Here is a 55,597-nt window from a genome sequence, read left to right on the forward strand (position 1 = left end):
GCCGACTGCTCCTCGCTCCACAAGAACTACCCGTCGGCATCGTAACAACCTCAATCGGATCAATCTTCGTCTTCCTACTGCTCTTCAGAACAGCGGACGCCAAACAGTAATCGCTCTTGCGGAATCAAGGGAACGCTTTTGGATGAAACATCCGAGGGATGGTTCGGGCCGCGACGCGAGAAACGCGTTTATGAATAGATATCGATATGCTGTTGCGCCGTGTTCGACCAGCTGAAGCGCGCGGCCAACTCTGGGCCGTTTGTTGTCAGGCGCTCGACGGTTTCGGGCTCGTCCAGCAAACGTGCCATACCCGAAGCCAGAGAGTTGGCGTCAGCGGTGCGGGTCAGAATGGCATCCTGATCATGCTTGAGGAATTCGTGGAAGACGTCGATATCGGAGGCCACCACGGGCAGCGACGCACTGGCTGCTTCGAGAATGACCAACCCCCAACCTTCGTTGACCGATGGAAACACAAACCCGTCTGCGGCTGAAAACCATTGTGGGAATTCCTCGTCGTCGATGGTGCCAAGCAGGACGACGTCCTTGCCCAACTCCAGCCCGAGTTCAGGCAATGAGCCCAGAACATCTTCGCGATAGGCACGATAATCCTGAAAAGAATGCCCGCCAATCACCGCCAACACTGGCGCGTCGTCACGCTCGGATTTCAACTTGGCCAGTGCATCGATCAGGTGACGGCTTCCTTTACGGGGCTCGATCCCGCCAACCGTCAGATACATGAACCGATCCGAAGATCCATTAACCAGACCCGCGCGGGATCTCAGATCCGAGCGACGGTCGTCGGTGATCTGCTGAGCAAACCGATCCGCGCGAACACCATTTGTTACGATCTTTGCGTCGACGCCGTAGTCTTTGCGCAGAATGTCCTGCCACAGCTTGCTGACCACCAGAACTTCATCCGGTTCCAGAATGGCCTGTTTCTGGCAATTGATCAGTGCTTCGGTTGTGAAGTCATCCACATGATGCACGGTACGGATAAGTTTGAACCCGGCGCCAGCATCCCGGACCCGGGCCGCCGCGCGGGCCGAGATACAATCCTGACTGTGCACGATGTCAAAGCGATCGCCCATGGCTTTCAGCCCGGCTTCCATGGCATCGATCCAGCTGAACACCCGATCTTCAAGTGAATCACGCCATTCGGGCGTCTTGACGATCTCATAGGGAACGGACAGATCGCGAAAAAACCCTGCGTCGGGTTCCCCCATTGCGATGACGGTGACGTCGATCCCCGCGTCCTGAAGGGCCTCTGCCAGTTCCAGAGTATGGACAACGCCGCCTCGAGGCTTGATCGAATAGGTCGTTAGGGCAACGCGGGGAAGGGAATCCGTCATATCTTTCCGTTTCTGTCTAGATCATCCCGATGCGCCGAGATCGGCGAAAGCCGGGTGATCGGTTTTGGTGGTTTGTAAAGGTACGGCCAGGTCCTCGGACACAATGGAAGAGTCCCGCTTGACCAAAGCGCAGGCAGCCAGGGCTGCGCGAGCAGCAGTTTCCGTCACGACACAGCCAGCCTCTTCAAAGGTTTTCCGTTGTCTGTCAAATGTTTGCGGATCGCTGTCGGTGCCAAGAACATAGACGATCACCGGCACGCCCGAGGCGACGATCTCGCCAGCGACGGGGGCCAGAACGCTGGCGGGGTCTTCATGGGCGCCATCTCCGATCACCACATCCAACAGAACGGCAGCAAGCGAGGGGTCGCCGATCTGTTTGCGCATGAACTCGATCCGGGCTTCGGTGTCGATCATGGGGTGAGGGCGGCCATCGGTATATTCTTCTTCACCGAGGTCGAGGAAGACATGTGCGTCGGGCGCCGCGGAGTCGAGCGTCCAGCTTTTGTCCAGGGGGATGTTGGAATGGATCGGGCCAATCCGCTGAGTTGCGATCGTCATCGCCTCGTAACACAACGTACCGCCGCTATAGAGGCCGGACAATCGGGTGCGACCCGCGTCCATATTATTGATGATCTTGTCCAGTCGAGTGGGCAAATCGCCGACGATTTCAGGCGGGGTCAGGCCGTGGAAGGGCAGGGTATCACGTACGCCTTGTTCTAGCGTATTGCAGACTTTGATATGAAGCGCTGCCGGAATTTTTTCCTGCAAACCGATATAGGCGGCGACCATCGGTTTCTTGGGCAGATCGACCAGCATTTCGGCCACTTCCTTGGACGGCGGTTTTGAGACCAGCAAAATCGTCTTGGTGTCCGGATCTGCGTCCAATGCCTTGATGGCGGATTGCGCCATGAGCCCCCCAACTTCCGGGGAAAGGTCGCGACCACCGAGCCCGATGACATGAGACACGCCGATACCCCAGCGATCAAGCAGGCTCATAACCTCTTGCGCACCGGTGCCTGCCGCAGACAGAACGCCGACCGAGCCATTGTTGACACGGTTGGCGAAGGCCAGTCCGGTGCCGCCGAGCATGGCTGTGCCCGCGCCCGGACCCATGACCAGCAAGCCAAGCTCTTGCGCGCGTTTCTTCAGCGCAACTTCGTCTTCCAGCGGGACATTGTCACTGAACAGCAGAACGTTCAGCCCGGCGCTAAGTGCTTTATGCGCCTCAAGTGCGGCATAGGCTCCGGGTACCGACACAATGGCCAGATTGGAGTCGGGTTGCTCTTTCACGGCCGAGGCAAGGTCGGGCGCAATCTTCTCTTCGTCACCATCTGCCGCACTGGCGGCTTCGAACAGGATGCCCGAAGCAGTTTCAAGTGCGGCTTTGGCAGCGTCATCATCATCAGCGCGCACGGCCAGAACCAGATCGTTGGCCCCCGCACTGTCCAGACCGTCAGAGGCACCTTCCTGTACAGCTGCTTCGACATTTGCCGGCGTTGCCATGAAGGCCCAGCCCCATTGAACGCCGTCAGCACTCAACAAAGCCCGCGTTGCTTCAAGAAGCTTTACGCTGTCTTTGTAGGAATTTTGGTGAACGGATACGAGACTGGGCATTAGGCAACTTCCTTGTTCGAACGATCGGCAATGGCGGTATCCGCCGTGATGCAGGTTCCGACCCCACCTTCGACCACACCGCCAGAGGTTTCGGCCAGCGTTCCGTAGACGAGTTCCGGCGTAGTAATTGCCGCCAGTCGGTTCGGGTTCGATCCGTCGCCCTTCACGAATTTCATTGCGGCCTCCATTTTGGGGCCCATGCTGCCAGGCGGGAATTGTCCATCTTCCAAGTGCTGTCGCGCCTCGGAAACCGACAAATGCTCGACTGCGCGCTGAGTGGGTTTGCCAAAGTCCAGCATAACCGTTGGAACGCCTGTTACCATGACCAATGCGTCCGCATTGGCCGCGTCGGCAATTCGCTCGGCTGCAAAGTCTTTATCAACCACGGCGTCGACACCTTTATAGATACCGCCATCCTGCATGACCGGAATACCTCCGCCACCAGCCGCGACGACGATATTGCCAGCCTCAGTCAACTGGGCGATCGCTTCTGCTTCTAACGTCGCTTTGGGTTCGGGGGAGGGGACGACCCGCCGATAGCCGCGGCCTGAATCCTGAATCATGGACCAGCCGCGACTGTCGGAAAATTCTTTTGCTTCCGCTTCGGAGAAGAAGGGGCCAATGGGTTTGGTTGGGTTATCGAATGCAGCATCCTTTGGGTCAACAACCACATGGGTAACGACCGAGACGATGCCAGAGCATTCTTCGCCGCAGATTTCGTGCATCGCAAGCGAGATCAGGCTGCCCAAAGCTCCTTGCGTCATCGCGCCGAGCGCAAACAAGGGTTGCGCCGGGACCAGTTTGGCACCTTCTTCGTGCTGAATGGCCAGATTGCCAACCTGCGGGCCGTTGCCGTGGACGATGATGATCTTCCAGCCTTGCCGCAATAGCGAACGCACGGATTTGGCCATCGCGATTGCGTTGGCATATTGTTCTTCTTGGGTTCCGTCCTGACCTTCTTGTGTCAGGGCGTTTCCTCCCAGCGCTACGACCGCTGTTTTGCTCACGACGACCTCCCATCGTTTTATTCATTCGAAACATTTCGTCGGCGCACAGAAAACTGGCTATCGCCTCCGGAATGTATTAAAGTGAATTAGACTTTCGGATAATTAACAGCATATCGTATCCGACACAAGATAAATGTGATGTGGCCGGGGTGCGTGCGTGTGCGTTTGGCCAAGAATGGGAGAAAACCGTAATGCTGACTCCAAACGCAGGACATCCGCGTCAGTTCTGGTCGGAATGTGAACAACAGCTGTTTTCAATCTCGGCGATGGATCCCGAGCAATACAAAAAGATCGTCACCACAATCCGCTCGATGTCGGACATCCTGGTCGAGTTCAAAACGCCCGAAGCTCTCGAGGCTGCCTGGCCCAATGCTGAGAAATTTTATGTCCGAGCCACGCAGGCTTTGGAGATCGGGGCAGACACCCTGCCTCATAGCAAAGTTTCAGGTGCCGCGTTTGCAATGCGTGAAAGAGTGATTTTAGAGGAAAAACAAGCATCTAAGCTTTCTACCGCGATCAAGGTCGCTCAGGATTCCAAACAGGAATGGGTCATTCTGAACGAAACCGGAGATCTGTCACACGGCCTTCTCGATCCATATGGTTGCACCGAAATGCATCTTGCCTCGGGGCTTGCTATTGTCACGATCACGCAACCAGAGCCCTCGGGCGCCGGCGTTCTTTATTCGCTGTCTGTCATTCGGGTGGACCGTAAGACCGGGCAATTGGTTGATGCCGAACCCGGTCTTGCCGACTGGACAGAATACACGGCGGCCGCCGATTTGACTGCGGCACGAGATGTTCTGCGCAAAAGAATCCGCACGGATTGGTCCTGAAATCGATTGGCGATTCCGATCTGAGGATCATCTACTATTGTAGACGAAACGTCGCAGCTATGCTAAGATCGGGCAGCGGCGCAGGGGTGTTTTCGCGACGGGGATTCGCGTTCTGAACCTTTGCGCGCGTTCAGAGGGGGTGCCCGCAATGCAGAAGAAACGTATTCCAGTTTGGGCTGCCGACCGCGGCGATGATCTGGCCGCACATTACGCGATCCGCCATCGGGTATTTGTTCTCGAGCAAGGCGTTCTCACCCTGACCGATGTGGACGAACATGATCACAACCCCGAAGTTGTTCACGCCCTTGCTGCCAGAAAGGGTGAATGCGCAGGGGCAGTGCGCCTTTATCCGGTTAACGCATCTGGCAGGTGGAAAGGTGATCGGCTTGCCGTATTGCAACGCCACCGCACAATTGTTGGCGCCCATCTTGTCCGGTTTGCCACGGCAACCGCCGCTGTCAAAGGCGGGTCCGAGATGGAAGCCAGCGTTCAGCTGGCCAATGTGAACTTCTTTCAGCGGTTGGGGTGGACCTGCGATGGCGAGCAAACGATGTCCTTCGGCATCCCGCATCAACCGATGCTGTTCGATCTGACAACAGCGCCACCGCTGGACTGGCCGGGCCGACCGGACGGAATGTCGGTAGAATGGTTGGCGCGCGAGCAGCAGACGCCGCTTTGTCCCACAGGCTAGCGGTCAATCCCACAATCCGGTAATGCTCTCGCGGCTGAGGTCCATCAGAGACAGGCTCGATCCCGAGTGATTCAGGATAATCTCAGGGCTGGCCGTCGTGTCGCCAACATGGGCGCAGGCCAGATCATGGGCCTCGAACAGTTCGACGCATTCACTGATGCGGTCATGCTCGGTCGCCAGCCAGAAGGCGTATGTTGGGAAAGAAATCAACCAGCGGGCAGGATCGACCCCTGCAGGCATCGGGTGTTTTTCCATATCGAGCCGTGCACCGCAGCGCGAGTATTCAAGCAACATCGCCAGAGACCCAAGCGAGCCTGCCATTGAAACATCCTTGGCCGCGAGTGCAGCACCCGAAGAAGCGACTTTGGCAAGCAATCTGACATCACGCGCGAGGGTCGGTCCTTGTGTGTCGAGCGATGTGAAGAACGGGAAATCCTCTCGCATGCGTCCGTTCAAGCAGGCGACGAATAGCAAGGCCATCCCCGGCTGGACATTTGCCATCGACAGGATCTTGTCGGCATGGCCAAGTGCAAAGGCTGATAGGGCATAGGTGTCTGCGTTCTGGGTCAGATGCCCTCCGATGATCGGGACATCGTACATTTCCGCCGCATCCTGAAGGCCGCGTAAGGCGGTATCCGTGGTTTCCCTGGGGCCGACGACCGTATTGACGATCCCTTTGGGTGCGCCCCCCATTGCGGCCACGTCGTTTACATTTGCTAGAACGGCCGCGACTCCGGCCCCGTAAGGGTCGTGTTGGTAAAATGCGGGCAGGATCGCTTCGCCGCATCCGATGATATGAGTGCCGTCGACATCGACGACAGCACCATCATCGCCGGGCCCGTGAATCGGGTCTTCATGTTTCACAAACCGGCTGGCGCCGTTGATGGCCTTTTTCCCGGTGACGCCCGCGTATGCACGTACGGTCTCGACAATATTTCCAAGCTGGTCGTTTAGACTTTTGGTTTCTTGTGTCATGATGTATCTCGGAAGCTACAGGATGTGTTACGTATAGTTATCAGGCGACTGCGCCGCCCGAGGCTTGCTGAGCACAATGGGAATGGACCGGTCGACGTGTTGCTCTGCGTGGCGCGTCGCACGCATGTTTCTGCCCTGTGATTTGATTTGATTGTCTGATCCGGAGATTTCGGTGCAAAAGCAAAGCAAGAAACAGACCACCAACCAATCGGTTCGTCCTGCCGCCAAGACGGACGAGGTTGAAAAAATTGTTAGTCGCGTGGGACAGAAACTGTTGGACCTGCGCAGTGAGCAAGGCATGTCCTTGCAACAATTGTCGGCGAAAAGCGACGTTTCCGGCCCTGCGATCCACAAGATCGAACGCAGTGATATGGTGCCCACGATCACGACGCTGCTGAAACTCAGTAATGCTCTGGGTGTGCCGGTAAATTACTTTATCGAAGATGGCGACGATCTTCCCGAGCCGGTTTTGCACACCAAGGGAGATGATCGCACGATCGTTTTTACGCCGCACAAGGGTCTGAATCTTGAAGGCATCACCGGTCCCTATCAACAGTTCCGGGCCGCAGCCGCGATCGCGGTCATGAAGCCGGACGCCAGCAGCGGACGCAAGCTTTTGCGCCATTCCGGCGAAGAGCTTGTGCACGTTCTTTCGGGAGAAGTCGAGTTTCAGGTGGGGAAAACCGAATACCACCTGGCTGCCGGAGACTCGTTGCATTTCAGCGGTGAAATTCCGCACAAGTGGAAGAATGTCGGCGAAGAAGAGGCCGAATTGGTCTGGGTAGCGTTGCGTGGCGAATAGGGCCTCGGGGCAATCTGTTCTCATAGAAAGGCCGAGGTCAGCGCCGGAGATTCGGTCAGGGCGTGCGCCGCAAAGCCGAGCGTGGATTCGATCTGCCCGCGTGTCGCGGGACCGCCAAGGCACATTCTGACAGCTTCCGGCGCAGCACGGTCGACCACGAATGCGTCACTGGCGACAACACCAATGTTCTTCGACCGCATGTGTTCAACAAACGCGGTTCGGGTCCAGGGTGCGGGCAGTTCCAGCCAGATGCTGAAGCTAAGCGGATCGCTGCGGAACGAACCTTCGGGCAGAATGCGCCGGGCCAGCTTGTTGCGTTCGATCGTCTCGTTGCGCACAGCGCGCAATATACTGGTTGCTGTTCCGTCCTCGATCCACTTGGTCACAACAGCAACTGTAAGCGGTGAAGCCATGACAAATGTCGCTCGCATCGCTGACAGCAACGGCCAGGCGCTGCGCGCATCAGGGGCGATGACATAGGCCACTCGCAAACCTGCGCCAATGCATTTTGAAAGGCCTGCAATATGCCAGGTCAGTTCCGGCGCGATCGAGGCAAACGGGGCTGGTTGCTGGCCCCGCGCCGGTATGAGGCCGTAAGCGTCATCTTCGAGAATTGGTACGTTGTATTTACGCGCGATTGCGGCCAGTTCGCGGCGCCGCTCAATCGGAATTGTCAGGGTGGTCGGGTTTTGAAGAGTGGGATTCAGGTAGAGCGCTTTCGGTGCGTGAGATTCGCATGCATCCTGCAGCGCTTGCGGATCGATCCCATCCTCGTCCATCGTCAGACCAACCAGATTCAGGCGGTGCTGGGCGGCGAGCGACCGAATGCCGGGATAGGTGATGTTCTCGCATAGAATCGTATCCCCGGGTTTCGTCGTTGCGTGCAGGATGCCATCCAGCGCTGCCTGTGCGCCGGGCGCTATAAGCAGGCGATCTTGTTTCGGGGTCATTGACCTCCGGCTGAGCCATGTCAGGGCGGCTTGCTTGTCCGCGTCACCTCCCGCAGCCCCCTGGTACCTGAGCAAGGATACAATATCCTCGACCACGTACTGCGCGCCGGTCCGCATTTTTCGCGCCAGTTCTGCGTCATGAGGTTCCGGGGGCAGGTTCATGGACGCATCGGCGGGGCGGTCGGGAAAAACATGAGCTTCGCTGCGGGTCTGCTTGCTGACAAACGTACCCCGTCCGACCTTCGATTCGATCAGGCCCCGGGCATTCGCCTCCACATAACCTCGTGCGACGGTCGTGAAGTGAATTGAAAGTCTCTCAGCCAGCTCCCGCTGTGGCGGCAACCGGTCACCGACGGACAATCGGCCTGTATGGATATCCTCAGCTATGGCGTTTGCCAGCGCCATATAGCGGGGGTTTCCATCGTCGGCGAGGGTGGGGAGCCAATTTTCCATATACGGTCAAAACCTGTTTGTTTCTATGATTGACTGTATATTGTATATCTAAATCCGGTCAAGAGTGCTGTGAACAAACTTGCGAAATTTTCCGACAATTGGCTTTGAATGGGCAAATATCAGCAGAATTTTCATATACATATGGGAAATATTATTTCCAATACTATTACATTGACAGGATCAATTGATTGTTCTACTTTTTGCGAAAGTAGCGTGGAATGGCAGCAATCAATGCCAATGACCGGCGGGGGAAGCCGAGGCGTTGCTTGGGATGGATGTTGCCAGATTCAAAGGCGCAATAGGTCCCTTGGGTGGCCTGACGGAGGTGTTTGGACCACCCCAATCAAGACCGGGAGGAAACCAAAAAATGAGCGTCGCTCGTGCCTACGACCAACCCGAAACCGCCAAGGCCGCGCGGCCGATGAGTGGTGAAGAACTTATCAATGAACTGCAGTCAAACGGCGTACGCCTTGTCGATCCGAAAAATAGTGGCGAAAGTCGCAGGGGGGGCGCCGGTCCCTCGGACCACACCGCTCTGACCATCAACGACAAGACCGTCATGATTCCGGTACACACGGCACCGGCTTTCAGCAGCCCCTATGTGGTCGACGCGCCCGATGCCGAGGGCAATAGCCGCGTACGCCGCGATGGCGTCGATGTCGGGCGTGTAAAGTTCCCGTTTCGCCCGAAGTTTTACGATTGCAGCACGGCAGACGGCATCCCCTATTCTCATATTGCTGCGCTGCACAGCAAGGATGTGCTGGCAACAACGATCCTGCAAACCTGCATCCGGTATCAAAGTCGCACCAAGACCTGCAAGTTCTGCTCGATCGGTCAGTCTTTGGCAGCCGGCCGCACCATCGAACGCAAAACGCCGGAACAGCTGGGCGAGGTCGCAAAGGCCGCAGTTGAGCTGGATGGCGTAACGCAGATGATCATGACGACCGGGACACCGCCCACCAAGGACCGGGGCGCCCACATTCTGTGTGAAAGCGCCGAAGGTGTTAAGGCGCGCGTCGATCTGCCCATTCAAGGCCAGTGCGAGCCGCCCGACACGGATGACTGGTTCCAGCGCATGAAAGATGCCGGTATTGACTCGTTGGGGATGCATCTAGAGGCTGTCAGCGAAGAGGTTCGCGCCGAGGTTATGCCCGGCAAAGCGCAAGTGTCGGTTGATCGTTATTTCGAAGCTTTCGAGGCGGCGGTCGAAGTCTTCGGCCGCGGTGAGGTATCCACCTATATCCTGGCTGGGCTGGGGGACACCAAGGAACAGATCATCGACATGAGCGAACGCCTGATCGACATTGGGGTTTACCCCTTCGTCGTGCCGTTCGTACCGATCTCGGGGACCCCGATGGAAAGCCACCCGACCCCGTCATCGGGCTTTATGCACGAAATTCTGATGCCCATTGGCAAGATGCTGCGGGAAAGCGGTATCAAGTCCGAAGAAATGACCGCAGGCTGCGCGAAATGCGGCGCGTGTTCGGCCCTTTCCCTGTACGAAAAGCTCAAAGCGCCAGCGGGATAACTCCGATCCAAGGAGGTGACACGATGTTAGCAACCCACGACAGCTTTTACGCTGGAATGCCGCATCTGGATATTTTTGGCCTGTCCGAGCATTTCTGTTTGACGCATGCAGGGAATCTGCATTGGAAATGGATCTCTACGCTGACCGCGAAACGTCCGTCCGAATGGATTTCCGAGAATGGGCATCGAATTTACGCGAGCTTCATCTACACGTCTCTGAATTACAACCGAGACATCGAGGTGTCGGAAGACGACGAAATATCGGTCGTCTGCCATCCCTGCGCGTTGAAGCCTCCGTTTTTCATAACCGAAACGACCTATTCAAAGATCGGGTCCGGGTTGATTGCCTCGGCACGGATGATGTCGACCCTGTCAACTGCGCAGGGCTCAAGCAATACGCGGTTCGGCAAAACCTCGATGGCGTTTCAGTCGAAGCCATTTGGCGAGGCTGAGCTGGAAGAAACCCGTCTGCGATTCCGGCAGTTGCGCGCACATGATGATCGGAAACTGGTGCAGTCCAGTCAGCATCTTGTGAATCCAGCGGTCGATTTCAACGCGGCCAAGTTCATGTATTTCGCCAATTTCTCGCAGCTGTTCAAGCGATACGAATACCCCGAACTTGGGGCTAAGACGCCGTTGGCGTCGCGTGAGATTGCCTATTTCGGAAACGTGGATCCGTTCGAATGGACTTGTATATCCTCTCGGCGAGAGGCGAGTGAGGTAACGTCGGCGATGACGAGATCAAGTGATCAAAAGTGCATCGCTCGAAGTTTCAGCAGAATGGCCGATCAGCTATGCCCCGTTTCAGGACGCCATGAATTTGTAGCTGACAGGCATTTCGAACCGCTTCTTGCGGGTGTCTGATCTGGCTCCATTTTAGCGCGCCATCTGCAGCAAGGCTGGGGTGGCATCGTCTTTGAGCACCTCGGACAGTACATTCGGCAGCGTATCCAGGGTCAGGCTGTTGCGAATCCATGTGGCTCCGGAAAAGTCATCTGCTCGGGTAAAGTCTGACGGGGTGACCAAGACGCGCAAACCTGCGGCCAATCCGGCGCGCAGTCCGTTCTGACTGTCTTCAATAGCCAAGGCCTCGTCAGGGTGGACTCCCAGCCGGTTTAGCGCCAAATGGTAAACGTCCGGTGATGGTTTCTTAGAACGAACTTCCTCGCCGGTTGCGATGACGTTGAAAATGCGGTCGGCCGACGTGCCCCAACAGGCGTGACAGAGCGATTCGACATTCATCCTGTGTGATGCGGTCGAAACGGCTATTTTTAGGCCCTTGTGGCGCGCCCGCGCGATCAGGTCCCGCACGCCGTCACGCAGTTTCAATCGGTCACCTTCCCTGAGCATTTCGCGATAGGCACGCATCTTGCGGTCGTGAAGATGAACGATTTCGGGTTCCGAAAGCGGGGTGCCAACCCGCTTGGCATAGGCGCGCATCTGCTCTTTGGCTCCGGCGTGGCGCAGGATCTTGATGAATGCCTCCTCGCTCCAATACCAATCCAGTCCGGCTTCGGCGAAAGCGGTGTTGTAGGCGACGCGATGGACCACTTCGGTTTCAGCCAGTGTTCCATCGACGTCAAAGATCAGGGCCCGTAAAGTCATGATGCGCACTGCGCGCCTTTCAACGCGGCGATGCCCGGCAGGTTTCTTCCGCTCAGGCTTTCTAGAAAGGCTCCGCGCGCGGTCGAAACATAGGAAAAATCGCCCGAAACGCCAGCCTGGTTCAGTGCGCGTACGGTTTCGCGCCCACCAGCGACGGTAATCGACTTGCCCAAGCGCGTGATCCGCGCGGCCTCTTGCGCAAGACCCACTGTCGAGGTTTCATCCGCCACGCGTCCGATCGGGCCATTCCACAGAATTGCGCAGGCCGACCCGAGCGCTTCTTTGAAGCGTTCGACACTTTTGGGTCCGACGTCCAGAATCGTCGCGTCCTGCGGGCACGATGTTCGGTCGACTGTCTCGGTGGCTTGACCCCCGTCCCGGGAGACGACGAGGTCGACCGGAAGCAGAATCTTGCATCCAGCAGCTTCGGCGCGTGCCCGGATTTCTGCGACAGTATCCAGGTGATCTGCCTCGAACTGAGACTGACCGATGGGTGTACCACTTGCATGAAGGAAGGTATTCGCAATCTTCCCTCCGATGATCAGCTTGTCCAGCTTTCCGGCAAGATTCATAAGGATCGATGCTTTGCTGGACAGCGTGTTCGCCCCAATCACCGCAACAGCAGGTTGGTCAGGGGTGTCCAATGTATGGGAAAGCGCGTCGATTTCGTCCAGCATCAGTGGACCGGCGAAAGAGGGCAAAAACCGGGTGACGCCTTCGATCGAGGAATGCGCACGATGCGCGCTTGAAAACGCATCGTTAACAAAGACCTCGCCCAGGCGGGAAAGGCCGGCGGCCACTTCAAGGTCATTTGCGGTTTCGCCTTTCAGAAAGCGCACATTCTCGCACAGCAATACCTGTCCTTCGCCAAGACGGCTGGCAAAGCTCTCGCTGGAGGGGCCGGTCGAATAGGCAGAAAACCAGACGGGCGCCTGCAGCGCATCCGACAGGGCCTTTCTGATCTTCTCGTTTGACAGCGACTGGTCAAAGGGCCGGTCGGGTCTGCCCCGATGGGTCAAAACAACCAGTTTGGCACCCTTTTTCAGCAACGGGCGCATACCGTCGGCGAACCGATTGATCCGTGTCATATCCGTGATTTTGCCATCCTGGATCGGTACGTTCAGATCAGCGCGTACCAATAGGCGACGGCCAGACACGTCCACGTCGTTAATGGAAGTCAGCTGTGACATAAGCGAATCTCCTCTGCCAGCTTCAATAGCTTAAGAAGAGTATTTATGTTTCCTTCCGTTAATGATATTTAAATATAGGAAACGAGGCTTAACCTATGTTAAAGATGATCCGGAGATACCAGAACTTGCGTTCGCTCTTGGCGCTGAGTGCGGTCAGCCGCCATGGCTCGTTCTCCGGAGCGTCTCAGGAACTGAACCTGACATCCCCGGCCGTGCATACCCAATTGAAGAACCTGGAAGAAATCGTCGATACGCCGCTGATCATCCGCAGTGGGTCCGGGCCAATGAAGGCCACGGAAGCAGGTCAAATCCTTGTCGCTGCTGCGGCGCGCATCAACTCTGAGCTTGAGAAGAGCATGCGCGATATCGAGGCGCTGCGAGAGGGTAAAAAAGGCCATATCCGGTTGGGTGTTGTCAGTACGGGAAAGTATTTCGCACCGTCACTTGTTGCAGATCTGAATGCCAGACTCCCCGATATCGAGATTGATCTGGCCATCGGCAACCGAGAACAGATCATCGCTATGCTGGATGCAAAAGCCCTGCATCTGGCAATCATGGGCCGCCCTCCGAAATCGCCTGAACTGGTCTCGGCCACGATCGGGTCGCATCCCTATATCCTGATCGCAAACCCCGCGCACAAACTGGCGGGACTCAGCGCCGTGCCGTCCGAGGCGCTTTTGAAAGAGACGTTCATCGCCCGCGAAGAAGGGTCGGGCACCCGCATTCTGATGGCGCGCTTTTTGGATGATATCGGGGCCGGACAAAGCTATCGGGTCGCCGTCATGGGCGGAAACGAGACAATCAAACAGGCGGTCATAGCCGGGCTGGGTATTGCGATGTTGTCCAAGCACACGGTGATGGAAGAGCTGAAAACGGGACGTCTGGTCAGCCTGAACCTGAATGGCCTGCCGTTGCATCGGCATTGGCATCTGATCAAGCCGCTTAACATTCCGGATTCACCCGCCGCGAAAACCATCTGGGAAGAAGTTGTGGAAATGGATGGCGCGTTCCTGCCCCGATAGGCCCCGGGCAGGAATGATCGTCACATGTCAGGCAGAGGCAAGCGCGTCGGCCTTCGCCATGGCCTGGTCAGCCCTGCCGATATTGCCCAAACCTCGCAGCGCGCGTGCAACGGCCCGCCAGTTCTGAACCGATGTGGGTTTCAGACCCGTGCGTTCATTGGCCAACCCCAATGCCAGATCAAAGCGTTTTGCACGCAAAGCGGCCTCGAGCAAGGTCCAGCCAATGATATCCCGTTGGGCAAAGCTGCCCCCCAAACGGTGCGTCATGTAGCGCACCGGCAGCAAACGATCCACGCACGTGGCGTAATCCTCGCGTTTGAAATCCTGAATGGCCAGACAGAACGGCATTCCGATTTCACGGCTCATGGCTGCGTTGGCATCCGAGGCACTTTCGAGATAACGCTTGTTTGCATTGACCAACAGGTCCTGCGCCTTTTCGCGCCCATCGGACGCAAATGTCATCATCGCATGCACATCGTTGAACGCATAAAGCGTGTCTTGCGCTGCGGGTTCCCATTTGTTGGCCAGATGAACCCAACGGTCACCGCTGTCCTGGCCAGCGAGGTTCATGCGCCATAGCAGGGCCGCGGCGTCGAGTTCTTCGTATTTGTTGCCATCCTTGCGTCGGGAATCCAGATGTTGGTCGAAGATGCCATAGACCTGATCATACTGTTCCAGATCGAGATGATAGAGTGACGTGTGCCACCACAGATGGTTCGCGAAATTCGACGTGCTCCAGAGGTCGGCACGGTCTTTCATGAACTTGATTCCGCAGGATTGCCGCCCGCGCATCTCCATCACGTGGCTGACCGCGTGGATCGCATAAGGGTTGTCTGGGCGGATATCCAAAGCCTGCCGCGCCAGGTCCTCTGCATGAGTGAAATCGCGGTTTTCTTCCAGCCCAAAGGCATAGAAACCCAAAACAAACTCATAACCGGGTATGTCTGCGTCCCATTGGTTGAAGACACGCGCAACCACATCGCGCTGGCCCGGGACATCGCCCAGCAAAACCATTGTGTAGTGGATCAATCCCAGGGCGAACAGATCTTTGGGATATTGAGTCAGCACCTCTTCCCATTTCTGAACCGCCCCAAAGAAATCACCTGCGGCCCAGGCTTTGGCGGCTGCCAGGTGGCCCTTTTCGCGAGTGTTGGCCAGACCCGAGAGCTGCTCGGCGCGATTAATCGCTTCGATGAACTCAGGATAAACCCGCGTTTCCATCGATTGCGTCAGCCACCCGGCCTTGAACAGCCAGCCCATAACAAAGCGCGGATGTTCGGCCAGAACCGCATCAATGGTGGCAATCGAGTCACCGCGAAAGGACAGGGCCATTTCAATAGCATGCTCTAGCGCATCAATCGCATTTGCATCTACATAAGAAATCGGAACGCCGCGAATGTCCTTTGCGGATTGCGGAGCGGCCTGCATGCTGCCCAAAGCCATTTTCATGTCCTTATCTGCTTCCTTCAGTCACTTACACATTCCCATCGCCTGCATTAACGCCAATCCTGCGGCAAAGCGCGCCCGAACAAAAGCCCGAGCAGGGCAGGGGCGATATGCATATACGAACATGACTCGACTTTGCCGATACAAGCTCGTTCTGCTGCAGTTATGCCATAGGCAGGATACGGCCGAGTATTGGCTTCGCTGATTTGTGAATGGATGTGTTGGATGGGCGCTCAATACCCGCTACGGGGCGCATAAAAGTGCCCCCATTCAGGATTTTTGGCCGCAAACGGCCAAATTCTGAAACATACACCTAAAACTCTGAAATAATCGCCGGATCAAACGAACAGGCGAAACGCCTTAGCATCCGCCCCAATTCCGACCGGCTCGCGCAAGCGGCTTTGCCTCAGGCCGTGCGGGCTTCTTCAGTCTCGGCCAACAGCGCGTCCACAAGATCCGGCAGGTTGTCAAAGTGGCAAAAGGACTGAGTGTGTGGGATCAGGCCGACCGGTTTCTTGCGATACCCTTTGGCGTACAGCAGGAACGGAACCTTCGCGCGCATTGCCGTTTCCGCATCGACCTCGCTGTCGCCGACATAGATCTCGTGTCCCGGAGGCATGTCTGCAAAAGCGGAATGCAAGGGGGCTGGATCGGGCTTGTGAACCGGCAGACTGTCGCCCGCGCGCACCACATGAAAATACCGATCGAGGTCCAGATGTTTCAGCACCGCCAGACAGGGGCTGAGGGGCTTGTTGGTGCAAACTCCGAGGCTATGACCGGCCCGTGTCAGTTCCTCAAGCGCCTGTTTGACGCCCGGATAGATCAGGGTCAGATGAACCGCGTCCTGATATCGGTCTTTGAACATGCCAAGAATGCGGTCGTGATCGGCATCCGGTATCTGGCGCACTTTTCGGAGCTTGGCGACAAACGTATCGACGCCATGGCCTATGAACGAACGCGTCTGGTCAACTGTAATCGGCGAAAGGCCCTCTTCGCGCATGATTTCACATGCGATGTTGTGCAGATCGAGCGCGCTGTCGATCAGTGTGCCGTCGAGATCAAAAACAATCCGAGCCATTGCTAGTTCACCTTCCATTTTATTGAGCAGCCGATCGAGGAAACCTGATCTTTCGGCCCCCGTCCGGTTTCTGCGACTTGCTTCATGGCCTGAAACAGATCACGCCGCAGATCACTGGGACCTTCCTGTCGGCCCGACGCGTCCAGCCGCCCCCGGTATTGCAATCCGAAACCGGCATCGTAGCCAAAGAAATCGGGTGTGCAGACCGCGCCATAGGCTCGGGCGACGCTTTGGTCTTGGTCGTAAAGGTAGGGAAAAGGAAACCCTCGACTTTCCGCCATCCGCCGCATGTTGTCGAAACTGTCCGCCGGATAGGCATCCACATCGTTGGCCGAAATCGCAACAACGCCAATGCCAAGACCCTGTAGCTCGTGCGCGTCTCGGATGATCCTGTCCAGCACCGCCAGAACATACGGGCAGTGGTTGCAGATGAACATGACCAGAGTTCCGTTTGCGCCGGCAACATCTGCCAGCCCAACAATCCTGCCATCCGTCGCCTGAAGCGAAAACTCGGGGGCAGGGCGTCCGAAATCGCAAACCGGAGTTGTTTCAGCCATCTGAGGTCTCCTGTCGCCTGACCTGATCAGTCGCCTGCCGCAGCCCGGATGGCGGAAATGTTCCGGCCATAGGCGTCCGGCGCCTCGACCGAGCCGCCCCGAAACACTGCGGAACCTGCGACCAGCACATCCGCCCCGGCATTGCGGACCAGCGGCGCTGTATCCGGGTCTACCCCGCCGTCAATTTCGATGTGGACCTCGCGGTCACCGATCATCTGCCGCAATGCCCTGATTTTTGCCGTCATGTCGATGAATTTCTGGCCTCCGAAACCGGGGTTCACTGTCATGACACACACAAGATCGCACAAATCCAGGACATGAGAGACCGCCTCGGCCGGTGTCGCCGGGTTCAACGCAACGCCCGCTTTCATTCCGGCCCCGCGAATGGCTTGCAAGGTACGGTGAATATGCGGCCCCGCTTCGACATGCGCGGTCAGGATGTCTGCGCCGGCATCGGCATAAGCCTCGATAAACGGGTCCACGGGGGCAATCATCAGATGCACGTCCATCACCGTTTTCACATGTTTGCGGAAGGCTTTGACCGCTGGCGGGCCAAAGGTAAGGTTCGGGACAAAGTGGTTGTCCATGACATCCACATGCACCCAATCCGCCCCTTGCGCTTCGATCGCCTGAATTTCGCGTCCGAAATCGGCAAAATCGGCGGACAGGATCGAGGGCGCGATTTTCACAGAACGATCAAAGCTCATTTGGCACCTCGTTTGCTGGCATTCAGGGCTTGCATGATCGGAACAAAATCGGCGGCTTTCAATGAGGCCCCGCCAACCAGTCCGCCATCCACATCAGGTGCCGCAAAGATCGCATCCGCGTTGGCAGGCTTGACCGATCCGCCATAGAGAATCGACATATCGCCTCCATGTGGGTGCCGGGCTGCCAAATTGGCGCGAATGGCGGCATGGGTTGTCTGGATGTCTTCGGGCTCCGGCGTGAGGCCGGTGCCGATAGCCCAGACGGGTTCATAGGCAATCACAGTGTTCTCGGGGTTTGCACCGTTCGGAACCGAGCCCGCGATCTGCGCCTCAATCACCTTCGCTGTCTGTCCCGCACGGTACTGGTCCTCGGTCTCGCCAATACAGATGATCGCGGTCAGGTCTGCGGCCCATGCGGCCTTGGCCTTGGCCGCAACATCGGCGTTTGCCTCTTCGTGGTCGCTGCGCCGTTCCGAATGCCCGACGATAACAAAATCCGCTCCTGCATCGCGCAACATCTGGGCCGAGAGGTCTCCGGTATGTGCGCCGGATGCCTGCGCATGGCAATCTTCGCCGCCCAATTCGACGCCTCGACCACGCGCGCGGTCAAGTAAAGTTGCTGGCAGACACAACAGAGTCACGATCCCCGAGAGCGGTTTCGCAGCGCTGGCAATTTCGGCCAGCTCAACCAGATCCGCGCCCAGCCCGTGCATTTTCCAGTTGCCCGCAGCGATATGACGTCGAACCGTCATGCAGCTGCGGCGCTTCTGGTGACCGGGTCCAGCGCGCCCGCGGCATAGCGCGCCGCCATGTCATCCTGCGCGATGGTCTTGATCTTGGAGGCATTGCCCGCCGTTCCGAACCGTTCAAAGCGATCCCGGCACAGGTCCTCCATCTCTTTGATTGCCGGGACAAGGAACTTTCGCGGGTCGAATTGCGAGGGGTTCTCGGCCGCGATTTTGCGGAACTGGCCTGTCATGGCCATCCGGCAATCGGTGTCGATATTGACCTTGCGAACACCCGACTTGATACCTTTTTCGATCTCTTCGACAGGCACCCCGTAAGTTTGCGGCATATCCCCGCCATGGGCGTTTATCAAATCCTGCAGCTCTTGCGGCACAGATGATGATCCGTGCATCACAAGGTGCACATCGGGAATGCGCGCATGGATTTCGGCAATGCGACCCATCGCCAGAATCTCGCCATCCGGTTTGCGCGAAAACTTGTACGCCCCGTGCGAGGTGCCGCAGGCAATCGCCAATGCATCGACCTTGGTCTTGGCGACGAAATCTGCCGCCTGATCAGGGTCGGTCAGCAGGTCGTCCATCGACAGTTTGCCTTCGGCGCCCGATCCGTCCTCTTTCGCGGCCTCGCCGGTTTCCAACGATCCCAGCACTCCAAGTTCACCTTCGACAGAGGCACCAACCCAATGGGCCATCTCAGACACGGCCCTGGTGATGTTAACGTTGTATTCATATGACGCTGGCGTTTTCATATCGGCCTCAAGCGAGCCGTCCATCATCACCGACGTAAACCCGTGCTGGATGGCTGACAGGCAGGTTTGTTCGTTGTTCCCATGATCCTGATGCAGGCAGATCGGATTGTCCGGGTACATCTCAGCCAATGCCAGAACCATGTGACGCAGCATGATGTCACCTGCGTATGACCGTGCGCCCCGGCTGGCCTGAAGGATCACCGGGCTGTCCACGGCCTTGGCGGCATTCATGATTGCCAGGCCCTGTTCCATATTGTTGATATTGAATGCTGGTACGCCATAGCCATGCTCGGCGGCGTGGTCCAAAAGCTGGCGCAAGGTGATCAGTGCCATGTGTCGGTTCCTCCTCAGGCGGCTTGACCGGCCCGCAACAGGGCCGCGATACCGGGGAGCGTCTTGCCCTCCAGCCATTCCAGAAACGCCCCTCCGGCGGAAGAGACATATGTGAATTGATCGGTGACCCCGGCTGCATTCAGCGCTGCAACTGTGTCGCCACCTCCGGCGACCGAGATTGCGGTGCCATCATTGGTTACTTTTGCCGCCACTTTTGCAAGCGCGACCGTCGCCGCATCGAAGGGCGGGATTTCAAATGCGCCCAACGGTCCGTTCCACAGGATCGTTCGGGCAGAGGTCAGGATGCGCGTGAATTCCTCGACCGAGGCAGGGCCCGCATCCAGAATCATCATGTCATCAGGGCATTCCTGCGCCGCAAACACATGACGGTCGGCGCCCTTGGCAAATTGGGTGGCGCAGGCGCTGTCGATCGGCAGCACCAACTGGCACCCGGATTGCGCAGCCAACGCGCGAATTTCCTTTACGGTGTCGATCTGGTCCGCCTCGTGAAGCGATTTCCCCATCGGCGCGCCGTCAGCATAAAGGAAGGTGTTGGCCATACCGCCCGCGATGATTATCGCGTCCAGTTTGCCGACCAGATTTTTCAGAACAGGAATTTTGGTCGAAACCTTGGCACCCCCGACGATAGCAACCGCTGGTGATCCAGGCGATTCCAGTGCCGCGCCAAGCGCGTCGGTCTCTTCGACCAGCAAAGGACCCGCCGCTGATGGCATGATCCGGGCCAGGGCGTCTGTCGAAGCGTGGGCGCGATGCGAACACGAAAACGCATCGTTGACGTAGATATCCCCCAATTCAGCCAGTTCGGCGGCAAACTTTGGGTCATTCCCCGTTTCCCCTGCATTGTAACGCAGATTTTCGCACAGCATCGCTTCGCCATCCGACAGTTGAGAGCTGTGGATGCGGGCGGATTCACCGGCACAGACATCAGAGAACCGAACCGAAGCACCCAAGGCGTCTGCTAGATACGGGCGCAGCTTGTCGACGGAATAGGCCGGATCAAGCTCATTCGGATTTGGTCGTCCGAAATGGGTCAGGACAACCAGCCGCGCGCCTTTCTCCAGCAGAGGTTTCATGCCCGCAGCAAAACGGTCAATGCGGGTGGTGTCCGTCACCCGACGATCCTCGACGGGGACGTTCAAGTCAGCACGCACCAGCAGGCGCTTGCCTGCCACATCCATGTCAGTGATCCGCGGCAGCTGCATCAGATCAGCCTGCCCATGGCAACCGCAGTATCTGCCATTCGGTTCGAGAATCCCCACTCGTTGTCGTACCAGCTGAGGATTCGGACCATGTTTCCGCCCATCACCTTGGTCTGGTCCATGTGGAAAATGGACGAATGCGGATCATGGTTGAAATCCATCGATACATTGGGGTCGTCCGTATAGCCCAGAACACCTGCAAGCGGGCCGTCGGCGGCAGATCGGATCGCGTTGTTGACCTCGTCGACAGTGGTGTCGCGCTCGGCCTCAAAGACCAGATCGACCACGGAAACATTGGGGGTCGGCACCCGGATAGCTACGCCATCAAGCTTGCCATCCAGCTCCGGCAGTACCAGGCCCACCGCCTTGGCGGCACCGGTCGATGTCGGCACCATGCTCAGCGAGGCCGCCCGGGCGCGATAGAAATCCTTGCGCATCACGTCCAGCGAAGGCTGATCGCCCGTGTAGGAATGAACCGTCGTCATGAAACCGCGACGGATACCAATTGCCTCGTTCAGCACCTGGGCCACCGGGCTAAGACAGTTGGTTGTGCAGGAGGCGTTCGAAACCACGGTGTCCGCCGACCGCAGCGTTTTGTGGTTGACCCCGTACACGATGGTATTGTCGGCGCCGCTGGCCGGAGCGGACACCAACACCCGCTTTGAACCGTTTTCGAGATGTTTCGCCGCCTGGTCGCGGGCGGTGAAGATGCCGGTACATTCCAACGCCACATCCACCCCTTGCCAGGGCAGATCTTTGGGGTCCCGAATGGCCGTAACCTCAATCGGGCCGGATCCGACATCGATCGAACTGTCTGTCGCGCTGATGTCGCCGGGGAATCTGCCGTGCACGCTGTCATAGCGCAGAAGATGGGCGTTCATATCAACCGGCCCCAAATCGTTGATCGCGACAACTTCGACATCGTTGCGGCCCGATTCCTGAATTCCGCGTAACACATTGCGACCAATTCGGCCAAAGCCGTTAATTGCAACTTTTACAGACATTTGATCTCCTTCAATCTTCGCTCAGAAGGCCCGCTGCGGCTTTGGCGACAGCGTCGGCTGTTATTTTGAAATGTTGGTACAGGTCGGGGGCAGGTGCCGACGCTCCGAACCCCGTCATCCCGACAAAGGCACTGTCGTGACCCAACCATCTGTGCCATCCCTGAGACACGGCGGCTTCGACGCCGACGCGTGGGCCAGTGCCTAGAACTTCGACCTGATATTCAAGCGGTTGCGCCTCAAACAAATCAAAGCTGGGTGCCGAAACAACGGCCGCATTGATGGATTGCTCGGCCAGAAGATCGGCGGCTTGCAGCGCAATCTCGACCTCTGATCCGGTGGCAATCAGAGTAACGTCTCGTTCGGCCTCGGGCTCGCGCAGCACATAAGCGCCGCGTGCCGTCCGGTTCGTCGCGTCGTGAACCGTACGTACCGTTGGCAGCCCTTGCCGCGACAGGCAAAGCAATGTGGGCGTTGTCGTGGCTGTTGCTGCAATTTCCCAAGCCTCGGCGGTTTCGACCCCGTCCGCGGGGCGGATCACGGTCAGGTTCGGCATGGCGCGCAGCGAGGCAATGGTTTCAACCGGCTGGTGGGTCGGGCCGTCTTCGCCCAGACCGATCGAGTCATGTGTCATCACATAGGCAACCGGCACCTGCATCAGCGCAGACATTCGGATTGCGGGGCGGCAATAATCTGCGAAGGCAAGAAAAGTGCCACCATAGGTGAAGAACCCGCCATGCAAGGCGATACCGTTCATCGCCGCTGACATTCCGTGTTCCCGGATGCCATAGTGAAGATAGTCGCCCGAGTAGTCGTCTCGGGTCACGGGGCGCATGTCGCCGGTTCTGGTGTTGTTTGATCCGGTCAGGTCTGCTGAACCGCCCACCGAGTTGGGCAATACCGCGTTAACCACTTCCAATGCCATTTCAGACGCTTTTCGCGTTGCGAGTTTGGGTCTTTCGCTCGAAACGCTTGCCTTATGTGCGGCGATTGCCTTGCCAAGCGTATGGTGATCAACGGGTGCCAGCGTTGCATCGAATTCCTTGGCTTTGGGATGCATCGCCTTTCGATTTTGCCAGCTGGCCCGTTCCTTGGCACCGCGCTGGCTTATTGCCAGCCAAGCATTGGCGACTTCGGGTGGAGTTTCGAAGGGAGGCGCTGTCCAGCCAAGCGCGGCGCGGGTTGCGGCGATTTCTTCGGCCCCCAGAGGCGCGCCATGGACGTTGTGACTGCCGGCCTTATTCGGTGCTCCTTTGCCGATCGTCGATCGGCAAGCGATCATTGAAGGTCGCCCGGTCTCGGCCTGCGCTGTTCGAATGGCGGCTGCGATGGCCTCGTTATCATGGCCGTCAATTGACTGAACGTGCCATCCTGCCGCCTCGAACCGTCCGGGTTGATCGGTCGAGGTGGACAGATCGGTTGTTCCGTCGATGGTAATGCCGTTGTCATCCCAGCACAGGATCAGACGACCCAGCCCCAGATGACCCGCGAGGTCGATGGCCTCTTGGCTGACTCCTTCCATCAAACAACCGTCTCCGGCCAAAACATAAGTAAAGTGATCGACCAATTCATCGCCAAAGCGTGCGTTTTGCATCCGCTCGGCCAAAGCCATACCAACAGCAGTGGCCAAACCCTGGCCCAGTGGACCCGTTGTCGTTTCAATTCCCTTGGCATGGCCGTATTCGGGATGTCCCGCCGTGCGATAGCCCAGCTGTCGGAAATTGCGCAGCTGCTTGGCGTCCATGTCATCGTAACCCAGCAGATGATTGATCGCATAAACCAGCATCGACCCGTGGCCCGCGCTCAGGACAAAGCGGTCCCGGTCAGGCCACGCGTGATCGGTGGGGTCGATCTTGATGAAACGGTTGAACAAAACCGTGGCAACATCGGCCATTCCCATCGGCGCACCGGGATGGCCGGAGTTTGCCTGCTCAATTGCATCCATGGCCAGAACACGGATCGCATTCGCCATCTGTGTTTCGTCAGAGATCAGTTTCGATTGGGCTGTCATGGCTGTTCCCTCAGGCGCGTTGAGCTTCGTGGATCAGGCGGTGGATCATCGGCGTGAAAATAAGTTGCATCGCCAAATCCATCTTGCCGCCCGGAATGACCAGCGAGTTGGCGCGCGTCATCCAACTGTCGTGGATCATCGACATCAGATAGGGAAAATCGATCCCGCGCGGGTTTGCGAAACGGATCACCACAAGGCTTTCATCGGCTGTTGGTATCCAGCGCGCGATGAACGGGTTTGACGTGTCGACAACGGGCACCCGTTGAAAATTGATGTCTGTCTGGGTGAATTGCGGGCAGATACAATGCACATAGTCATGCATCCGTCGCAGGATGACATCGGTGACCGCCTCGGTCGAATAGCCCCGGCTGGCCTTATCGCGATGGATTTTCTGAGTCCATTCCAGATTGATCACCGGAACGACGCCAATTTTCAGATCGGCCAGAGCGGCCAGATCAACCTGATCATTCACAACGGCCCCGTGCAGGCCTTCGTAAAACAGCAGGTCGGAATCGTCTTCAAACGGAGCCCAGGCGGTGAACTCGCCGGGCGCGACGCCGAGTTTCTCGGCCTCCTCATCATCGTGGACATAGTGCCGGGTGCGGCCCTTACCGGTATCACCATATTCGCGAAACACGCGTTCCAGCTCTTCCAGCTCGTTGGCATCAAAACTGAAATGGCTGAAGGTGGAATCGCCCTGTTCTAACCGTTTGGCAAGTTCCGCCTTCATCTCAGCGCGGTTAAAGCGATGAAACGCATCGCCTTCGATAGAAACAGCGCTCAGGTTCTCGCGGCGGAAAATCTGGTCAAACGTGCGTTTGACCGTTGTTGTTCCCGCGCCCGAGGAACCGGTAACCGAAATGATAGGGTGTTTTCTGGACATGTGGTGAATCCTCGCTCAGGTACGGAACAGGCCGCGTTCGCCGAACAGGGCGGCATTTTCTTCCTGGGGAAGATCGTGGTAGCTTGCGACGCGCATGACCTTGTCTGATCCGCCGAAGACCAGCGGTGAGCGCGCATGCAGACTGTCTGGAACCTGATCGAGAATAGGGTCGCAGCAGTTCGACGCGCCGCCGCCGGCGTTCTCGATCAAAAATGCGATTGGTGCGCATTCATAGACCAGCCGCAACCGACCGGACTGATACCCGTCGCGATTGTCGCCGGGGTATAGAAAGATCCCACCACGGGTCAGAATACGGTGCGTTTCCGCCACCAGCGACGCAATCCAGCGCAGGTTGAAATTGCGTGCGCGGGGGCCATCCGCCCCAGCGACCAGATCGTCGATATAGGCGCGCACGGGGTTGGACCAATGACGGTAGTTTGACGCGTTGATGGCGTATTCAGGCGAATCTACCGAAATGCCAGTCGGTGCATCGACCTGTCTGAATTGGCGGTCTTCGGGATCAAGGACGTATTTCTGCACACCTCTTCCAAACGAAATGACAAGACTGCATTGCGGCCCGTAGATCGCATAACCCGCCGCAATCAGATCGCGGCCGGGGCGCAGAAAGCTGGCCTCGGGGCCATCGGCGCAGTGGTAGATTCCAAAGATCGTTCCAACTGAGACATTGGTGTCGATGTTTGATGACCCGTCCAGCGGGTCAATCGCCAGCGCGAGCGATCCGTTGGGATTCAGTTCAACAACGTCATCCTGTTCCTCGGATGCGTAATAGCGGACAGCACTGTCAGACAGGCGCTCCATGAATGCATCATCTGCAATCACATCCAGCGCTTTCTGCGCGTCTCCGTCGGTATTGGTTCCGGCAGCGCTTGCCAGATCTTCGACAAGTTCTCCGCGCGCGATGCGAAGTGCGATCTGCGCAAAGACGTCGGTCAGACGATCAACGACATCGGCAAGTGCCGGCTCGGTTGCTGCGGCCTGTTCAATGAGACCATGTCCGTTCTGCGCGTTCACTTATCCATCCTCCCAGCGTGGTCGTTAATGGTCTGCCACATTGCGGAATTTCAGAAAATTTAATAAAATGAAACGAAGGCTAATATTTTTGGAATAGTCATGCTCAACGGAATTACCCTCAAGCAACTGCGCAGTCTGAAGGCGGTGGCCGACACGGGATCAATTACGGACGCCGCGTCGCTTCAATCTCTCAGCCCGCCTGCTGTTCACAATCAAATCAAGAAGTTAGAGGAGTCCACCGGAACCGCGATGCTTGCCAGGGGCGGGCGCGAAGAGGGATTGGTTGCAACAGATCACGGTGCAGTTCTTGTCCGCGCCATGGAGCGGATCGAGGGTGTTCTTGCGTCTGCCTGCGACAATTTGGAAGCGTTAGGTGCAGGTCATGCGGGCCATGTGACCTTGGGATTCGAGACCACGGGGCGATATTTCGCGCCGAGGCTCATCGCCTCGTTGCAGCAGGCCTGTCCGGGAATCAGGTTGTCCTTTCGCGTGGCCAACAGGACAGCGGTTGTGAATGACTTGTTTTCAGATCGGATCGACCTTGCAATCATGGGACGCCCGCCGCGAGGGCCTGCTGCCCAGGCGACACCGATTGGCCCTCACCCCTATGGTCTTTATGTCGCGCGCGATCATGTGCTGGCACGACGCAAGGATTACGACCCGGCCGAGCTGGTCCGCCAGACGGTACTGGCGCGCGAGCCGGGATCCGGGACACGCATCATTCTGGAACGCTATCTGGGCCAGATCGACACATATGGCACGCCGGAATTGGTCACGTTTGATTCGAATGAAACCATAAAAGAGGCTGTGATCGCAGGTTTGGGTGTGGCGATGTTGTCGGCCCATGTGGTTCAGCGTGAACTGGACGAAGACATCTTGCGCCGGATCGATTGGCCCGGTCTGCCGGTGATGCGGTATTGGTATCTTGTTCAACGACTGGACACTCATGCCGAGGAAAGTACCACGCGCATCTCGCAGGCCATCGGTGAATTGGGCGGTTCGTTCCTGCCGAACTAGGTCCTGTTGTCCGAGCGGACCTCTTTTCGGGGCAGGATCGAGATATCCTGGTAGAAGGCTTTGACCCGGTAGCCGCGCGACATGAGCTTGTCCATGTCAACCAGCACTTTTTGCAACCGTTCCTCGGACATGATGACGTAGAGGATGACGCTGGAATCGCTGATCAGCATCCCCGATTGCAGGCCAGATGTTCCGGCACCCGATGCAGACACGACTGTGTAACCGCCAATGCCACGTTTCTTGAGCTGCTCGACGACCATGCGTTGAAGTTCGCCGGGCGTGATGATGGTCAGTAGCTTCTTTTCTTCGATTTCTCGCATCTGGTCAGGTCCTTTCCAAACGGGATGCGCCTATGTCCAGACGGACTGGGCCACCGCATAATACAGCGGAATGCCGACGAGGATGTTGAAGGGGAATGTCATGCCCAACGCCATGGTGAAGTAGACGCCTGGCCGTGCCTCGGGGATGGCGTAACGCGCCACGGCGGGTACCACGATATATGACGCAGATGAGGACAGCACTGCCAACAGCACCGCATCGCCGACCTGCAAGCCGATGAGATAGGCCAATCCCAGCGCTATCGCCGCATTGATCGGAGGTGACAGGAATGCAAAGAGAAACAGCTCTTTGTCGATCTTCGCGCGGCCTTCGCTGATCTGACGCCCGACCAGCAATCCCATCTCCAGTAGGAAGAAGGCCAACATCCCTTTGAAAATATCGGCTGTGAAGGGACTCATCTCCGCCTTTCCGTCCTGCCCGGCCAGATAGCCGATTATCAAGCTACCAATGAGCAGTAGCTGAGCGCCGTCGGTCAACGCCTCTTGCAATACTTCGCGAATGGATAGCGGCTGGAACACGTCATCATTGGGATCGTCCTCGGCCACCTCAAGCGCGGCCTGGCGGGCACGTACCGCCGTGGCCAGAACCACGGCCATAAGGATGGCGGGGGTTTCCATCAACACCATTGCGACGGTCATGTAGCCGCCATAGTCGACGCCCTTGACGCTCAGGAATTGCTGAGTGGTGATGAATGTAACGGCGCTGATCGATCCATAGGTGGCAGCGACTGCCGCGCTGTCGAACGGGTCGATCCGGCGCGAAAGGAAGTAGAAAGCATAGGCCGGGACGAAACCGGCCATCGCGATTGCGGCAATGATGGCCAGAATCCCTTCGGCTGGCAGCCCGCCCGAAGCCAGGGCCGCGCCCCCCTTCAGTCCCAATGCCATCAGCAGGTAGAGCGTAAGGAACTTTGCGATCGCCGAAGGAATTTCAAGGTTAGAGCGCAATAGACCAATCGCCGCGCCGAGCACGAAGAACAGCACCGCCGGGTCGATCAGGTTTGCAGCAGCCGATCCTAACATGCCAATTCAGCCTCGCGCCAGAAGGGCTCAAACCGGTTCGGTTCCGACAGGCTTTTCTGTTCGTCAATCAGCAAACCGGCCGCGCCTGCGGACAGCGCCGCCCGTTGCTGGGAAAGATCCGCTGTAACCACCGCATAGACGGGGGTGGCGAGCGACTGCGTCAACGCCTTGATCTCTTCTTCCATGCGGGCCGGGTCGTTGTAGTTGGGGAGGACGAGGATGTCGCCCTGCAGGCTTGGCCCGACCGCGGTGCTTGCCAGGGTCTTCGCGATCACCCCAACTATTTCTGACGAAATGATGGGTTGCGGCACAGTGGCAGGGGCGGGCAGGATGCGGATCGGCGCGCTTTGGGCGGAAACCCCGGATTGCCAGATTGTCAGGCCGCGCGCTTGCGCCCGCGGGTTCAAACGGCGCGTCAGCGAGACGCGCTGCGCATCCGTCATTGGGCCAGTGAGCATCAGCGCACCTGCGCCAATCTCATTTGCCGCGTTGAGGGACGTGTCTACCCAGTCAGAGGTGCGAGTGCTTTGGGCTGTGACGCAAAGCACCCGTTTGGGGAGTGTCAAAAGCGCCAGGATTTTCTGATTTGATGGCAACAGCGGCGCTACTTGCGGACATGCAGGGTCAACCCAGGCTAGCCTTTGGTTTTCCTGCCCTTTTGGCGTTCCGGCCCAGTCATCTGCCAGAAAGACATCCAATGAAACCCGACCGGTGGCAAACTGATGCGAATACGCGCTGAAGCGTTTCAAACGCGTCGCGGACAGGCCCGTCTCCTCGAACAATTCCCGAGCCGCTGCAGCCTTGGGCGTCTCGCCGGGTTCGATTTTCCCGCCGGGCACTTCCCAATAGCCACCAGATAATTGATCAGCGCGCCGTTGCGCCAGCAATATGCGCCCATTTCGGTCGCGTATGACGCAGGCGGCAACATGCACGGTGCCTCGTGGCCGGAGGTCCTGCGGCTTTTTGGGCGACCATCGCATCAGTCCGGCCAAACGCCCGAATTCGGAAGGCCCAGGTAAGGGCGCGGTTTGGTGGGCGCGGAATTGCGCTTGGGTTTCTTAGCTGCAGATTTTGCCGAGGCAGGTCGCGCGGCGGCTTTTTGGGCCGCAGGCTTTGCAGGCGCGGGTCGTGCAGCGGATTTCTTGGGTGCGCGGGTCATTGGGTACTTGTGTCAAACAACTGATTTGACCGCTCGGCGAAATCGCTTTGCGTCAGGAGGTCATCATCCCCGCTTGCCGGGATTGTGACATTTACATGTGTTTTGGAGAAGCTCAGATCAGGATACAGGCGAACCTCTTTCGACAGACCAGCGAGCCGCTCGAGAAAAGCGCTGACGCCCGCGTAGTTTTCGAATTCAAAGCGGCGATGCAGCGCACCTGCTGACGCAATTGTCGTCCAGCAATCGGGTGGGATCACCTCGTTCGGGACAGCAATATCGTTTTTGACAGTATCCATTGCAAACAGTCTCCTTTCGGGCCTGGGCGCCGGGTCAGAGCGACCCGGCAGCTAAGACAGAAACGAAGCCAGAAGCCTGCGTCGCTACGGCTTAGACAGACGCAGCGGTTGGCAGAACGCCTTCCACTTCGGCATGAGGACGCGCGATGATATGCGCAGCGGCCAGGCCGTCGCCGACCCGTTCACAGGCATCAGCACCAGCACGAACGGCGGCATTCACGGCCCCGGTTTCGCCCCGGACCATCACGGTCACATAACCGCCGCCAACAAACTGGCGCGAGATCAGACGAACCTCGGACGCTTTGGTCATGGCGTCGGCGGCTTCGATTGCGGGCACCAACCCGCGGGTTTCGATCATTCCAAGGGCAATGCCCGTTTTTTCACTCGCCATCATGTTCTCCTTTTCCGGCTAAGTTTCTCTAGTTCACCTGGGGCCGCAGCGGTGCGGGACTCCAGCGTTCTTCGGTCCAGTCGTCGATTATTCCGCCGATTGTGAGGTCGGTGGTGACTTTCGGATTTCCTGTTGCGATCCGGGCGGCGGAATAGGCGATGGTGACTACGAAATCGCCTTCGCGGCAGCCGATCGGATCGACGGCGACCTCGACATTGCCGCGCTGATCTTCGAGGACCTGCAACTTCTTCGCGTGCAGGCCGAAAACCCGCTTTGTGGTGACAAGATCGCGGACAACGCGCATGATGTTCATGACGCACCGCCTTTCGCGTCAGCTTCCCAATAGTCGATGATGCCAACTATCGTCAGGTCAGATGGATAATCCTTGTGCCCCGCCGCGTCCTTGGCGGCCGAGCTACCGACGGCGATAACCCAGTCACCTTCCTTACAGCCGACCGGATCTACGGCAACAGAACAGCTGCCGTTCTTTTCACGCACCACCAAAAGGCGGCGGTTCTCCAATTTGCTGATCCGCGCGGTCGCAACAAGCGTGCCTTCGACTTGAAAGATTCTCATCCTGCTACCTCCGCTGAGATCAGTTCATCGCGATTGGAGGACACGAAGCGCAGTGGCCCGCCACTTTCGGGGCGGATGGCGGCTTCGACCGTTACGGTTGCGTTTCCAGCAGAAGCTCTAACAGCCCGGGCCATGCGACGTGCGGCGCGTTTGGCGGCTTGTTCGTCCCCTGGGATCAGCGGATCGAAACAACGCATGACCAAAACCGGGATAGAAACTTTCTTGACGCGGCAGAGCCCGTTCAGGATCGACAGGCCAATAGCCAGATCTCCGGCACCTTCTTCGACCGAGCTCATCTGCGCTTGAAACGAAATATTGCGTTGCTGCACATCGTCCAGCGGATCGCCGATCACCATCAGTTTTTCGGCGTGATCCGTTATCGGGTACGCGCCGCCATGTTTCTGAAGCACAGCGTCAACCTGCGCCAGATTGTTCTTGAGCAGATAGCCACAGAACCAACGCATCGCTTCGGTTTCGATGTCGTCCGTGGCCACTCCGGCACAAGCCGCAACGCGCGACCGAATGGCATCCTTGGCATCGTCGCGGGCCAGACCCTGCGTTTCGGAATAAAGGTCGGAAGCATTTACAAAGCGCGTGGCATCCACCTTGCCCTGATGGTCCGGGACATGCACGCGGATCGCGTCCGTATCGGTGTCGACGCCGACCAGAAGCAAAGCGATTGCATCGGGCGCACCATACCGGGCGGCAATGGCGTCGCGGAACTGTTCCAGCCGTTCCAGCAATGTTCGCGTTGCGGCGTCATCATCGCATCCATGCGCCGCGCAACCTGCATGGGTGGGATCGCCGCTGGAGAAATGGTAAACGCCGATCTTCAAATACCGCGAGTTTGCGTCGCTAGAACTGGGTTGATCTGCGCGACAACGCCCAAGTTCGTTCTTTTCCCAATTGCGAACGGCATCCGCGACATCGAACATCGCTCCTGCATATGACCGCCGTGCGGTTACAATCGAAGGCGGCACGCGAAGTACTGTGCCCAATAGGCCAGCAAGGCGACCGTCGGCGCAGGGTGTAATGTCAATCGCGTGAAACCCCCAGCGGGCAATCAGGTCCTTGATCGGGGCACCATCGAAACGGTCGAACAGGTTCTGTTCGTCCCCCACTTCAGCCATCCAGGCAAACAATCGGGTCACGCACCGCGCGTGGATGTCACCTATGTTCAAAGGCGCACTCCAGTCCGCGGCGAACCATTCCGGATCGGCCTTAATGTCAATCGCCAACAGGGCGGCAACTGCAACACGGGCGAAATCCGGCTCGTACTGGCGGGGTGCCAGTTCGATCAATGTGCTCATCAACTGGTTGAACCGGGTTTCGAACGCGTTCTCGCGTTGGTCCAACAAGGCGGCGATTGCCGGCTCGGCCAAGGGATGAGCGCTGCGAACGGTCGGTTGTGCCGCCGCGTGCCGGGGATGCGCGCGCGCGATCTGAGCGCTGGGCATCCATCCCGCTTTCCAGGCCGTATTGGGGCCGGACTTTATGCGTCGGGTGGCCATCATCCTGCGGCTCCGCCGGACAAGGTCACGGTCGCTCCGGACTTAGGTGTCCAGCCGACAGCTCCGGTGACCGGGCTGGTCTGATCCGGTTTCACGGCTTTTGCTCCAAACCGGGCGGCTCCGGCAAATCCATGGGCCGCGCCACCGCGTTCGGTTGGGTTGCGCAATGTGGCCGAGCTGTCCTCGGTTCCCGTGATACGGGCGTCATCGCGCCAGGCCGAGCCGGTGATGACTGTGCCCTTGACAGACCCTTCGCCGGTTACGGCGCGATGGGCAGGGGCCACGCTGCCGGGGCCGGATCGCGCCGGGGCGCTGAACTCGACATTGCCGGTGATCTTGCCCTGACCTTGGGCAAATGTACCTGTAATGTTTGTTGCGTCGGCTGTCGCATTGGCGCGCGTTTTCAGATGGGCCGCGCGTTGCGGTGATCTCACGGAAAACCCGTCGATGGATCCAGCAATCTGGTCTTCGGGGTTGCCCGATGTTTCGGGCGCGTTCGATACAAAGTAGCGTGATCCGGTTATGTCCCGCTCGGCGCCGCGCCCGGTGCCCGAAACCATCGGGTCGTTCAACGGCACGTCTCCGGTGATGGCACGGGGTGCCGTTGCGGTCTGCGTGGCCTCTTGGTCCTGTGCGCGTTCGCGGTCGCACCAGCCCTGGGCGCTGTCAGCTCCGAAATAAGGGGTGCCGGTCATGGTTGCGCAAGTGCCGTGTTCGCCCCCGGTGACGCGTGGGTCATGTTCCATTTGCGGGCCGGTGACCGTCTGACCTGTCCAGGTTTGCGACTGGCTGACCTTTCCGCCCGAGGCCGGGTCAACCCGACCTGCCTCTGCGGCAACTGCCTCGGGCAGCGCTGCCGGGGCGAAGTACTGCGAGCCGGTCAGCGTCCGGTCCGCACCGGATTCATTGCCGGTGACACGCAGCGATCTGCCGATAACCGTACCCGAAATATCTTGTCCGCCAGACGTCTGTTCGATCACATGCTCGCCCATTGTGGACTTCGATCCGATCCGATGCGTCGAGGTGCCCAGGCTTGTCCCGTGGACTGTCTGGCCATGCGGTTGCGACTGTCGCGGGAACTGCGCAGAGACAAGCAGCGCGGTGTCGGCACGGTCATCAAGCACGTCGTCCAGGGTTTGATCGGCGTTCCCAGTGACAGCGGCGGCACCGCGTTCTTCGTCCCCGGTGATCTGCACTGCCGAACGCAACATCGTGCCGGAAACCGTCTGACCTTTTGAGGTTCGCGCGTGGCCGACCTTTCCGGGTGCCGGGCGATACCCGCCTTCGGTCCCGACCACATACTGAGTTCCAGTCAATGGCTTGTCGCGCCCGGCTTCCGCGCCTGTCATCATCTGTCCGGTTGCATAGCTCAAACCGGTTACCGGGGTGTTCGCACCGGCGGTTGTGACGGAGGGAACTTTGGGCGGGTAGGTGACAGTGCCCTGCTGTTCGACACGGGGCTTTGCCGCGGCGGTACCTTTGCCGAATTGGGCCCGATTCATGCGGTGCTGCATGGCGGTTTCCCGGCCATTTGTCGCTGCGGCCACCGCTTCAGATTTGACCGGCGTTTCGGGCGGCGTTGAGGCAGGTGCGGTGGTCTCTTGCGGCATCGCCGCTTGTCGAAAACCGGATCTGACACGTTCGGTCGCTGCCGGAAGCGCCGCCTTTCCAAGCGACAGCGCTTTGCGTCGCATGATCGAAGCTTCGCGCCCCGTAGCAGGGCCAGCGTCAACACGGGTAACTGGCGCTGCTACGGGGGCCGGAGGCAACGATGTCGATGGGACGACAACGTCAGTGCCCCCAAGGGTGTTGTCATTTGGCATTGCTGCCTGGCGAAACCCTGAACGGACACGTTCGGCTGCCGCCGGCAACGCTGCTTTGCCCTGTGACAAGGCCTTGCGCCGCGCCATCGAGGCTTCGCGCCCGGACAATCCGGTTTGTGTCGCTTCGGTGCTCATATCGGTCCTCGGTGCGGTTCAGGGTTTGGGTTCGGGTTCCAATCAGGCGCGGTAGACGACAAACGCCATGCCTTGCGACTGGGCGTAGTTGTCGTAAGCGATCAGACGCACATGCATCCCCGGATTGGCGCGGCGGCAGGCTTCAAGCTCGTTCAGCACATGTTCGACCGATTGCGTGCCGAAAAGTGGCAGTTTCCACAGGTACCAGAAGTTCGAGAACGACTTCTCCGGTTCGGTATATTCAATCGCCGGGTTCCAGCCGCGCGCGATCATATAGGCCACCTGCTGGGCGATCCGCTCGGGCGTCATCGGCGGCAGGTACGAGAATGTCTCGGTTCTGGGCTGGGTCGTCGGGTATGCGGATGCGTCGGTCATCGCTGTCTCCGTTTCTTGGGGTTTTGGATGTGGCGCAGAACTCAGACATCCAGCTTGTCGACAACATCAAAGTCGAACTTGATTTCCTTCCAGGTCTCCATGGCGATCGCCAGTTCCGGGCTGTGCCGGGCGGCTTCGGTCAGGATCTCGCGGCCTTCGCGTTCGACCTGACGGCCCTGATTGCGCGCCTCGGTGCAGGCTTCCAGCGCCACGCGGTTCGCATGGGCACCGGCCGCATTGCCCCAGGGGTGGCCCAGCGTGCCGCCGCCGAATTGCAGGCAGGCGTCATCGCCGAAGATCTGCACCAGCGAGGGCATGTGCCAAACGTGAATCCCTCCAGATGCCACCGGCATGACACCGGGCATCGCGCCCCAGTCCTGATCGAAGAACAGGCCCCGTTTGCGGTTTTCAGGAATAAATGGTTCGCGCATCTGGTCGACCCAGCCCAGCGTCGCCTCGCGGTCGCCTTCCAGCTTGCCGACCACGGTGCCCGAATGCATATGATCACCGCCTGAAAGGCGCAGACATTTGGTCAGGACGCGGAAATGGATACCGTGCATCGGGTTGCGGTCAACGACAGCGTGCATGGCGCGGTGGATATGCAGCAACATTCCGTTTTCGCGGCACCAGTTGGCAAGGCCCGTATTTGCGGTAAACCCGGCTGTGAAGAAGTCGTGCATGATGATCGGGGCACCGAGTTCCTTGGCGAACTCTGCGCGCTTGTACATCTCTTCCGGCGTCGCGGCGGTGACGTTGAGATAGTGACCTTTTCGTTCGCCGGTTTCGGCCTCGGCCTTCTGGATCGCCTCCATCACGAACTCGAACCGGTGCTGCCAGCGCATGAATGGTTGCGAGTTGATGTTCTCGTCATCTTTGGTGAAATCGAGCCCACCGCGCAGACACTCATAGACCGCGCGACCATAGTTCTTGGCCGACAGACCCAGCTTGGGTTTGATGGTGCAGCCCAGAAGCGCGCGACCGTATTTGTTCAGTCTGTCGCGTTCGACCTGAATGCCGTTGGGCGGGCCGCCGCAGGTTTTGACATAGGCCAACGGGAACCGAATATCCTCGAGACGCAAGCTGCGCACGGCTTTGAAGCCGAAGACGTTGCCAACCAGCGAGGTCAACACGTTTACCACCGATCCTTCTTCGAACAGGTCGATCGGATAGGCGATAAAGGCATAAAAGGCGGTTGGGTCACCCGGAACGGCTTCGATCCGGTAGGCGCGACCCTTGTAGTAATCAAGATCGGTCAGCAAGTCGGTCCAGACAGTGGTCCACGTTCCGGTCGAGCTTTCGGCAGCAACGGCGGCGGCGGCCTCTTCGGCGGGAACCCCGTCTTGTGCCACAACTTTAAACACCGCCAGCAGGTCCGAATCCAAAGGAACGTAGTCTGGTGTCCAATAGGTTTTGGCGTAATCCTTCACACCGGCTTGGTACATTTTCTCAGCCACGCTGCGCCTCCTGAATCAAGTCTTTGCAACGACAGTTGCCTTGGTCATTTGCAGGATATGAGCGGGGAATACATTTCCACAAATTACTTATTGTATGAGTTTCATTACTATTGCTAATAATAGGAATGCGGATTGATCTACGCCAATTGGAAATGTTTGAAGCGATCGAGCGATATGGGTCTTTGACCCTTGCAGCCGACGCGCTGAACGTCACTCAGCCTGCGATAACATTGCAGATGCAAAAGCTCGAAGCTCAGGTGGAACTGGCTCTGCTTGAACGCGCCGGGCGCGGGATCAAAATTACCGAGGCCGGTCAGGAGGTCTTGCATCAGGCCAGACGGATCAACCGGGTTCTGGATGATCTGCGTGAAAACCTGCGTCATTTCAAAGGGGTACAAAAAGGCGTCTTACGTATCGCCGTGGTTTCGACGGCCAATTACTTCATCCCGGATTACCTGGCCAGCTTCAGAAAACGCCATCCCGGCGTCGAGATAGATTTTCGCGTGGCCAACCGTGACAATATTCTTGAGATGTTGGCCTCGAACGAATCCGATCTTGCCATCACCGGCCAGCCGCCCGAGGATTCCGACCTGATCGCGCGCCAGTTCAAGGATAATCCCCTGGTCGTCATCGCGCCACCTGACCATCCACTAGCCAATCGAACGGATTTGGAGCCATCGGACCTGGCGCAATATCCCTTTGTCGTGCGCGAACCGGGTTCGGGCACGCGCGCAGCGATGGAACGCGCGTTTCGGGAACACGGGTTGGAGTGTCAGGCCTCCTGCGTGTTGGAATCGAATGAAGCCGTCAAACAAGCAGTGCAGGCCCAGTTGGGACTAGCCGTCATTTCGCGCCAGACAACCGAGCTTGAGACCGAAACCCGACGGTTGGCGCTATTGCATTGCGACAAGCTATCGCTGAAGCGCACCTGGTACGTTGTCTATCGCAGCTATCGCAGGTTACCTCCGGCCGCCCTGGAATTTCGTGAACAGTTGCTTTCAGACTGAGAACGCGTGCGGTAATGGCTTGCCAAAGCAGAACTCTGAGATCGGTTGCAGGATGCAGGATGATTGATCACCCGGAACTATTTGTATTGCGCCACGGAGAAACACTCTGGAACAGGGAACGCCGATTACAGGGGCGCAAGGATTCCCCTCTGACGCAAAAAGGAATCGCCCAGGCTCTGACTCAAAAAACGTTGCTCGAAAGGTTCGATCACGTTCCGAGTGACGTTTTTGTCAGCCCGCTTGGGCGCGCGTTGCATACCGCGCGGCTCGCGCTTGGGTCAGAGACCAATTTCGTTGTCGATGATCGCTTGCAGGAAATCGGCTTTGGGCGATGGGAAGGGCTGACGAAACAGGAAATTCGCGAAAAATCGGATCGCGTTCTCAGCGACGATGATTTGAGCTTTGGCAGCCCGGATGGAGAGACCTTTGAAATGATATCCGAACGGGTTCTGAGCTTTCTTTCTGATCTCAGACGTCCCGCCATCGTCGTCACTCATGGCGCGACATCCAGCGTTATGCGTGGATTGAGCACCGGCTTGGATCGCGCCGCAATGGTTGGCCTGTCCCGAGAACAGGGATGTATTTTTCATCTTCGCGATGGAACGGAAGAAATAGTTCGTTCGAACCAGTCTGGATGAACTATCTGGCCTAAAAAGTTAGGTGTGGAACAAGGGTGTTTTAGGCGTTCGATCCGACCAAATAGAAATACCGGTAACATACGGGGCCTCCGCACCCCGCTTATTCCTTGTCAGGCGCTGCGATTTGCCAAGGGATTGGTTTTCTGAGCAATATTTTCATTATTGCCGAGCAGACGTCCACAATCCGCCGATCTGCGCGTGCGCTATGCGGTTCGTCAATGCCATCGCGATGACCCAACCGGTGACAACAGCTGCAGCGGTTCCCAGCCAAACGCCAATTTCGCTAAAGCCCAGCAGGCCGACAAACACCCAGACAAAGAACGCGACTCCAAAGCCCTGACGATACAGGCTGATCCAGACTGTCCAGATGGGCTTTTTGAATGCTTGCAGCAGCGAATTGATCGAAAACAGCATCATGTAAAATGGCAGGATCAGGCTATCGACGCGCAAGTAGCTGACGCCGACGCGGATGACTTCGGGGTCAGCCGTGAAAAACCGCATCAGCAATGGCCCACCAAGCCATAGGATCGGGATCGCGACCAGAGACATCATGAATCCGACGCGCCAGCAGTAGAACAGCGCCGCCCGTACCCTATGGCTGTCGCGCGCGCCAAAGTTCTGCGATGCAATCGGCAACAGGGCACCGGTGACGCCGAGAATGGGCAGAAGCATAACCTGTTCGAGACGAATGGCGATCGCATATCCTGCAATGGCATGCTCGCCAAACAGCTTCAGCGCGAATTGCAAAACAAACACTGACAGCAGCATGACCATAAATGAGAATGCAGTCGGCAGCACCTGTAGGGAGATCTCGAAAAACCTGTCCACGCGCGGAACGAAATGCGCGGCGCGCAATCGTCTCATCCGGCGTCGTCGAAGAACTTGACGGATCAAAAAGATCATTACACCGGTCTGGCTTATGACGGTGGACAGCGCCAGCCCATCAAACCCGATACCCGGGACGACGCCTGGAATTCCATAGATTAGAAGCGGGTTCAGAACGATGTTCGCCAAAAAGGCCACTATTAGAGCCCGCTGCATCGAAACCGCGTCGCCATGGGCCTGCAGGATGCCATTGCATCCATGGGCCAGAAGAAATCCGGGCATTGCCAGAAGCAGCCAATAGAAATACCGCAGACCGGCATCGCGATACACTCCGGGTTCCGAGACCAGCTTGATCAGCAACGGTCCGAACCACAAACCCGCCAGCGCAAGCAGGCAGGACGCGGTAACGCCATATGCCATCCCTTGTGCGGCCAGTCGCCGCGCGGTTCTGTTGTCGCCCGCACCCAGGGCATTGCCGACCAGCGCGCTCATGGCGGCGCCCAGACCAACGCCGACCGAGATCGAGATGAAAAAGGCCTGAAACCCAAGTGCAAGCCCGGCTTGGGCGCTGGTCGAAAGAAGCCCGGCAAAAAAGATGTCGACGATATTGTACAGCGTGCTGAACAACATTCCGACTGCGCCTGGAATTGCAAGGGTTCGAAAGTGACCGGGAATGGGTCCTTTCGTCAGGTCAAGGTCGAGTACCTGCGCCATGTTCCTATCGCATTACGGGCGCTCGGCCTGAACGGTCAGAAAGACAAATTCGGGCGTCAACACGTCTTCGAACCCATGGTTGAGCTCTGCGTCTACACTGATCGAGTCGCCTGCCGACAGCGTAAAGCGGGCCTCGCCGTATCGATAGATGGCCTGGCCCTCGATTGCCTGCACAAAGACCACGCCGTGGCCGACATAGGTCGGGGGCGGGCCGCCTTCGCGCAGCAGCGTGACCCGGCGCGCCTGAAAGCGCAGGTCTTTGCGCGAATGCAGCGCTAGATTGACATATTCATGACTGTGCCCTGCCGCGATGCGAGTGGATTTCAGCCCTTCGCCATGGCGGACAAGCGTGTAGTCGGTGTGATCGGTGCGGGCCTCGCGGAACAAGGAAACAATCGGCACTTCAAGCGCTTCGGCCAGCGCCGCAAGTGTATCGATCGAAGGAGAAACCAGACCGTTTTCAATGCGGCTGACCATGGCGGCCGAGATACCGGATTGTTCGGCAAGCCTGCGTGCGGATTGTTTGCGACTTTGGCGCAACTCTTTCAGCGAAGCGCCGATGGCGCGGTCGATCTGTCTGCCCGGAGGGTCTCCTTGCATGATCCGTCCTTTCACTCGCTGCTGTAATACCCCACCACATCGCCATCGGTAGTAACACCAAGGCCGTTCAGCAATCGGTTGGCATAGTTGAAATAGCCGACGATCTGGTTGATCTCGAGAATCTCACCATCGGCCCAACCCGCCTCTCGGAGTGCGGAAACATCCGATTCGACCATCGTGCCCGGCGAGATTGTAAGTTTCTCTGCGTATTTGAGCGCTTCGAGGTGTGCTCCTTCGAACGCATCCTGCGGGCGGTGTGCCTTAAGCGCAGCCTCGATCTTGTCGGCGCGTGCTTCGTCGCTGATCAGGTGGCGCGCATTGGCCCAATGATTGGCGTAGGAATAGGGGCAGGTGTTGAGTGTTGATACGTAAGAGCTGATCACTTCCTGAAACCACATCGGGACCGTGTTGACCTGATCGTGCAGGCAGGCCCGATACAAAATCACGTGCCCTTTCATAGTGTTGGGGCGCAGGGAGTGAACCCGCATCACGTTATCAACGGTTCCATGTGGTGTACGCGCCAGGTCCAGAGTGGCCTGCAGCTGTGCGTCGGCATCTTCGTCAGATATCATCCTGATCCATGCGGACATTCGCAGTTCCTCCTTCGGTCATCAGCGCAAATTTCAGGCAATGCAGTTCAAGGCCATGAGTTTTTTATTGACGAGTATTGCATATTAAGCAACCATATTAATCAGAGTGCAACGAATTTGAGGAGTTTCTGGCCTTGAACGACCGCTCAAACCTATCGCAGCGCCTGTCTGGTGCAGGCTGTGTTGCGGCTCTGCGATGGTCGATCAGGCTGCGCTGTCAAGCGCGCTGCGCCCGAGACGACAAAAGGCACCCGACCAATGTGTCCCAAACCCAGATAGGCACGACATGAACCAAGCCACTCCGATGATCGAAGTGACCAATCTGGACAAGTATTACGGCACGTTCCACGCGCTGAAGAATATCGATCTGACGGTGCATCAGGGCGAGAAGGTTGTGATTTGTGGCCCATCCGGGTCGGGCAAGTCGACCTTGATCCGCTGTTTCAACGGATTGGAATGGCACAACTCAGGTCGTCTCGTGATTGACGGGATCGAGGTCTATGACGGAGCCAAGGAAATTCGCGAACTTCGTCAGGAAGTTGGCATGGTATTCCAGCAGTTCAACCTGTTTCCGCACCTGACGGTTCTGGAAAACCTGATGATTGGCCCGATGAAAGTGCGCAAGATTTCCAAGGCTCAGGCCGAAGAGACGGCGCGCAAGTATCTTGACCGTGTCCATATCCCGGAACAGGCCGACAAATACCCGGCGCAGCTGTCTGGTGGGCAACAGCAGCGTGTGGCGATCGCGCGATCCTTGTGCATGGAAACACGGATCATGCTGTTTGACGAGCCGACCTCGGCGCTGGACCCCGAGATGATCAACGAGGTTCTGGATGTGATGGTCGAACTGGCCGACACAGGCATGACCATGGTCGTCGTCACACATGAGATGGGATTTGCCCGCAAGGTCGCGGACACGATGGTGTTCATGGAGGCAGGGCGGATCGTCGAAATCTCGCCGCCCGACCAGTTCTTTACCAATCCTTCGAGTGAACGGTGCCGCCTGTTCCTGGATCAGATTTTGGCACATTGAGCATGAGCGATTTGGGCATATCCGGGCCAAAGGGCCAGCCATTGCCAAGGCCGCCTTTCCTCAAACGGTTTTTTGACTCGGTTCTGATCTCTGTTGCGATCTACGCGATCATAGTCGGCCTGATTGCATATGGAGCCTATGTTGGAGCCCAGAGTATGGGGTACAACTGGCAATGGTACCGCGTGCCGCAATTCCTCTACCGCAACACCGAGGTCGGGTTTGAATGGGGCCAGATTCCCATCGGACTGGTGGCCACAATCAAACTGTCGGTGATTTCGTTCCTTCTGGCGACGGCAATTGGCCTGCTGATCGCGTTGCTGCGATTGTCGCGCCTTGTGATCGGGTCTGCCGTGGCCGTTGGGTTCCTGGAGCTGATCCGCAACATCCCGCTTTTGGTTCTGCTCTATCTTTTCTACTACGTCCTTGGCCCGATTTTCGGGTTCGACCGCTACACCGCCAGCATCCTTACGCTGGCCGTTTTCCATTCGGCTCTGATTTCCGAGATCTTCCGGGCCGGGATCAATGCGATTCCAACCGGTCAATGGGAAGCTGCAAAATCCATCGGGATGACCCCGTATCAGACCTATCGCTATATCATCCTGCCGCAATCGGTGCGTTTCATGTTGCCGCCAATGACAGGCGAGGTTGTTCACCTGATCAAATCCTCGGCGATTGTCAGTGTGATCGCGGTGGCCGAGCTAACCACCTTTGGCCGCAACATCATTTCCGATACCTACATGAGTTTCGAAATCTGGTTCACCATCGCCCTGGTCTATCTGGTGGTGACCCTGATCCTGTCGATCGGCGTAAGCCATCTGGAGAAGAAATATGCCGTCGACCAATGAACCTGAAAACTATGTCGGACAACAAGGAGAACCAAGATGAAGCTTTCTCGCAGAATGCTGGGGGCCGCCCTCGGAGCGGTCGTTGCAACAGGTGTCGCCACATCGGGTTGGGCGCAAAGCGCGACCCAGGAACTGTCCAGCGAAAGTGTGATTGAAACCATCAAACAGGACGGCGTGATCCGCATCGGGTTGTCACTGTTTGTTCCATGGTCAATGCGCGACAAGAATGGCGACCTGATCGGGTTCGAACTGGATGTCGGGCGCAAGCTGGCCGAAGACATGGGTGTAGAAGTCGAATTTGTTCCCACAGCCTGGGATGGCATCATCCCGGCGCTTGTGTCGGGCAATTTCGACGTGATTATCTCGGGTATGTCGATCACAGCGCAGCGGAACCTGACCGTGAACTTCACCGAACCCTACGCCTATTCGGGTCTGGCGATCATGGCCAACAAGTCGCTGACCGAAGGCATGTCCATGGCGGATCTGAATTCACCAGACGTGACCTTTACGGCCCGTCGCGGCGCGACGCCTGCGGTCGTCATCGCCGAAAACTTCCCCGAAGCGAATTTGCTGCTGTTTGATGAGGATGGCGCCTCCGCTCAGGAGGTTCTGAATGGCAATGCCCATGCGACAATGGCGGCTCAGCCCACACCGAACCGCGAAGCCGGGCGCAACCCGGAAACGCTGGTTGTGATCGAAGGTGACTTGTTCGATCCGCGCGGCGAAGGCTTTGCCCTTCGCAAGGGTGATCCTGACGCGATGAACTATTTCAACAACTGGATTGCCCAGCAGTGGCGTTCCGGGTGGCTGGAAGAGCGTCACAACTATTGGTTCGCCACTGAAGAGTGGGCCGATCAGGTTGCCCAATAACCAAAGTGATTGGGGGCGGCCTCGTCGCCCCCGACCCTGAAGCGGAGCGGACCCGGTGCAAGACTTTCTGAAAAAACTCAGATGGCCCGACTATTTGATCGTGGCGGTTCTGATCGCGTTTTTCGGGTATATCTGGCTGTCGATCGAAGGAACGCTCAACTACAAATGGCGGTGGGAGTTGATCCCCGGCTATGTTGTCGGCTGGCATTCGGGGCGCGAAGAATACTTCGCCAATCTGCTGTTGCAGGGCCTTGTGGCAACAATTCGCATCAGCATCTACTCCGGCATTCTGGCCCTGATCCTTGGTACCGTTCTGGGCGTGGCGCGTTGTTCCGGCAATCTTACGGTCCGGATGCTGGCGCGCACCTATCTTGAATTTCTGCGCAACGTGCCGCCCGTGGTCGTTGTCTTCATCTTCTTTTTCTTTCTGTCACAGCAATTGATTGATGCTCTCAATCTGGAGCGTTGGGCACGCGGCATCGCACGTCAGGAGGACAATCAGGTCTGGGAATTTTTCTTTGGCGAGATGCGCCGCTTCCCCTCGCTGGTTTCGGGCGTCATCGTTCTGGCCCTGTTTGAGAGCGCCTTCGTCGGTGAAATCGTCCGCGCCGGGATTCAGTCGATCCCGAAAGGCCAGCGCGAGGCGGCGCGGTCCATCGGGATGAGCCGCATACAGGAACTGCGCTATGTGGTTTTGCCGCAAGCGATGAAAAAAGTTGTGCCGCCGCTGGCGAACCAGTTTATTTCACTGATCAAGGACAGTTCGATCCTATCGCTGATCTCGGTGCAGGAACTGACCTACAAAACGGTCGAACTCGTCGCCTCTTCGCGCATGATATTCGAGGCGTGGATCACAACGGCGGCCTTCTACTTTGTGGTCTGCTTTGGGCTCAGTCGATTGTTCGCACGCCTCGAAAAACGTTCGGACAGACGCTAGCGGGTCAAGGGAACGAAGCGTTCAGGCTCTGATCTGAACCATGCCGTTTTCGACCCTGGTCTCGAATACTTTCATCACCCGTGTCGCTGGTGCCGATACCGGATGCCCGTCCCGCACGTCGAATGCGCCCTGGTGCAAAGGGCATTCGATGACATGCCCGTCAAAATATCCGTCACACAGATCGGCGCCGCCGTGATTGCAAAGCGCCAGCGAAGCATATATGCCACTTGGCGTGTCATAGACCGCGATCAGACGCGTGCCGAGTTCGACACGCGTGACCCAGTTCTTTTCCAGCCGAGACGTCTCGATCACATCTTTCCACGGTTTCTCATTTGCCATGGTTCATGCCCTCGCCCCGTTTTGGATTTGTCGCAGGATTTCGCGATGTGCGGCGAGATACCCGCCGGGCTCGACGTGAATGTGGTCTTTGAGTTTCTCATGCAGGCGCGGCAAGGCATGGAATGGAACCGAGGCGACATAGTGATGCTCTGCATGGTAGTTCATGTTCCAGCACAGAAATGCCCAAGGGGCTGAAACCAAATTTGTACGGGTGTTTTCCGACATTTGGGCCACGGTCGGGCGTCCGACATGTTCCGTCATTCGGATAAAGCGCATGACCGGTTCACCCAGAAACAACGGTATGATCCAGTACCAGATCAGACCCCACCAACCGGTGACGGCCATGCCGAGAAAAATCGCAGCATAAATGACCAGCATTCGACGGGCATCGCGATACACAGCCTGATGTTCAACTTTTGGAATGAACCGCAATTCGGTCTCGCTGAGGTTGCCGCTTGCGTGACGAAACAGCTCGGTGAACTTGCCGCGCCAATAGGGCAGGGCGGACAGGTACAGCAGATATTGGCCAATTGTCTTGGGTAGCGGGATGAGCTCGGGGTCTTCTCCGGTCAGTTGCGTATAGGTGTGATGATCACAATGTTCGTAGCGGAAGAAGCGATGCGGCAGGATGATAATCAGGCCGCAAATCTGGCCAACCAGATCATTCAGCCATCGGGTTCGGAACACGGTGTAATGCACACACTCGTGCTGCAGCGAAAAGTGGTGCACCAGAACGATGCCTTGCAGGAACATTGCGGGCCAGATCAGCCAGCTGTTCCACGCGAGCGTGACGAGTGTTGTGGTAAAGGCCAGCACCAGTATCCATAGCGCCAGATGGCGCAGACCGGGGCCGTTTGACCGCTGCATGAAGCCTTTCAGTTCTTCACGCGTAAGTTTCCCTTCGGCCAAAGCCTGACTCAATGGGGTAACGATTGCTTGTGACATGTGAGTTCCACATATTTTTGCCGGTGCGGGGGCCGCGCCCTCACCACATGATCCGGCACCGGAGACGGGAGTGCTCCGCACCATAGCGCCCATACTGATCGCGCTATTGCCGACAGGTTATCGCGGCATGGGATGTCCGATCAAGCCGGAAAGTTATCCAACGCTGCGCAATCCGATATCCGTGTCGGGGCTGACAAACAGCCCGGCTGCGCATGGATAGCGGTCCAGTATCCGGGACCCGCCGGGCAACCGATGGGCGTGGAAAATTCCGTGCTCCCATAAAGTTACGCCGTCTATCACGATTGTCGGGTCGAATACATTCCAACTGATTTCGCCCGGCGCATAGGCACCGCAGGTATGGAAATGCAGAATACGCGGATTGCCAAAGGCCGAGCCGCCCCAGCGCTCGTAATTGTCGCGCATGTCCCAAGGATATCCGCAGCCCGGATGAAAGCCAGCGTGCCAGGAATGTACAAAATTGCGGTCTATATCGAACTGCGCCGCAACCCGATCGTAGTGGGCCTCGGCGCGAGCGGTGTCGGCCGGATTACCGTCGAACCCTGTTAGCCGACCGTTGTCCAGCTTGGCAAAGACCGGGCGGTCGAATTCGATCGTATAGTCGTCATAGTATTTCGATCCGGTGCCGGTCAGGAATGTCAGTGCCACCCGGCCAGAAAAACTGTGCGCGGGAACCGGTGTGAAGACGGACATCGGAAAGCGCAGGATCGAGGTGTCGCCTGATGGGTTCAGGTTCATCTCTGGTCGTCCCCTGACATCCGTGCCAAGAGGACAGGTAAAGCGCACGTCTTGCGCGGTGTTCAGCACTGCGTTGATCCCGGCTTTGAGTTCCATGAACGCGTCGTGATGCCCGTTCGAGAACCCTGATCCGAACAGCTCTCGGCTGAGGGCGAAGCTGACGATGATCTTCTTGCCTAGCGGCATATCTGAGAACCGCAGTTGGTCCCCTAGGCGGGCCAGAAACAGGATGATGTCGGCATCTTCGAACCGGGCCAGCAATTCCGGAGACAGATTTGGGTTGCCGGGATTGAACCCCACATCCACCGCGTCGACCGACAAACCCATGGAGCGGGCAACGCCCGAGACGATAGCGACGCTATCGGCGTCGAAATACCCGAACTCGGGCGGTTCATAGGCGATCAACAACCGATCCCCCGCCACCGCACGGGCGCAGTTCGACAAGAGATTTCGCGCGCCGCGCTCGGGTGTGATGTCCGACATTGCGATCTCCTGCGGATTCCGGTGGCTTTAAAGTAGCGCGTGGCTTCATGGCCAATCCATTTGAATGTGATAATGGTTGTCATTAGGGTGGCTAATATGATCCTGAATTTGCCCTATTCCGCCCTGCGCGCCTTTGAGGCTGTTGTCCGGCATTCCGGGTTTTCCTCTGCCGCGACAGAATTGGGCGTTAGCCAAAGCGCAGTCAGTCAGCACGTCCGCTCGCTGGAAGAGTGGTTGGGTCGAGATCTGCTGGTGCGCGGCGCGCGGCAATCGCGCCCCACTCGCGAAGGTGAGCAGCTTGCGCTGGCAATCTCGGAAGGGCTGGGACGTATCTCGGATGTGTGTATGCAGCTTCGGGACAAAACGCGCACCGATCGGACGATCGTGATTTCCTGCCTGCCTGGCTTTGCGTTCAACTGGTTGTTTCCGCGGCTCCTGCGGTTTGACATGGCGCATCCGGACCTGTCGATTTCCATTGCCACGGATACAGGGCAATACCCGTTTTCTGGCTCGGATGCTGATGTTGGAATTCGGTATGGGTTAGGCGATTTTCCTGGGTACCAGGTTGATTTGTTGATGTCAGAAAGGTTGTTTCCCGTGTGCGCCCCTTCATTGCGGTCCGATTTGCATCGGGTTGAGGATCTGGCGCGGCACACCCTGCTGGTGGATGAAAACCTCCACCATGGGGCGGCCAGTCCGACCTGGGAATTCTGGGCGCGGCAATGCGGCCTAACATTGCCCAACACGGTGCGGACTCGGCGATTGGGGCAATCGAACATGGTTGTTCAAGCCGCGATCGAAGGTCTGGGCGTTGCATTGGGGCGTGAGCCGCTGGTCATCGATATGCTGGCGGATGGGCGTTTGATCCGTCCTTTCACTGAAATGACCCAATCGCCGCTGTCCTATTGGCTGGTCCGCACCCAGGAAGCCAAGGACAGTTCGAAGGTAACAGAGTTTCTGAACTGGATTCACGCTGAGGTCGAGGCGCAGCCGGAAATACCCGACCCGGACGCGGTTTGAAATTAGCAAGGCTTATACAAGCCATTACATTTCCGGCATGGCGCAACGCAGCTCTGCTGCTCATACTGGTGCAAGCCATCTGACCGAATGGAGAGCCTATCCATGTTTCTGAGAAATTGCTGGTACGTCGCCGCCTGGAGCAAGGATATCAAGCACGAACTGAAGGCCGAGACGTTTCTTGGTGAGAATATCGTTTTCTATCGGCAGCAGGACGGTACCCCTGTCGCGCTCGAAGACGCCTGTCCGCACCGTAAGCTTCCATTGTCCAAAGGCAACCTGATCGGGGATGTAGTTGAATGCGGCTATCACGGTCTGAAATTCGACTGCTCAGGCAAGTGTACGGACAGCCCGACCCAACGCGGCATGACGCCTCGCAGAGCGGTCGTGAGATCCTATCCCGTGGTCGACCGCTATCGGTTCCTGTGGATCTGGATGGGGGATCCGGAACTGGCGGATCCGGACAAGATTTTCCCGATTGACAATTTTGACAATCCAAGCTGGGGAAAGACCGATGGTGGCGTGATGGACATCGATTGCCATTACCTCTGGGTTTGCGACAATCTTCTTGATCCCAGCCACGTCGCCTGGGTTCACGTATCTTCGTTTGCCGGTGCTGGCACGGACGAAGAGCCCCTGAATGTGGAACGGACCGACCGGGGTGTGATCGTCTCACGCTGGATCGAGAACAAGCCGCCTTCGCCGTACTATGCGAAACTTGTCGCGTTTGACGGCGATTGTGACCGCTTGCAGCACTACGAGATGTGCATGCCCGCAATCGGGTTGAACAAATCCATTTACACACCGGTTGGGACTGGCGGGTATGACAAGCCAGCTGTCGCCGAGACATTCATCAACATCTCCTACAATTTCATGACGCCGATTGATGAAGACCGGACCAGATATTTCTGGTTTCAGCACCGCAATTCCGACCCCGACAATGCCGAGGTGTCCAGATTCATGAATGATGGCGCGCGTATGGCCTTTCTTGAGGACAAGGAGGTTCTGGAACAGGTTCATCTGGGAATGAAACACGCCAAAACGCCCCATATCGACCTGGGGCTCGACGCAGGTGCCAAACTGTTTCGCAAGACATTGGATCGGACCATCGAAGCCGAAGCCAGCCCGGCGGATATTGCCGCTCGGGCTTGATGCGTGGCTTCGCGCATAAGCCAGTCTGACAGGATCGGAAACCCACTAAGTGTCGAGTGAAATGTAAAACCTGGGATGCGTAGCATCATGTCGTTCGAACCCACACACCCGATAAACGGCCTGGGCGTCCGCGTTGTCGGGGTGGGTGCCGACCATCAAGTAGGTACATGATAGGGCCAGCGCCTTTTGCTTTGTGCTTTCGATAAGCTGCCGCCCAATGCCGGTGCCACGAAACCTCTGATCCACGAAAAGATGATGCATGTCGATGCCGCGACGACCGGTTTGCAACTGGGTCAACGGACACAGCGCAGTATAGGCAACAACGTCGCCTTCCACTTCGGCAACCAGCACATAAAGCCATGGCGGCGACCCAAACACATCCCGTTGCAATGCTGCAGCGTTGACCTTTGGGATATCCCCGTGATGGGTGGCCAGAGCGCGAACCATCGCGATCAAACGCGGCAAGTCTGCAGGTCTTGCATCGCGGATGTTCGCGGTTGCGTCAGTGTCTGTTTCTCTCATCGTTTTCTCCTGTGGGCGCCACAGAAGCGAAAAGAAAAATGCCGCGCTGTGGCGGCACTTTCAGACTGAACATCATTGACCGCACCGATTAGGGGGCGTGGCAATAGCGTCCGAAGGGTTGGGTCATGATGATCATGACCCAACCATGTGCCTTCGGCAGGTAAACGTCAAGTTGCCCGATGCATGATCAACGTGGTGAGGTCTATCTCTGGCTACGCCGCTCTGTAGATCACCGGAAACCGCCCACCAGCAAAGGGTGCTCCGGGGCGCAGGCTGTCGTCATGAAGCCATTCGGTCACGGTATCGCGGGGCTCGTAGGTTGCACCATCGACAGCAAAGCGGATTGCATAGCCGCGCCTGCGCCGGGTCGATGTGCGGTTTCCCATCGCCGAATGCACGGTCATGCCGTCAAAGGCCAACGCGTCGCCGGGCTCCATCTGCGGATAGTGAAATATATCGTATGCGCTGCGGTTAGCCTCAAAATCGGGCATGTCGATATAGTCGGGGTTGTCTTCCTCAAGATAGTGCAGGAACCCGCCAAGCTGGTCGGTCTTGAAGGGTCGGTACTTGGCACCCCAAGCGTGTGACCCGCGGACAAATTCCAATGCGCCATTGTCCGGGTCTACCGGGTCCAAGGCGATCCACATGGTCATAATCGGCCCAGCAACCGGCCAATAGGGCTGATCGGTATGCCAGCCGGTCTGGGTTTTGGTCCCGGGCTCTTTCGCAAAAATCTGGTCGTAGATCAGCGATGTCCAGGGGCTGTCAGCCACTTCGGCCACGCGCTGACCGATATCCGACATCAGGCAATAGTCCTGAAACACGCCTGGATGCTCTCGCATATTCTTATAGGCAAAATAGCGATCGCCTTTGGCGGTTTCGACGTCGACGGCCTTGCGCAGCTTGTGCAGCCAGTCTTGCGACAGCACGTTTTTCAACAGCACGACTCCGTCGCGCGCGTAGCTCTCTTGCAGAGTTTTGAGGTCAGGTTTTTGTGTCATGTAACGTCTCTATTTTTCGCCCCATGCGCTGAGGCGGTTGTAAACGGAGGGCGCATCGCGCCCGGTTTTTCTGACGTTACAGTGCAGGTGAACTGCGGCAGTTGATGATGAAACACGGCCACAGCGAGCGTGCCGACCACTTGCCGGACAGGCGGTTATGGAACTGTGCTACGCGAAGGCTCATAGCTGCAGGCTAAACCATTTTTCGGCATCGGCATAGAGCCGCAATCCGGGCATCGGGTTGGATGGCCACGCCGGTAGAAAATCATTGACTGATGATGCGTGTTGATAAATATTATTACCAATATGCAAAAGTACTCCGTTTTCTCACTGGCTCGAAATGCACTATCCGGTCACCGCAACTGGCCTTTGGCGTGGCGCAGCCCGCCGCTGAAGGACAGCTATGATGTAATCGTGATCGGGGCTGGTGGGCACGGTTTGGCGACGGCCTACTATCTGGCCAAGGAATACGGCATCACAAATGTCGCCGTGCTTGAGCGGGGTTGGCTGGGCGGCGGAAACATCGCCCGAAACACCGTTACGATCCGTTCGAACTACATGCGGGACGAGTCGATCCCGTTCTATGTCAAATCCGTCGCCATGTACGAAGGGCTGACGGATGAGTTGAACTTTAACATGATGCATTCAAAGCGCTCCATGGTGGACATCGTGCAGACCTGGCCAAAGCTGCGTGAATTGCGTCGACGGCAGCTTGCGATGGACATCTACGGTTCGACTTATGAACAGATCACGACCGAAGAAGTGCGCCGTCGCATTCCAGCACTGACCGGCGGAGGTGCTGAGGCCCGTTTGCCGGTGATATGCGGGATGGTCCACACGGATGCGGGGGTAAACCGGCATGATGCTGTCGCCTGGGGTTATGCGCGCGCGGCTGACGCGCGTGGGGTTGAAATTCATCAGCAAACCGCAGTGCAATCACTGATACGGGGGGCGAACGGGGCGATCGAAGGGGTCGAGACCAATCGCGGTGTCGTAAAAGCAAGCAAGGTCGTCGTGGCCGTTTCGGGACATACGACGACTCTGACCGAAACCGCAGGGCTGAAACTGCCATTGCGGACGATGAACCTGACAGCATTTGTGTCAGAACCGGTAAAGCCGCTTGTCGATGTGATTGTGAACTGCCCTGACAGCGGGTTCTATTTCAGTCAGTCGGACAAGGGCGAGATGGTGATTGGCGGTGCGCCCGATATGGGGCAAAGCTTTCGCCGAGATATCAAACAGCATGTTTTCGAAGACACCGTTACCGCGATGTTGTCGCTGTTCCCAAGCTTCAAAAAGCTCAAACTGATGCGGCAATGGGGCGGACATCTGGATATCGCTCATGATGCCTCGCCCATCATGGATCAGACCGAGGTTCCGGGCCTGTTCGTCACTGCCGGATGGTGGGGGGGGTACAAGGCGATTCCGGCTGGGGGGCTCACTTTGGCGCATTTGGTCGCCAAAGGAGAGCCGCATCCGCTTATGGCACCATTCACACTCGATCGTTTCCGGCATCTGGATTTTGTGATGGAAGCCGGCACCACCACCGCGCGCTAGGAAAGGACAGGATCATGTTGCTTATAACCTGCCCATTCTGTGGCAAGCGCAACGAAAGCGAATTCATCTATGGCGGCCCGGTCGGGGCGGATCGTCCCGATCCCAATGCTGCCAGCGACGCGGAATGGGTCGAATACCTGACGGTGACGCCGAACCCCCTGGGCCCGGTTCACGAGAAATGGTGGCATGCGCGTGGATGTGGAGAATGGTTCACGATCTGGCGTGATACGCGGACCCATGACATTGTGGAGGCGCCCGATGGTACAAGCTAAGCGCCGCGCCTCGGGCGGGCGGATCGACCGAAACCGCCCACTGCGATTCACGTTTAATGGCAAACCCTACGAAGGGTTTGAGGGCGACACGCTTGCCTCCGCGCTGCTGGCAAATGGCGTGCGCGTCACGGCACGCAGCTTCAAATACCATCGCCCGCGCGGGATTATGGCTCACGGCCCCGAGGAACCGGCGACATTGGTTGAACTGGACGGAGAAGACGCCTCGGGCAATCGTCCGGCGACGACGGTCCCGTTACGCGACGGTCTGAGCGCCCGGTCGGTCAATTGTTGGCCCTCGCCAGAGTTCGATCTGGGCGGTATCAACCAGCTGTTTGCGCGGTTCATCCCGGCGGGATTTTATTACAAGACCTTCAAATGGCCCAATTGGCACCTGTTTGAACCGTCGATCCGCAAGGCCGCCGGTCTGGCTGCCGCGCCTGCCAGACCCCCAAGCAAGGGTCATTTCGAGGCGCGCAATGCGCATACCGATGTGCTGGTCGCCGGGGCTGGTCCTGCCGGACTGCAGGCTGCGCTTGAGGCGGCGCGCGCGGGCAAACGGGTGTTTCTGGCAGATGAAGGGCCCGAGGCGGGCGGCAGTCTGCTCAACCGAAACCTGACCATCAATGGCCGTCCGGCGATGGACTGGGTGGCCGATGCAGTGGCCGAATTGGACCGGATGGAGAACGTGATCCATCTGCAAAATGCAACCGTCTGGGCCTATCGTGAGCACAATCTGATGATCGTGAACGAGCGCGAGCCCAAACAGCACGCGATCCTCGAGCGCAGTTGGCGTGTCCGTGCATCTGAGGTGGTGATCGCCACCGGGGCCACGGAACGCGCGATGGTGTTTGGCAACAATGACCGACCCGGCGTGATGCTGGCCTCTTCGGTACAGGCATATGTCAACCGCTGGGGCGTCACGCCTGGACAGCGCGCGGTCCTCTTTACCAATAACAACAGCGCTTATGCGGTAGCGGCTGACTTGTTGGCCGCTGGGGTCGCTGTCGCGGCGATCCTCGACAGCCGCGAAACGGTGCCGAATTCGGCGTTGGATCTGGTCACCGGTATTACGGTGCATTCCGGAACCGTGGTTGGCGAGGTCCGGGGTCACAAAGGCATCCGCGCCGTGAAGGCAGTACCCAACACAGGCGGTCCCGGGACCTGGATCACCTGCGATCTGCTCGCGTGTTCCGGGGGCTGGAATCCAACCGTGCACCTGTGGTCTCAGTCTCGCAGCACGTTGCGGTTCGACGAAAATCTGGCCGCTTTTTGTCCCGATCAGGCGGTACAACCCTGTCGGGCCGTTGGTGCCGCCGCCGGTGATTTGACGCTCGATCTTATTATTGAGGGCGGCGTAGATCTGCCATATGCGATCGAACCGCTCTGGCGCGTGGATGTTGCGGGTCAACGCGGAAAGGCGTTTCTGGACGTTCAGAACGACGTCGCCGTCAGTGATGTGCATCTGGCTCTGCGCGAAGGCTATGACAATGTCGAGCATGTCAAACGCTACACGACCGGCGGCATGGGGATCGACCAGGGCAAAACCGGCAATATCAACATCATCGGAACTGTAGCGATGCAAAAGGGGTTGCCGCTGCAAGAGGTCGGCACAACGACGTTCCGCTCGCCCTACACCCCGGTGTCATTCGGCGCGATAGGTGGCCTGCGCGAAGGCTGGGGTCTGTTCCCGTACCGCCATACCCCAGTGACGCAATGGAACAAGGACAATGGCGCGGTAATGTACGAAGCAGGCGCCCGCTGGCGGCGACCGGGATATTTCCCGAAACCGGGCGAAGGATTGCAGGAGGCCGTGAATCGCGAATGCCGCGCAGTGCGCGAAGGCGTCGGGGTCTACGACGGCTCTCCGCTCGGGACATTCGAGTTAAAGGGCCGGGACGTTCCGAAATTCCTCGATTTCATCTATTCCAACGTCATGTCGAGCCTGAAACCGGGCGACGGGCGGTATGGGCTGATGCTGTCCGAGGATGGACTGATCCTGGACGATGGCGTTGCGTTTCGGCTGGATGAACATCGCTGGTTGATCTCGACCTCGACCGGTCATGCGGACGCGGTGAACCAGCATATGGAAAAGCTGTTGCAGACCGAGTTCCCCGATTGGCAGGTGATGATCACCACCGTCACGAGCCAGTGGAACAACGCCACCATTTGCGGCCCCAAGGCGCGCGAGGTGATGCAGGCGCTGGGCACGGATATCGACCTGTCACCCGAGGCGTTCCCGTTCATGTCTTTCCGCGATGGCATTGTCGCGGGCCTGCCAGCACGCGTGGTTCGCGTCAGCTTTACCGGAGAGCTGTCTTATGAGGTGAATGTTGCCCCGCGCCACATGGTCGAGCTTTGGGATAAGGTGATGGATGCCGGCGCGCCCTTTGGGATTTTGCCGGTTGGCTCGGAATCCAGCCACGTGCTGCGGGTCGAAAAGGGGTTCCTGTCGCTGGGACACGAGGTTGACGGCACTGTCGATGCCTATGATCTGGGCATGGGCTGGGCGATGTCGAAGAAAAAGCCGGATTATCTGGGCAAACGATCTATTGCGCTGCGTCGAGCGCGCGGGGCTCGACGGCGCGAGTTGGTGGGTATTCTGGCCGAAGACCCGAACCGGCAAATCCCCGAAGGTGCGCCCCTGACTCCAGGAGGTCGGAAAGAGGCCACGGACGGGCTGGTCACAGCCTGCGTCTGGAGCGTGGTGAACAACCGCTGGGTCGGGCTGGCGCTGTTGGAAAATGGCCGCGCACGTCAGGGTGAAACTGCCCATGTCCGGCTGCAGGATGATGTGATCCCCGTGACGGTGACGAAACCGGTGTTCCATGATCCCGAAGGCAAACTGCTGAGGTCCTGAGATGAGCTATGACGTCATGTTTCAACGCTGCGGGATGATGGCTCTGTTCGACCTCAAAGGCCTGTCGCAGGGGATTGAGGCCTGGGTTGGCGATGCATTGCCGGGCTTTCCGGACCGTCCCAACCAACGAACCGAAAAGGATGGCAAAGAGCTTTTCTATATCGGCCGCAATCATTGGATCGTGCGCGCACCGCTTGAGCAGGAAGAGCCGTTGGATGCCGCCCTGAAACCCACAGACTGCCCGGCGGGTATCAGCATTGTGTGGGTCTCGGACACGATGACTTTTTTCAAGGTGACCGGCCCAGATGCGGGCGAGATCATGGCAATTGCCTGTCCGTTGGATCTGCACGACACGGTGTTTGCGCCGGATGCAGTAACCTATACCGAGGTCTTTGGCCACAAGGCATTGGTGATGCGGTTTCAGGACGGCTTTGAATTCGCCGTAGAGCAGAGTTTTGCCGATATGGTCGAAGACTATGTGGCAAGGGCCATGGCCTGATCGCAGGATACCTTGGGCAGGGCGTCTTCGGACGCGTTGGGCAATCGGCGGGACCGTGTGTTCTTGTGGCAGGTCATTTCGACAGGTGTTGATGAACCCACGCCGCGATGTCCAAAAGGCGGGCATCGCCGCCCTTTCGCCCGATCAGCTGAATGCCCAAAGGTAGGCCTCGCTGGTCGGTTCCAAAGGGCAAGGCGACCGATGGAACTTGCAACAGGTTCCACATCCGAGAATAAAGCGGATCTCCGGTCGCATCTAA

Annotated in this window: 57 protein-coding genes (1 of these 57 cut by a window edge); 19 read left to right on the forward strand and 38 right to left on the reverse strand. The window is 57.9% G+C overall.

Features of this window, described 5'->3' with window-relative positions:
* Positions 1–188: 188 nt before the first annotated feature.
* The 3 genes from ACR0JA_RS14100 to ACR0JA_RS14110 are packed head-to-tail and all read right to left on the reverse strand — an operon-like array spanning position 189 to position 3,970.
* Positions 189–1,349 carry an MSMEG_0565 family glycosyltransferase gene (locus tag ACR0JA_RS14100; RefSeq protein ID WP_480575842.1) on the reverse strand — a complete coding sequence of 387 codons (1,161 nt, stop codon included), beginning with the start codon at positions 1,347–1,349 and terminating at the stop codon, positions 189–191.
* Positions 1,350–1,370: 21 nt separating this feature from the next.
* On the reverse strand, positions 1,371–2,963 hold the full coding sequence (locus ACR0JA_RS14105) for an acyl-CoA synthetase FdrA (protein ID WP_480575845.1): 1,593 nt from the start codon (positions 2,961–2,963) through the stop codon (positions 1,371–1,373).
* Complete coding sequence (locus ACR0JA_RS14110; protein ID WP_480575847.1) at positions 2,963–3,970, reverse strand: carbamate kinase; 1,008 nt, start codon at positions 3,968–3,970, stop codon at positions 2,963–2,965. The genes ACR0JA_RS14105 and ACR0JA_RS14110 overlap by 1 nt, the downstream gene beginning before the upstream one ends.
* Before the next feature lie 191 nt (positions 3,971–4,161).
* Between ACR0JA_RS14110 and ACR0JA_RS14115 the strand changes: the two genes are divergently transcribed.
* A complete protein-coding gene (locus ACR0JA_RS14115) occupies positions 4,162–4,803 on the forward strand; it encodes a hypothetical protein (protein WP_480575850.1) in 642 nt (213 codons plus the stop codon).
* A gap of 148 nt (positions 4,804–4,951) precedes the next feature.
* Positions 4,952–5,494, forward strand: coding sequence for an MSMEG_0567/Sll0786 family nitrogen starvation N-acetyltransferase (locus ACR0JA_RS14120; protein WP_480575853.1), 543 nt, complete (start codon positions 4,952–4,954; stop codon positions 5,492–5,494).
* Between the two features lie 3 nt (positions 5,495–5,497).
* On the opposite strand, the gene ACR0JA_RS14125 is transcribed toward ACR0JA_RS14120, so the two are convergent.
* Entirely contained in the window at positions 5,498–6,469 is a 972-nt protein-coding gene (locus ACR0JA_RS14125) for an AIR synthase related protein (RefSeq protein ID WP_480575856.1), read from the reverse strand.
* A 172-nt stretch (positions 6,470–6,641) separates the two neighbouring features.
* On the opposite strand from ACR0JA_RS14125, the gene ACR0JA_RS14130 reads away from it, so the two are divergent.
* Positions 6,642–7,271, forward strand: a complete 630-nt coding sequence (locus tag ACR0JA_RS14130; protein WP_480575859.1) for a helix-turn-helix domain-containing protein — start codon at positions 6,642–6,644, stop codon at positions 7,269–7,271.
* A 20-nt stretch (positions 7,272–7,291) separates the two neighbouring features.
* On the opposite strand, the gene ACR0JA_RS14135 is transcribed toward ACR0JA_RS14130, so the two are convergent.
* A complete protein-coding gene (locus ACR0JA_RS14135; protein ID WP_480575863.1) occupies positions 7,292–8,674 on the reverse strand; it encodes an aminotransferase-like domain-containing protein in 1,383 nt (460 codons plus the stop codon).
* A 367-nt stretch (positions 8,675–9,041) separates the two neighbouring features.
* Between ACR0JA_RS14135 and ACR0JA_RS14140 the strand changes: the two genes are divergently transcribed.
* Together ACR0JA_RS14140 and ACR0JA_RS14145 are read left to right on the forward strand one after the other, a co-directional pair.
* Positions 9,042–10,202 (forward strand): MSMEG_0568 family radical SAM protein, encoded by a 1,161-nt coding sequence (locus ACR0JA_RS14140; RefSeq protein WP_480575866.1) that lies wholly within the window; start codon positions 9,042–9,044, stop codon positions 10,200–10,202.
* A gap of 23 nt (positions 10,203–10,225) precedes the next feature.
* On the forward strand, positions 10,226–11,065 hold the full coding sequence (locus ACR0JA_RS14145) for an LnmK family bifunctional acyltransferase/decarboxylase (protein WP_480575869.1): 840 nt from the start codon (positions 10,226–10,228) through the stop codon (positions 11,063–11,065).
* Positions 11,066–11,077: 12 nt separating this feature from the next.
* On the opposite strand, the gene ACR0JA_RS14150 is transcribed toward ACR0JA_RS14145, so the two are convergent.
* Positions 11,078–11,806, reverse strand: a complete 729-nt coding sequence (locus ACR0JA_RS14150) for an HAD-IA family hydrolase (protein ID WP_480575872.1) — start codon at positions 11,804–11,806, stop codon at positions 11,078–11,080.
* Complete coding sequence (locus ACR0JA_RS14155; RefSeq protein WP_480575874.1) at positions 11,803–12,996, reverse strand: phosphoglycerate kinase; 1,194 nt, start codon at positions 12,994–12,996, stop codon at positions 11,803–11,805. Before ACR0JA_RS14155 ends, ACR0JA_RS14150 begins: the two co-directional genes overlap by 4 nt.
* A gap of 125 nt (positions 12,997–13,121) precedes the next feature.
* Here ACR0JA_RS14155 and ACR0JA_RS14160 point away from each other — a divergent pair, with 125 nt between their 5' ends.
* Complete coding sequence (locus tag ACR0JA_RS14160; RefSeq protein WP_480575877.1) at positions 13,122–14,018, forward strand: LysR family transcriptional regulator; 897 nt, start codon at positions 13,122–13,124, stop codon at positions 14,016–14,018.
* Between the two features lie 27 nt (positions 14,019–14,045).
* On the opposite strand, the gene ACR0JA_RS14165 is transcribed toward ACR0JA_RS14160, so the two are convergent.
* From ACR0JA_RS14165 to ACR0JA_RS14215, 11 genes are all read right to left on the reverse strand, one after another.
* Entirely contained in the window at positions 14,046–15,461 is a 1,416-nt protein-coding gene (locus ACR0JA_RS14165) for a tetratricopeptide repeat protein (protein ID WP_480575880.1), read from the reverse strand.
* A gap of 409 nt (positions 15,462–15,870) precedes the next feature.
* Positions 15,871–16,542, reverse strand: coding sequence for an HAD-IA family hydrolase (locus ACR0JA_RS14170; RefSeq protein WP_480575883.1), 672 nt, complete (start codon positions 16,540–16,542; stop codon positions 15,871–15,873).
* A 2-nt stretch (positions 16,543–16,544) separates the two neighbouring features.
* Positions 16,545–17,099 (reverse strand): thioredoxin family protein, encoded by a 555-nt coding sequence (locus ACR0JA_RS14175; protein ID WP_480575886.1) that lies wholly within the window; start codon positions 17,097–17,099, stop codon positions 16,545–16,547.
* Positions 17,100–17,125: 26 nt separating this feature from the next.
* Entirely contained in the window at positions 17,126–17,806 is a 681-nt protein-coding gene (gene rpe, locus ACR0JA_RS14180) for a ribulose-phosphate 3-epimerase (RefSeq protein WP_480575889.1), read from the reverse strand.
* The gene (gene tpiA / locus ACR0JA_RS14185; protein WP_480575892.1) at positions 17,803–18,558 is read right to left on the reverse strand and encodes a triose-phosphate isomerase; all 756 of its coding nucleotides are present in this window, start codon (positions 18,556–18,558) and stop codon (positions 17,803–17,805) included. Before tpiA ends, rpe begins: the two co-directional genes overlap by 4 nt.
* The gene (gene fba, locus ACR0JA_RS14190; RefSeq protein ID WP_480575895.1) at positions 18,555–19,634 is read right to left on the reverse strand and encodes a class II fructose-bisphosphate aldolase; all 1,080 of its coding nucleotides are present in this window, start codon (positions 19,632–19,634) and stop codon (positions 18,555–18,557) included. The genes tpiA and fba overlap by 4 nt, the downstream gene beginning before the upstream one ends.
* 14 nt (positions 19,635–19,648) lie before the next feature.
* The gene (locus ACR0JA_RS14195; RefSeq protein ID WP_480575898.1) at positions 19,649–20,857 is read right to left on the reverse strand and encodes a phosphoglycerate kinase; all 1,209 of its coding nucleotides are present in this window, start codon (positions 20,855–20,857) and stop codon (positions 19,649–19,651) included.
* Positions 20,857–21,858: a type I glyceraldehyde-3-phosphate dehydrogenase gene (gene gap / locus ACR0JA_RS14200; RefSeq protein WP_480575901.1), complete on the reverse strand. Its 1,002-nt coding sequence runs from the start codon at positions 21,856–21,858 to the stop codon at positions 20,857–20,859. The genes ACR0JA_RS14195 and gap overlap by 1 nt, the downstream gene beginning before the upstream one ends.
* 10 nt (positions 21,859–21,868) lie before the next feature.
* Positions 21,869–23,866 (reverse strand): transketolase, encoded by a 1,998-nt coding sequence (gene tkt / locus ACR0JA_RS14205; RefSeq protein ID WP_480575904.1) that lies wholly within the window; start codon positions 23,864–23,866, stop codon positions 21,869–21,871.
* Between the two features lie 10 nt (positions 23,867–23,876).
* Positions 23,877–24,749: a phosphoribulokinase gene (locus tag ACR0JA_RS14210; RefSeq protein WP_480575907.1), complete on the reverse strand. Its 873-nt coding sequence runs from the start codon at positions 24,747–24,749 to the stop codon at positions 23,877–23,879.
* 15 nt (positions 24,750–24,764) lie between these two features.
* Positions 24,765–25,754, reverse strand: coding sequence for a class 1 fructose-bisphosphatase (locus tag ACR0JA_RS14215; RefSeq protein ID WP_480576378.1), 990 nt, complete (start codon positions 25,752–25,754; stop codon positions 24,765–24,767).
* A gap of 126 nt (positions 25,755–25,880) precedes the next feature.
* Between ACR0JA_RS14215 and ACR0JA_RS14220 the strand changes: the two genes are divergently transcribed.
* A complete protein-coding gene (locus ACR0JA_RS14220; RefSeq protein ID WP_480575910.1) occupies positions 25,881–26,798 on the forward strand; it encodes a LysR family transcriptional regulator in 918 nt (305 codons plus the stop codon).
* Here the strand turns inward: ACR0JA_RS14220 and ACR0JA_RS14225 are convergent.
* The 11 genes from ACR0JA_RS14225 to ACR0JA_RS14275 form a co-directional block, all read right to left on the reverse strand.
* Complete coding sequence (locus tag ACR0JA_RS14225; protein WP_480575913.1) at positions 26,795–27,118, reverse strand: P-II family nitrogen regulator; 324 nt, start codon at positions 27,116–27,118, stop codon at positions 26,795–26,797. The two genes, ACR0JA_RS14220 and ACR0JA_RS14225, sit on opposite strands and share 4 nt — an antisense overlap.
* Before the next feature lie 30 nt (positions 27,119–27,148).
* Positions 27,149–28,159 carry a sodium-dependent bicarbonate transport family permease gene (locus tag ACR0JA_RS14230; RefSeq protein WP_480575916.1) on the reverse strand — a complete coding sequence of 337 codons (1,011 nt, stop codon included), beginning with the start codon at positions 28,157–28,159 and terminating at the stop codon, positions 27,149–27,151.
* Positions 28,153–29,139 (reverse strand): NUDIX domain-containing protein, encoded by a 987-nt coding sequence (locus ACR0JA_RS14235; protein WP_480575919.1) that lies wholly within the window; start codon positions 29,137–29,139, stop codon positions 28,153–28,155. The genes ACR0JA_RS14230 and ACR0JA_RS14235 overlap by 7 nt, the downstream gene beginning before the upstream one ends.
* Before the next feature lie 175 nt (positions 29,140–29,314).
* Positions 29,315–29,614 carry a 4a-hydroxytetrahydrobiopterin dehydratase gene (locus ACR0JA_RS14240; RefSeq protein ID WP_480575922.1) on the reverse strand — a complete coding sequence of 100 codons (300 nt, stop codon included), beginning with the start codon at positions 29,612–29,614 and terminating at the stop codon, positions 29,315–29,317.
* A gap of 91 nt (positions 29,615–29,705) precedes the next feature.
* Positions 29,706–30,005 carry an alpha-carboxysome major shell protein CsoS1 gene (gene csoS1, locus ACR0JA_RS14245; protein ID WP_180888108.1) on the reverse strand — a complete coding sequence of 100 codons (300 nt, stop codon included), beginning with the start codon at positions 30,003–30,005 and terminating at the stop codon, positions 29,706–29,708.
* A gap of 28 nt (positions 30,006–30,033) precedes the next feature.
* Complete coding sequence (locus tag ACR0JA_RS14250; protein ID WP_480575925.1) at positions 30,034–30,318, reverse strand: carboxysome peptide B; 285 nt, start codon at positions 30,316–30,318, stop codon at positions 30,034–30,036.
* A complete protein-coding gene (locus ACR0JA_RS14255; RefSeq protein ID WP_480575928.1) occupies positions 30,315–30,581 on the reverse strand; it encodes a EutN/CcmL family microcompartment protein in 267 nt (88 codons plus the stop codon). Before ACR0JA_RS14255 ends, ACR0JA_RS14250 begins: the two co-directional genes overlap by 4 nt.
* Complete coding sequence (locus ACR0JA_RS14260) at positions 30,578–32,092, reverse strand: carboxysome shell carbonic anhydrase (RefSeq protein WP_480575931.1); 1,515 nt, start codon at positions 32,090–32,092, stop codon at positions 30,578–30,580. Before ACR0JA_RS14260 ends, ACR0JA_RS14255 begins: the two co-directional genes overlap by 4 nt.
* The gene (locus ACR0JA_RS14265; RefSeq protein WP_480575934.1) at positions 32,092–34,050 is read right to left on the reverse strand and encodes an alpha-carboxysome scaffolding protein CsoS2; all 1,959 of its coding nucleotides are present in this window, start codon (positions 34,048–34,050) and stop codon (positions 32,092–32,094) included. The genes ACR0JA_RS14260 and ACR0JA_RS14265 overlap by 1 nt, the downstream gene beginning before the upstream one ends.
* 42 nt (positions 34,051–34,092) lie before the next feature.
* Entirely contained in the window at positions 34,093–34,425 is a 333-nt protein-coding gene (locus ACR0JA_RS14270; RefSeq protein WP_480575937.1) for a RuBisCO small subunit-like domain-containing protein, read from the reverse strand.
* A 41-nt stretch (positions 34,426–34,466) separates the two neighbouring features.
* Entirely contained in the window at positions 34,467–35,879 is a 1,413-nt protein-coding gene (locus ACR0JA_RS14275; RefSeq protein WP_480575940.1) for a form I ribulose bisphosphate carboxylase large subunit, read from the reverse strand.
* 125 nt (positions 35,880–36,004) lie between these two features.
* Here ACR0JA_RS14275 and ACR0JA_RS14280 point away from each other — a divergent pair, with 125 nt between their 5' ends.
* Together ACR0JA_RS14280 and ACR0JA_RS14285 are read left to right on the forward strand one after the other, a co-directional pair.
* Complete coding sequence (locus tag ACR0JA_RS14280; protein WP_480575943.1) at positions 36,005–36,886, forward strand: LysR family transcriptional regulator; 882 nt, start codon at positions 36,005–36,007, stop codon at positions 36,884–36,886.
* Positions 36,887–36,945: 59 nt separating this feature from the next.
* Entirely contained in the window at positions 36,946–37,524 is a 579-nt protein-coding gene (locus ACR0JA_RS14285) for a histidine phosphatase family protein (protein ID WP_480575946.1), read from the forward strand.
* A 159-nt stretch (positions 37,525–37,683) separates the two neighbouring features.
* Here ACR0JA_RS14285 and ACR0JA_RS14290 read toward each other — a convergent pair whose 3' ends face one another.
* From ACR0JA_RS14290 to ACR0JA_RS14300, 3 genes are read right to left on the reverse strand one after another with little or no spacing between them, the layout of a single operon-like run.
* A complete protein-coding gene (locus ACR0JA_RS14290) occupies positions 37,684–39,063 on the reverse strand; it encodes an MATE family efflux transporter (protein ID WP_480575949.1) in 1,380 nt (459 codons plus the stop codon).
* A gap of 12 nt (positions 39,064–39,075) precedes the next feature.
* On the reverse strand, positions 39,076–39,663 hold the full coding sequence (locus ACR0JA_RS14295) for a helix-turn-helix domain-containing protein (RefSeq protein ID WP_480575952.1): 588 nt from the start codon (positions 39,661–39,663) through the stop codon (positions 39,076–39,078).
* 11 nt (positions 39,664–39,674) lie between these two features.
* Entirely contained in the window at positions 39,675–40,253 is a 579-nt protein-coding gene (locus ACR0JA_RS14300; RefSeq protein ID WP_480575955.1) for a carboxymuconolactone decarboxylase family protein, read from the reverse strand.
* A 286-nt stretch (positions 40,254–40,539) separates the two neighbouring features.
* Here ACR0JA_RS14300 and ACR0JA_RS14305 point away from each other — a divergent pair, with 286 nt between their 5' ends.
* Genes ACR0JA_RS14305 through ACR0JA_RS14320 form a run of 4 tightly spaced genes read left to right on the forward strand, consistent with a single transcriptional unit; the run spans position 40,540 to position 43,938 of the window.
* Complete coding sequence (locus ACR0JA_RS14305) at positions 40,540–41,286, forward strand: amino acid ABC transporter ATP-binding protein (RefSeq protein WP_480575958.1); 747 nt, start codon at positions 40,540–40,542, stop codon at positions 41,284–41,286.
* Positions 41,287–41,288: 2 nt separating this feature from the next.
* Entirely contained in the window at positions 41,289–42,131 is an 843-nt protein-coding gene (locus tag ACR0JA_RS14310; RefSeq protein ID WP_480575960.1) for an amino acid ABC transporter permease, read from the forward strand.
* Between the two features lie 36 nt (positions 42,132–42,167).
* A complete protein-coding gene (locus ACR0JA_RS14315) occupies positions 42,168–43,001 on the forward strand; it encodes a transporter substrate-binding domain-containing protein (protein WP_480575963.1) in 834 nt (277 codons plus the stop codon).
* A 55-nt stretch (positions 43,002–43,056) separates the two neighbouring features.
* Positions 43,057–43,938, forward strand: a complete 882-nt coding sequence (locus ACR0JA_RS14320; protein WP_480575966.1) for an amino acid ABC transporter permease — start codon at positions 43,057–43,059, stop codon at positions 43,936–43,938.
* A gap of 21 nt (positions 43,939–43,959) precedes the next feature.
* Here the strand turns inward: ACR0JA_RS14320 and ACR0JA_RS14325 are convergent, their stop codons facing one another.
* The 3 genes from ACR0JA_RS14325 to ACR0JA_RS14335 form a co-directional block, all read right to left on the reverse strand.
* On the reverse strand, positions 43,960–44,277 hold the full coding sequence (locus ACR0JA_RS14325) for a non-heme iron oxygenase ferredoxin subunit (protein WP_480575968.1): 318 nt from the start codon (positions 44,275–44,277) through the stop codon (positions 43,960–43,962).
* 3 nt (positions 44,278–44,280) lie between these two features.
* Positions 44,281–45,222, reverse strand: coding sequence for a fatty acid desaturase family protein (locus ACR0JA_RS14330; RefSeq protein WP_480575970.1), 942 nt, complete (start codon positions 45,220–45,222; stop codon positions 44,281–44,283).
* A 153-nt stretch (positions 45,223–45,375) separates the two neighbouring features.
* The gene (locus ACR0JA_RS14335) at positions 45,376–46,461 is read right to left on the reverse strand and encodes a hypothetical protein (RefSeq protein ID WP_480575973.1); all 1,086 of its coding nucleotides are present in this window, start codon (positions 46,459–46,461) and stop codon (positions 45,376–45,378) included.
* A 96-nt stretch (positions 46,462–46,557) separates the two neighbouring features.
* Between ACR0JA_RS14335 and ACR0JA_RS14340 the strand changes: the two genes are divergently transcribed.
* Positions 46,558–47,481 (forward strand): LysR substrate-binding domain-containing protein, encoded by a 924-nt coding sequence (locus tag ACR0JA_RS14340; protein WP_480575975.1) that lies wholly within the window; start codon positions 46,558–46,560, stop codon positions 47,479–47,481.
* A 102-nt stretch (positions 47,482–47,583) separates the two neighbouring features.
* Positions 47,584–48,630 (forward strand): aromatic ring-hydroxylating dioxygenase subunit alpha, encoded by a 1,047-nt coding sequence (locus ACR0JA_RS14345; RefSeq protein WP_480575978.1) that lies wholly within the window; start codon positions 47,584–47,586, stop codon positions 48,628–48,630.
* A gap of 45 nt (positions 48,631–48,675) precedes the next feature.
* On the opposite strand, the gene ACR0JA_RS14350 is transcribed toward ACR0JA_RS14345, so the two are convergent.
* Positions 48,676–49,152: an N-acetyltransferase family protein gene (locus tag ACR0JA_RS14350; protein ID WP_480575980.1), complete on the reverse strand. Its 477-nt coding sequence runs from the start codon at positions 49,150–49,152 to the stop codon at positions 48,676–48,678.
* 212 nt (positions 49,153–49,364) lie between these two features.
* Positions 49,365–50,153 carry a phytanoyl-CoA dioxygenase family protein gene (locus ACR0JA_RS14355; RefSeq protein WP_480575983.1) on the reverse strand — a complete coding sequence of 263 codons (789 nt, stop codon included), beginning with the start codon at positions 50,151–50,153 and terminating at the stop codon, positions 49,365–49,367.
* Between the two features lie 285 nt (positions 50,154–50,438).
* On the opposite strand from ACR0JA_RS14355, the gene ACR0JA_RS14360 reads away from it, so the two are divergent.
* The 4 genes from ACR0JA_RS14360 to ACR0JA_RS14375 are packed head-to-tail and all read left to right on the forward strand — an operon-like array spanning position 50,439 to position 55,338.
* Positions 50,439–51,710, forward strand: coding sequence for an FAD-dependent oxidoreductase (locus tag ACR0JA_RS14360; RefSeq protein WP_480575986.1), 1,272 nt, complete (start codon positions 50,439–50,441; stop codon positions 51,708–51,710).
* Between the two features lie 14 nt (positions 51,711–51,724).
* Positions 51,725–51,982, forward strand: coding sequence for a sarcosine oxidase subunit delta (locus ACR0JA_RS14365; RefSeq protein ID WP_480575989.1), 258 nt, complete (start codon positions 51,725–51,727; stop codon positions 51,980–51,982).
* A complete protein-coding gene (locus ACR0JA_RS14370) occupies positions 51,969–54,839 on the forward strand; it encodes a 2Fe-2S iron-sulfur cluster-binding protein (protein WP_480575992.1) in 2,871 nt (956 codons plus the stop codon). The genes ACR0JA_RS14365 and ACR0JA_RS14370 overlap by 14 nt, the downstream gene beginning before the upstream one ends.
* 1 nt (position 54,840) lies before the next feature.
* Positions 54,841–55,338, forward strand: coding sequence for a sarcosine oxidase subunit gamma (locus tag ACR0JA_RS14375; RefSeq protein ID WP_480575994.1), 498 nt, complete (start codon positions 54,841–54,843; stop codon positions 55,336–55,338).
* Between the two features lie 73 nt (positions 55,339–55,411).
* Here the strand turns inward: ACR0JA_RS14375 and ACR0JA_RS14380 are convergent, their stop codons facing one another.
* On the reverse strand, positions 55,412–55,597 hold the end of the coding sequence (locus ACR0JA_RS14380; protein WP_480575997.1) for an amidase. The gene runs 1,098 nt beyond the window's last position; the window shows 186 of its 1,284 coding nt (coding positions 1,099–1,284); its start codon lies beyond the right edge, outside the window; it ends in the stop codon at positions 55,412–55,414.

The sequence above is a fragment of the Ruegeria sp. AM4 genome (assembly GCF_056540665.1).

What these genes read in the sequence shown, in the direction of transcription:
- ACR0JA_RS14135 (WP_480575863.1), bottom strand. Translation starts at nt 8,674, where the DNA reads ATGGAAAATTGGCTCCCCACCCTCGCCGACGATGGAAACCCCCGCTAT.
- ACR0JA_RS14155 (WP_480575874.1), bottom strand. Translation starts at nt 12,996, where the DNA reads ATGTCACAGCTGACTTCCATTAACGACGTGGACGTGTCTGGCCGTCGC.
- ACR0JA_RS14285 (WP_480575946.1), top strand. Translation starts at nt 36,946, where the DNA reads ATGATTGATCACCCGGAACTATTTGTATTGCGCCACGGAGAAACACTC.
- ACR0JA_RS14350 (WP_480575980.1), bottom strand. Translation starts at nt 49,152, where the DNA reads ATGAGAGAAACAGACACTGACGCAACCGCGAACATCCGCGATGCAAGA.
- ACR0JA_RS14235 (WP_480575919.1), bottom strand. Translation starts at nt 29,139, where the DNA reads ATGCGATGGTCGCCCAAAAAGCCGCAGGACCTCCGGCCACGAGGCACC.
- ACR0JA_RS14140 (WP_480575866.1), top strand. Translation starts at nt 9,042, where the DNA reads ATGAGCGTCGCTCGTGCCTACGACCAACCCGAAACCGCCAAGGCCGCG.
- ACR0JA_RS14310 (WP_480575960.1), top strand. Translation starts at nt 41,289, where the DNA reads ATGAGCGATTTGGGCATATCCGGGCCAAAGGGCCAGCCATTGCCAAGG.
- ACR0JA_RS14195 (WP_480575898.1), bottom strand. Translation starts at nt 20,857, where the DNA reads ATGCAGCTGCCGCGGATCACTGACATGGATGTGGCAGGCAAGCGCCTG.
- ACR0JA_RS14375 (WP_480575994.1), top strand. Translation starts at nt 54,841, where the DNA reads ATGAGCTATGACGTCATGTTTCAACGCTGCGGGATGATGGCTCTGTTC.
- ACR0JA_RS14100 (WP_480575842.1), bottom strand. Translation starts at nt 1,349, where the DNA reads ATGACGGATTCCCTTCCCCGCGTTGCCCTAACGACCTATTCGATCAAG.
- ACR0JA_RS14240 (WP_480575922.1), bottom strand. Translation starts at nt 29,614, where the DNA reads ATGGATACTGTCAAAAACGATATTGCTGTCCCGAACGAGGTGATCCCA.
- ACR0JA_RS14295 (WP_480575952.1), bottom strand. Translation starts at nt 39,663, where the DNA reads ATGCAAGGAGACCCTCCGGGCAGACAGATCGACCGCGCCATCGGCGCT.
- ACR0JA_RS14355 (WP_480575983.1), bottom strand. Translation starts at nt 50,153, where the DNA reads ATGACACAAAAACCTGACCTCAAAACTCTGCAAGAGAGCTACGCGCGC.
- ACR0JA_RS14340 (WP_480575975.1), top strand. Translation starts at nt 46,558, where the DNA reads ATGATCCTGAATTTGCCCTATTCCGCCCTGCGCGCCTTTGAGGCTGTT.
- ACR0JA_RS14145 (WP_480575869.1), top strand. Translation starts at nt 10,226, where the DNA reads ATGTTAGCAACCCACGACAGCTTTTACGCTGGAATGCCGCATCTGGAT.
- ACR0JA_RS14345 (WP_480575978.1), top strand. Translation starts at nt 47,584, where the DNA reads ATGTTTCTGAGAAATTGCTGGTACGTCGCCGCCTGGAGCAAGGATATC.
- fba (WP_480575895.1), bottom strand. Translation starts at nt 19,634, where the DNA reads ATGGCACTGATCACCTTGCGCCAGCTTTTGGACCACGCCGCCGAGCAT.
- ACR0JA_RS14305 (WP_480575958.1), top strand. Translation starts at nt 40,540, where the DNA reads ATGAACCAAGCCACTCCGATGATCGAAGTGACCAATCTGGACAAGTAT.
- ACR0JA_RS14260 (WP_480575931.1), bottom strand. Translation starts at nt 32,092, where the DNA reads ATGGCCACCCGACGCATAAAGTCCGGCCCCAATACGGCCTGGAAAGCG.
- ACR0JA_RS14165 (WP_480575880.1), bottom strand. Translation starts at nt 15,461, where the DNA reads ATGGCTTTGGGCAGCATGCAGGCCGCTCCGCAATCCGCAAAGGACATT.
- ACR0JA_RS14105 (WP_480575845.1), bottom strand. Translation starts at nt 2,963, where the DNA reads ATGCCCAGTCTCGTATCCGTTCACCAAAATTCCTACAAAGACAGCGTA.
- ACR0JA_RS14265 (WP_480575934.1), bottom strand. Translation starts at nt 34,050, where the DNA reads ATGAGCACCGAAGCGACACAAACCGGATTGTCCGGGCGCGAAGCCTCG.
- ACR0JA_RS14125 (WP_480575856.1), bottom strand. Translation starts at nt 6,469, where the DNA reads ATGACACAAGAAACCAAAAGTCTAAACGACCAGCTTGGAAATATTGTC.
- ACR0JA_RS14210 (WP_480575907.1), bottom strand. Translation starts at nt 24,749, where the DNA reads ATGTCCAGAAAACACCCTATCATTTCGGTTACCGGTTCCTCGGGCGCG.
- ACR0JA_RS14300 (WP_480575955.1), bottom strand. Translation starts at nt 40,253, where the DNA reads ATGTCCGCATGGATCAGGATGATATCTGACGAAGATGCCGACGCACAG.
- ACR0JA_RS14280 (WP_480575943.1), top strand. Translation starts at nt 36,005, where the DNA reads ATGCGGATTGATCTACGCCAATTGGAAATGTTTGAAGCGATCGAGCGA.
- tpiA (WP_480575892.1), bottom strand. Translation starts at nt 18,558, where the DNA reads ATGACGGTTCGACGTCATATCGCTGCGGGCAACTGGAAAATGCACGGG.
- gap (WP_480575901.1), bottom strand. Translation starts at nt 21,858, where the DNA reads ATGTCTGTAAAAGTTGCAATTAACGGCTTTGGCCGAATTGGTCGCAAT.
- ACR0JA_RS14220 (WP_480575910.1), top strand. Translation starts at nt 25,881, where the DNA reads ATGCTCAACGGAATTACCCTCAAGCAACTGCGCAGTCTGAAGGCGGTG.
- ACR0JA_RS14255 (WP_480575928.1), bottom strand. Translation starts at nt 30,581, where the DNA reads ATGAGAATCTTTCAAGTCGAAGGCACGCTTGTTGCGACCGCGCGGATC.
- ACR0JA_RS14270 (WP_480575937.1), bottom strand. Translation starts at nt 34,425, where the DNA reads ATGACCGACGCATCCGCATACCCGACGACCCAGCCCAGAACCGAGACA.
- ACR0JA_RS14230 (WP_480575916.1), bottom strand. Translation starts at nt 28,159, where the DNA reads ATGTTAGGATCGGCTGCTGCAAACCTGATCGACCCGGCGGTGCTGTTC.
- tkt (WP_480575904.1), bottom strand. Translation starts at nt 23,866, where the DNA reads ATGACAGCCCAATCGAAACTGATCTCTGACGAAACACAGATGGCGAAT.
- ACR0JA_RS14365 (WP_480575989.1), top strand. Translation starts at nt 51,725, where the DNA reads ATGTTGCTTATAACCTGCCCATTCTGTGGCAAGCGCAACGAAAGCGAA.
- ACR0JA_RS14250 (WP_480575925.1), bottom strand. Translation starts at nt 30,318, where the DNA reads ATGAACATCATGCGCGTTGTCCGCGATCTTGTCACCACAAAGCGGGTT.
- ACR0JA_RS14175 (WP_480575886.1), bottom strand. Translation starts at nt 17,099, where the DNA reads ATGGCTGAAACAACTCCGGTTTGCGATTTCGGACGCCCTGCCCCCGAG.
- ACR0JA_RS14170 (WP_480575883.1), bottom strand. Translation starts at nt 16,542, where the DNA reads ATGGCTCGGATTGTTTTTGATCTCGACGGCACACTGATCGACAGCGCG.
- ACR0JA_RS14335 (WP_480575973.1), bottom strand. Translation starts at nt 46,461, where the DNA reads ATGTCGGACATCACACCCGAGCGCGGCGCGCGAAATCTCTTGTCGAAC.
- ACR0JA_RS14120 (WP_480575853.1), top strand. Translation starts at nt 4,952, where the DNA reads ATGCAGAAGAAACGTATTCCAGTTTGGGCTGCCGACCGCGGCGATGAT.
- csoS1 (WP_180888108.1), bottom strand. Translation starts at nt 30,005, where the DNA reads ATGGCGAGTGAAAAAACGGGCATTGCCCTTGGAATGATCGAAACCCGC.
- rpe (WP_480575889.1), bottom strand. Translation starts at nt 17,806, where the DNA reads ATGAGCTTTGATCGTTCTGTGAAAATCGCGCCCTCGATCCTGTCCGCC.
- ACR0JA_RS14115 (WP_480575850.1), top strand. Translation starts at nt 4,162, where the DNA reads ATGCTGACTCCAAACGCAGGACATCCGCGTCAGTTCTGGTCGGAATGT.
- ACR0JA_RS14150 (WP_480575872.1), bottom strand. Translation starts at nt 11,806, where the DNA reads ATGACTTTACGGGCCCTGATCTTTGACGTCGATGGAACACTGGCTGAA.
- ACR0JA_RS14370 (WP_480575992.1), top strand. Translation starts at nt 51,969, where the DNA reads ATGGTACAAGCTAAGCGCCGCGCCTCGGGCGGGCGGATCGACCGAAAC.
- ACR0JA_RS14315 (WP_480575963.1), top strand. Translation starts at nt 42,168, where the DNA reads ATGAAGCTTTCTCGCAGAATGCTGGGGGCCGCCCTCGGAGCGGTCGTT.
- ACR0JA_RS14290 (WP_480575949.1), bottom strand. Translation starts at nt 39,063, where the DNA reads ATGGCGCAGGTACTCGACCTTGACCTGACGAAAGGACCCATTCCCGGT.
- ACR0JA_RS14325 (WP_480575968.1), bottom strand. Translation starts at nt 44,277, where the DNA reads ATGGCAAATGAGAAACCGTGGAAAGATGTGATCGAGACGTCTCGGCTG.
- ACR0JA_RS14330 (WP_480575970.1), bottom strand. Translation starts at nt 45,222, where the DNA reads ATGTCACAAGCAATCGTTACCCCATTGAGTCAGGCTTTGGCCGAAGGG.
- ACR0JA_RS14225 (WP_480575913.1), bottom strand. Translation starts at nt 27,118, where the DNA reads ATGCGAGAAATCGAAGAAAAGAAGCTACTGACCATCATCACGCCCGGC.